Consider the following 57,671-nt stretch of genomic DNA (forward strand, 5'->3'; position numbering starts at 1 on the left):
AGCGGCCGTGCAGTTTGGTATCGCTTAAGCTTACTTCGCGCATAGCAACTTTAATGTTGTGAAGCTGCCCTTTCACGTAAACCTTTCTTGATGCCGGGAATGGCTCGGTAGTGAGTACCTGCTGTGTTGGAATTTTTTCTGTTTTCATATAGATGAGGTGAGTTTTTATCCGCCCTGGGTCGCGGTAATGAGCATGATCTGATCGCCGTGATTCAGCAACACTGTTTGCCAGAGGGTTTTGGAAACAATGGTTTGGTTAATGGCTACGGCCAAACCCTTAGCCGGTTTGCCAAGCACATCATATAGCAAAGTTTGCACTGTGCACCCCTCGGTAATTGTATAAAGCTGCTGATTTACGGTGACTTCCATTCTTGTTGTTAAATAAAATAACTATAGGAATGGCCCCGTTTAAGGAAGGAAAAAACAACACGCAGGGTTGCTTTCACTTTTCCCTTCGGCGGTACTAACCGCATCAGGTTCAAAGGGTATTATCTCAGTCCATTGAAGGACACCCCTAAAGTTGCGGTAAACGTAGCAAAAGTTTTTTTAAACTAACAAGCCTTTTTGATTTTTATTAATTTATCAGTCTCACATTCATCATAATCAAGGCTTTACCATACGAATCCCACACTGGCTTACGATAAAGATTGACACCTTTTTTAAAAAATTGCAAACGTTTGCGTGATATTTTTTGCGCTTATTTAACCTTTAGTTCATACAAAAGGCCTACTTTCATTATGCACATTTTAAAAATACCTATCCATGAAACACCAGGTCACCCAAAGCAATTGGGGCGAGCTTAACGGAGAGCATATATTTCTTTATGAGTTAATTAATGATAACGGGTTAAAGGTTCATATCACCAACTTTGGCGCAGCCATTCAATCTGTATTTGTACCTGACAGTAAGGGCCAGCTAACCGATGTTGTGCTTGGCTATGATGATTTACAGGGCTACATAAATGATGACTTTTACATAGGCACCGTAGTTGGCCGCTTTGCCAACAGGATAGCGGGGGGCAAGGTACTTATCAATGGCGAAACACATCAGCTTACCGTTAAAGATGGAGGCTTTCATCATCATGGAGGTAAAGTAGGTTTCAACAAAAAGATATGGCAATCCAGGTCATTTGTTCACGAACACGGACTTGGTGTAATATTAGAATATTTGAGTGCCGACGGCGAAGAAGGCTTTCCGGGCAACCTGTTAACCAAAGTAACCTATACACTCAATAACCAAAATCAGTTATTGGTTAATTTTGAGGCCACAACTGATAAGGCAACCCTCATCAATTTAACCCAGCATGCGTATTTTAACCTTGCGGGCCATAACAATGGTTCTATACTTGATCATAAACTGCTGCTACCTCTAAAAAATTACCTGCCAGTAAATAATATGCAGGTGCCCACAGGCATAATAACACCGGTGGCAGGCACTCCCTTTGATTTTACAAAATTCAGGCCTGTTGGCGAGCGCATTGAAGCCAACAACCCGCAACTGGAACTGAGCCGGGGGTATGACCATTCGTGGGTGATCAAAAAACGCCACTCAAGTCAGTTAAAATTGGCTGCAAGATTATTTGAACCAACAAGCAAGCGGGTATTAAACGTTTTTACATCTGAGCCTGCCATACACATTTATACCGGAAACTTTCTGGACGATACCATCCGCGGAAAGGCGGGCAGCAGTTACCCTTTTCGCAGTGGGATTTGCCTCGAAACACAACATTATCCCGATGCGCCTAATCAGCCGCATTTTCCAAGCACGCTGTTAAAACCCGGCAATACTTTTAAAAGCAGTACTGTTTTTGAGTTTGGTGTTAGTATGTAACATCACCATATCATCAAACGTTTGCGCTGTAATAACGGTAGGCAAAACAGCTGTTTTTACAAATAGGTTCAATACCTTCATATCTGTCAATCATATCAATAATTAACCTCAAATTCATATCATCAATGGACAGAAGAACATTTGTAAAAAGTAGTGCTATTGCCGCCGCGGGTTTCACCATACTACCGTCGGGAAGTTTATTTGCTAACCCGGCCGGTAAAGTTAGGTTAGGTTATATAGGTGTTGGCGCACGTGGCATGAGTCATATATCTGAAGGTGTGCTGCGCGATGATGTAGAGATCGTAGCTATATGCGACATCCAGGAACATTCCCTGAGCATTTGCCGTGAATATTTAGCCAAAAAAGGCCGCCCTGCCGCCAAGGAATATACCGGTGGTTTAGATGCTTACAAAAAACTCTTAGATAGAAATGATATTGATGCGGTGATCATCGCTACGCCATGGCAGTTTCACTACCAGCAGAGTATTGATGCCATGAAGTCAGGAAAATATGTAGGATGTGAGGTTATAGCCGGATTAACCGTTGATGAGCATTGGGATATTGTGAAAACATCTGAAAAAACCGGCATACCCTACATGACCCTTGAAAACGTTTGCTACCGCCGGGATGTAATGGCTGCCCTTAACATGGTTAGGCAAGGCTTATTCGGTGAATTGATACACCTGGAAGGTGGTTATCAGCACAACCTGCGCAATGTGCTTTTTAATGATGGTAAAGGTAAATATGGCGGTAAGGGTGTAGAGTACGGCGCTAAAGCATTGAGCGAGGCTCAATGGCGCACCCAGTTCAACATTGATCGCGACGGCGACCTGTACCCTACCCATGGCGCGGGCCCGGTAATGCACTATGCTGATATAAACTACGGTAACCGCTTTACCAGCCTTGTATCATTTAGCTCGAAGGCACGCGGGCTTTCAGCTTATGTAGAGGAATTGGCTCCTGGCAATCCGAATGCCAAACTCAATTATAAAAACGGCGATGTAACCACCACCATGATCAACTGCGCCAATGGCGAAACAGTAGTGCTTTCGCACGATACGCATTTGCCCCGCCCATACTCGTTAGGTTTCCGTGTGCAGGGCACCAAAGGCATCTGGATGGATGTTAACCAATCGGTATATATCGAGCACCAGGCAAAAGAAGATGATGTTTGGGACCCGGCTAAAGAATGGTTTGAAAAATACGATCACCCACTTTGGAAGAAACATGACGCAGAGGCCGCAGGCGCTGGCCACGGCGGTATGGACTGGTTTGTATTCAATGCCTTTATCGAGTCGGTAAAACAAAAGAAACAAACACCTATTGACGTATATGACTCTGTGACTATGAGCGTAATAGCACCATTATCTACACAATCAATTAAAGAAGGTAAAACCCTTGAGTTCCCGGATTTCACCAAGGGTAAATGGCAAAACCGTAAAAGCACTTTTGCATTGGATGATAGCGGATTTTAAAAACGCTTTTGCATAGCGTACAGGCGACTCACCCCGCCTGCGCTTCGCGCGGGACCCCTCTCTGCTTCGCAAAGAGGGGGAGTAATAAACCACGTCATTGCCGGATGAAGCAAAGCCCCCTCTAAATCTCCCCCAAAGGGGGAGACTTCAAACACTTTTAAAGCCCTCTCCTTTGGAGAGGGTTGGGTGAGGCTTGGCTTTGCGCGTTTTTTAATTTTAATAAATCATTCCGCCGGCAAACCCTCTTCAAAACCAGCCCCCTGATCGCCGTTACTTTTGGAGATGTCCAGGTTCCAGGCCGAGGTTTGGAAATAAGGAGCGGCATTCATTGCATCCTTATTTTTATAGGTACAAGTTAGTACCCTTGTTTCGCCGGGAGCCAGTGATATGTAATTGTCACTAAATATTACCGGGAGTATGTCATCACCTGTTTTACCTTTTAATGCTCGCAGATGAACAAAGAATGCTACAGTTTTACCGGTATTGGTAATGGTTACGATATGTGTAGTACTATCACTGCCTGCATTTTCTTTATGACTTAATTTAAGCGTTGTTTTCGGTATGCCTTGCAGGGCAGTATAATCAGCGTAAACCGATTCTGGCGTGGTGTACCAGTTTGATTTTTTCCAGTTCAATACCTCTGCTGTTTTCGATAGCCAGTACCAGTTAATACTTTCTACTTTTCCTGTTTGATCGGTCAACTGTAAGCGCACAAAATAAGTCGGGGATATTTCTTTAATGGTTGGGAGTGCAAATACGGCTTTAGATGCATCGGCACCAATAGCGGCTGTTGCACTTTTATCATATTTCACGGTGCCATCTATATCGTAAATAGTTGCTTTTACCTCTAAGCTGGTAAATTCTTTCAGGTAGGAGTTTACAATGGCAACTTCGTTGGTTTTGTATGAATACATAACGTGCAATGGTTCCATGGCTTTTTTTATACCGAAATATGTGCCCGCCGGGTACAAATAGTAATCATAGGTATGCCATATTAAACCTGGCCAGGGGTTACTTAACATCCACTGCACCACGCCTGTTGCAGTCTGGTATTTTTTTAAGCCGTAAGCTTCCATCATGGCGCGGTGGGCTTCATAGTCCTGCGCCTGCGCTTTGGCCACGTAATTTTTAATACCAGCCGACTGCCCATAACGTTCCGTTAAAGCTTTATCAAAAACTTTTGTTGATCCGAACGATCCTGTGCCGCAATGGTACAACCAAGCCGCCGATGTAGTAGATAATGAATCCTTTGGAATAAACTTGATCAGGCTCTCGTATGTTGGAATAGATGGCCCTGGCGATATTTCCGTAGCTACACTCCAGGCTCCGCCAAACTTATGTGTACTGTCTGTTTCCCAATAAATGGGGGGTACCCACTCATAAGGGCCCAGCATTTTAACACCGCTGTAACCCGATACCTTTGATTTGCGACCATCGGCAGTCGCGATAACCGGGTTAGGCCATTTGAGTGCTTTTTCAATATTCAGGTAATCGCGTTCAACGGTTGTATCGGTTGGCGGCATATCACTGCCGTTAAGCCAAACCAATAAACTGGCCTTGTTGCGCAGCCAGTACATTACACTGCTGTCTGATGCCATAGCTACCTTGCGTTCTTCGGCGTCCCAATGTTCGGGATGCTGCCATACACCGCAGCACATCCAGCCTGTCATCACCAGCATGCCATATTTATCACACAGGTCATAGAAATTATCATCTTCCATTTTACCTTCTGAGCGGATGATATTCATGTTCATATCACGTACCAGTTTTACCTCCTGCTCCTGTCTTTCGGCCGAACGGCGCTGAAAAATATCAGGCGACCAGGCAGCTCCCCTCAACAGAATTGGCTTGCCGTTCACGATAAACTCTCTCGATTCATTATCCAGCAGTTTGGAATCCATTTGGCGAATGCCAATGTTTTCGGATAACCAATTACTTACCTTTTCGCCTACCACCGCCGAAAGTTCGATCTTGTTCAATTCGGGTTTACCATATTGCCATGGCCACCAAACGCGCGGGTTAGTGATATTCAGCTGTTTAAAAGCGTCGGGGCTAAAAGTTACGTTCTTTGATTCCCGGGGTTTCAGATGAACTTTTTGTTCAAAGGTAATATCGGTATTTATGCGTCCTTTTATTACCGCATCCTGAGCAGTATTGGTGTAATTAGTTACCTGCGCATCTACAGTTAAATGAGCCATGCTCAACGATGGCAGATCAAAGTGCGTAGTAACCAACGGATATTGCACGCCTACCTTATCATAAGTTTTTATTTCCACATTGTTTACGATACCTCCGTTATAATCGGGTGGATAAGGAATCCAGTCGGCATAATCAATAGCCAGGTCACCTTTGGCTTTGTTAGGTGTAAATGGGCGGGTAATTTCAATGGCCAGTACATTGTTGCCGGTATGGTTGATCTGTTTGGTTACATCCAATTGAATAATGCGGAAGGGCCCTTTTATTTTGGTCGAATCCGCGATCTTTACCCCATTAAGCCAAACATTAGCCTTATAGTTGATGCCGTGCAGACGCAATACTACATTTTTACCGGCTTCTGCTGTTGGCAGTGTGAACTCACGTCTAAACCACCATGGTTTGTCCAGTTTTTCATCCTTCAGTTTTTGCAGATTACGGCCCATGAACGGGTCAAAATCGTATACCTTATTGGCCAGCAAACCGGCAATAAAAGTGGTGGGTACGCTAACCTTATACCAGCTATGGGTATCATAATTTTCCCTTGAGATCTGATCGGCCGGGGATGCATCCGTTACCGCTGACTGCATTCGCCAATCATCCTTCAAAATCAATTGAAAGTTTTCCTGCCTTGCCTGGCCAAATGCTTTACAGAAGCATAAAGGCAACACAAAAGCGAGTATGATTTTTTTCATGGTATCAGTATGTTTATTGTTCGCTATCATAGTACAAAGCCGCGGCACCAATGATGCCGCTGTTTTCCAGGTCAGATACCTCCACGCGCAATCGCTCAACCGTTTTGGTATAGGCAAATGTTTTAATTTGCTGCCACATGGTTTGCTCAAAAAACTCATACGCGTGCCTAACTGATCCGCCCAGCACAATCAATTGCGGGTCGTAAGCATACATTACCAGCTTAATAGCATAACCTATGTGATCGCCCAATTCCCGGTAAAGTTTCAGTGCCTGCCCATCTCCTCTTTTTGCGTCCTCAAATACCTGCACGCCATCAAGTCCATACACATTATTAAAAAACGAACCGCTGCAATAATACTCCAATACATTGCCCTGATACGGGAACATACCAAACTCGCCCGCACCACAGTTAAAGCCAGGATACAGATGCTTGTTGATCATCACCCCTGCCCCGAGACCTGTACCCAAGGTAAGGCCAATCATGCTATCTGTATTATTACCTTTACCGAAGTAATACTCACCAACAGCAAAACAGTTGGCATCGTTATTAACATAAACGGGGAGCTTGTAACGCTCCTGCATCAGTTGTTTCAGGTGCACTTCTTTCCATGAAGGAATATTTTGCACCTCGTAAACTATACCCTCGGCCACATCAACCACGCTGGGTACACCAATGCCAATTGCTACCGCATTATCTGCCTTCAACAAAGCATCCGTAACCTCGTATATATCATTCATTACATCCTCAACCGTACCATCGCTGTTTATTTTGCGCGATACTATACCCGATAGCTTATTATCATTTACAACGGCTCCCCTGATGTTGGTAGCGCCCAGATCAAGCCCTATAACTTTGGTATTATTCATTGACAGATTTCTTTTTAATATCGATGAGTTTATTGGTGATGAGCGGTTTGGCCCAGAAGCCCACGCTTAATATGTAGCCAAGGGTGATGTATAAAAAGAACATCCCGGCCCGGAGGCCGAAGGCATCTCCCAGCAAACCGATAACCGGTGGAATAATAGCCCCTCCGATGATCGCCGTAACCATGAGGCCGGCTAAAGATCCATGTTCTTTATCAACCGAGTTAAGCGCCAGTGAAAATATAATTGGATACATGACCGAGGCAAAAAAGCCAACCAGCGGAAATGCTATTAAAGCAATATTGGCTGAGCCAAAGAAAGCGGCGGTCAGACAAACCAGTGCCAATAATGTAAATGCAATAAGCACTTTGCGGCTATCTATAACCTTGAGTAAAAATAAGCCGACTACTCCTCCTGCCGTCATCAAGCCCCAGAAATAAGCTACCGCATTAGCCCCCACAGTTTGCGGATCAAGACCGTGATAGGTTTTCAAAAATTGCGAGATCCAGTTGGCAATTCCCTGCTCGGTACCAACGTAGCAAAACATGGCAATCAAAAACATGACTACGATCCGCTGTTTAAACAATGATAAATACGTTTGTACAGATCCCGACCTTTCATCGTCCTTTAATTCAACTTTGGGAAATTTGGTAAGCGCCAATATGATCACCATGGCCAGGCAAATCACCGCAAAAAGCCAATAAAGCGAGATCCATGGTAAGTTTGCGGGTACCAGCGAATGCAGAAAACTAATTATCCCGTTATTCCCTTTGTCTTCTTTTAAAGCCTTAACCATGTAAGAGTAAACCAGCGGACTAAGAAATGATGCGAGCCCAAATATTAACTGGGCCAATACCGCAGTAAAAGCATAATTTTCTTCGCCACCTGATGTTCTGAGCAGCGGATTGATCACCACCTGCAGCATGGCCATACCGCAGCCTATTAAAAATAATGATACAATGGCGCTCATGTAATTAGGCACCATGGCGAGTAAAAGCGAGCCTAAAAACGCAACAACGAATGCTGCTACCATGATCTTTTTTTCCTTAAATGTATCGAGCATCATGGCTGATGGAACCGACATAACTCCATAAGCAATAAAAAACGCCAGTGGCAACACTCCCGCCAAAGTATAACTCAGGTTAAATACCTTGATAATATCAGGTATAAGCGGCCCTATCACATTGGTTAAAAAGGAAATAACAAAAAACACCAGCATGATGAGTGCTACAATGTAGTAGTTACGTTTCATTGGCTCAGATTAAAGGTTTGCAGATTTTAGCAGCGTTAATATCAGCATTATAATTCTTAAAAAAAGAATTTATTTAATTTGTTACAATTACTTTTTAAAAAAAAGTAAAAACTATAATAATGGAAGAATCCGGCTAAAGTTTATCATTTCTGTCATTTCAAGAGAGCATAAGGAGGTATGAGCGTGGTGCGAAAGAGAAATCTTCTATATCCTGCAAAAAACGAATGGAAAGATGTACAAGATTTCTCGCTTTCACGCGAAATGACGACCTTTTACTTACCCTATCTCCATCCACCGCCTAAGGCGCGGTATAAATTTACGATGGCCTGCAGTTCCTGCAGCTTGTCGCTCACGCTGCTAAGCTGGGCGGCCAGCAGGTTTTGCTCGGAGGTAAGCACATCGGTATAGTTAGTGGCCGAACTGTATCTTAACAGTTCCTGCGTATAGTCTACGGCTTTTTGTAGGGCTACGATCTGATTGGCGCGCGAATCGCGCTTTTCTAAAGCGGTTTGATGAGCGTACAGCGCATCTGAAACCTCCTGTCCGGCTACAAGCAATGTTTTTTGAAAACTGTTCAGTGCTTCCTGCTGTTGGGCCTGTGCGGTGCGTAACCGGGCCTTATTAATTCCCTGGTTAAAAATAGGCTGGGTTAATCCGGCAGCAGCATTATAGAATATAGATTTATTGAAAAAGTCTTTCAGCGTTAAGCTTGATAAACCGCCCGAAGCGGTAATGGTGAATGAAGGATAAAAATAAGTACGCGCCAGGTTGGTATTCTCAAACGCCATTCTGAACGCGTATTCACTTTGCTGTACATCAGGCCGGTTGGTGAGTAGCTGTGTTGGGATACCAGTTTGCAGCTCGTTTACGATGGTTTGGCTGGCAAGATTACCGCGACTAACAGGCCCTGGCGGTCTTGACAATAATATATCCAACGCGTTCTCTGTTTCGCGAATGCTGCGTTTAATATCCGGGATAGAGACTTCTGCGGCGTATCGGTTAGCTTCACTCTGAACAACAGCGGCTCCATTTACTACAGCACCGGCTTTAAGCTCCTTGATAGTTTCTACGTCCTTTATCCTGTTTTTGAGCGTTTGTTCGGTAATCTCCAATTGTTTATCCAGTGCCAGCAGGTTAAAGTAGTTGTTGGCAATGTCAGCTATCAGCTGGGTTTGTACAGCCCTTTTTGCGGCATCGCTCTGTAGAAAACCAGCAAGAGCGGCTCGTTTGGTACTGCTTAGCTTTCCCCAAACATCGGCCTCCCATGAGGTACTTAAACCAGCCTGGTAAGTAGTGGTTAATGTATTGATATTGATTCCCGGCGGGAAATTAAGCCCAGCCTGTGATTGCTTTGACCGCTGCACACTGGCATTACCGCTTAAACTGGGGATATATGCGGCCTTACTTTGCTGCAAAGTTGCCTGTGCTTCCAGTATTTTTTGGATAGCGGTTTTCAGATCGAGGTTATTGTTTAAGCCTTCCTGTATCAATGACCGCAAAGTCGTATCAGCAAAAAGGGTTTGCCAGGGCATTGATGCCAGCGTGGCCGTATCTGTTGACTGCTGGCCACGATACAGTCCTTGTGTATTTACCTCAGGCTGTTTATACGGTTTTGTTATACGACAGGATAACAGCGCTCCTGAAAGCGACGCGAAGAGTAATATATATTTTAAACAATTTCTGTTCATGACGGAATCTTTTTTGTTGATGGAATTAATGAGTGCCTTTTACTGCAACCTCTTCATCCTCATCGTCTTCATATCGTTTTCTCTTGCCGCTTACTTTTTCCTGCAAATGCTGAAAAATGATAAACAATACCGGTATCACAAACAGCCCGAATACTGTACCCACAAACATGCCCCCCACAGCGCCGGTACCTATTGAGCGGTTGCCATTGGCTCCTGCCCCGCTTGAAACCATAAGCGGCATAATACCGAATATAAATGCAAAGGAGGTCATGAGGATTGGACGCAAACGTGCTTCGGCCCCGGCAATAGCAGCCGGGATCAGATCCATACCCGCACGCCGCCTTTCCAGCGCAAACTCCACGATCAGGATGGCATTTTTGGCCAGCAAACCGATGAGCATGATGAGCGAGATCTGCAGATAAATATTACTGTCGATACCGAAAATTTTGGCAAAAAGGTAAGTTCCTGCCAAACCTACAGGCAGCGAGAACAGAACCGCGAAAGGCAGAATATAACTTTCATATTGCGCGCTCAATAAAAAGTATACGAACACCAAACAAAGCATAAATATATAAGCCGACTGTGTGCCGGTGCTCAACTCCTCACGCGTGATGCCCGAAAACTCGTAGCCATAACCCGCAGGCAGGCTTTTCAAAGCGGTTTCCTTAATAGCATTGATAGCATCGCCAGTACTATAACCCGGGTTAGGCTGCCCGGAAACCGAGATTGCCGTAAACAGGTTAAAACGGGAAATTGACTCCGGCCCAAATACCCTTTTCAGTGAAATGAACGAGGAAATAGGCGCCATGGTTCCGGCACTGTTGCGCACAAATATTTTACTCAAGCCGGTTTCATTGGCACGGTAATCATAATCGGCCTGCACCATTACACGGTATTGCTTACCAAACTGGTTAAAGTTTGATGCGTATAATCCGCCATAATAGCCCTGCAGGGTGTTCAGCACTGAATTTACAGTTACACCCGCCTCTTTACATTTGGCCACATTGATATCAACCTGGTATTGCGGAAAGTTTGGATTGAACGAAGAGTTCAAATTCTGAATTTCCTTTCGCTTGCCTAAGGCAGCTATAAAATCATTACTTACCTTATATAGTTCATTTACCGTATGCCCGCCTTTATCCTGCAGCTGAAACTCAAAGCCATCGCTGTTACCAAAGCCCTGCAGCGTTGGCGGCGAAAAGAAGAATACCGTGGCCTCCCGCAAGCCACTTGTTTTACCATACAACTGGCCTATAATGCTTTCCTGGCTATCGTTTTTATCTTTACGGTGCTCCCAGGTTTTCAGCTTCATGATCACCATGGCGTAGGCACTGCCCGAGCCTGCTATGAAGTTAAAACCCACCAGTTTAAGTGTGCTTTCAACTGCCGGAAAGGTATGGCCTATACTATCTATCTTACTGGCAAATGCGTCTGTACGTTCCATTGACGATGCCGGTGGCAAACTGATGGCCGCGAACACTACGCCCTGATCCTCATTAGGTACAAAACTTGATGGTGTTGTTTTTACCAGGTAAACCAATGCAGCTGCAAATACAAGTACCACGGCAATTGCTATCCATTTTTTGTGAGCCAAAAAGTTCACCGACTTATGATACTTACCGCTTACCGCCTCAAACGAGGCATTAAAGATCATGTAAAAACGGTTGATGAATCCATGTTTGGGGGTTCCCTTTTCATGCGGCCTTAAAAACAGGGCGCATAATGCCGGGCTCAGTGTTAAGGCATTCACCGCCGAAAGTAAAATAGCTACCGCCAGCGTGATACCAAATTGTTTATAAAACACTCCGGTAGAGCCAGATATGAAGGTTACCGGTAAAAACACTGCCGACATTACCAACGTTATGGAAACAATGGCCCCGGATATTTCGCTCATGGCATCAACAGCTGCCTTGCGGGGCGACTTATAACCCATATCCAGCTTGGCATGCACAGCCTCGACCACGACGATAGCATCATCCACCACAATACCTATCGCCAGTACCAGCGCAAACAACGTGAGTAGGTTAATAGTGAAGCCAAACAGGTTCAGGAAAAAGAAAGTACCCACAATGGCTACCGGAACAGCGATAGCCGGGATAAGCGTTGAACGGAAATCCTGCAGGAAAACGAACACCACGATAAACACCAGGATAAAAGCTTCGATCAGTGTGCTGATCACCTTTTCGATAGAGGCATCCAAAAGCTCGTTGGCATCAACCATGTAGGCTATCTTCATTCCTTTTGGAAAAGTTTCTGAAGCCGCATCAAGGATCTTTTTTGATTCGTTGATCACATTCCGGGCGTTGGAACCGGCTGTTTGGCTGATGGCCACACCTACCGATGGCAAACCATTGGTAATGATATGGAAAGAGTAATCGAGCGAGCCCAACTCAACACGGGCCACATCATTTAACCGCAGTAACTGCCCGTTACCCACCGACTTAATGATCATGTTACCAAACTCGGCTGCGGTTTGCAGCCTGCCCTTATATCTGATCACATACTGAAAGGATTGGTTACTGTTTTCACCAAATTTACCGGGAGCGGCCTCAATATTCTGTTCGTTTAAAACATCCGTAATATCATCAGGCACCAGACCGTAGCGCGACATAACATCGGGCTTCAACCAAATACGCATAGAATAATCTCTCGAACCAAAAACCTGTGCATCGCCTACACCTGTAACACGTTGTATTTGCGGCACCAGGTTTATTTTGGCATAATTTTGCAGAAAGGTTTCGTCGTAAGTTTTGTTTTCGCTGTATAAAGAGAAGATAATTAAGTTACTGCTCTGGCTTTTTGCCACCGTAACTCCCGATTGGGTTACCACCAGCGGCAGCAAACTTGTTGCCCTTGATACCCGGTTCTGTACGTTTACCGCCGCCAGATCAGGGTTAGTACCCACCTTAAAATAAACCGTGATTGATGCCGAACCATCATTGCTGGCCGAGGAGGTCATGTAGGTCATGTTCTCCACACCATTAATTTGTTCCTCCATCGGGATGATCACGCTTTTGAGTACAACATCGGCGTTGGCGCCATTGTAAAAGGCCTGTACGTTTACCGTTGGTGGCGCTATATCGGGATATTGTGATATGGGTAGGCTAATAAGACCGAGTATACCCAGTATCAGCAGTAAAACTGAGATAACTGTTGATAGTACCGGGCGTTCTATAAATTTTTTAAGCATAGTATTGCTTTTGCAGAATTGAAAATTAAAAACACCTGATTATTTAAGGCTGCCGTATACTGAGCCATCACTAACGTTCACCGGCTTAACAGGTGTACCGTCCCTTAAATTGTTGGCGCTTTCCAATACAATTTTATCACCGGCTTGTAATCCTTCCGTTACTACATAAAACTGACCGGCAGTATTATCCATCACTTTGATGGCTACGTTCTTGACTTTATTCTGTTTATCAACCAGGTATACAAAGCGTTTGTCCTGTAATTCATAAGTAGAACTTTGCGGGATCAACAAACCTGTTTTTATAGCGTTAGGTATGCGTACCATAGCGCTGCTGCCACTGCGAATCATGCCCCTGGGGTTAGGAAAATCGGCCCTCACATTTGCAGAGCCTGTTGCTGTATTGATAAGTCCGTTCACTGTTTCAACACGGCCGGGATGTGCATATGTTGATCCGTCAGGCAGTATAAGCGATACGCTTGGCAGTTTACTTATTTTTGATTTGAGCGAGGTTGCGCCTGTGCTGTCTTTACTAAAATCAAGTAATTGTTTCTCGTTCAAGGCAAAATAAACATAAACATTGGCAGTATTATAAACCGTTGTTAAAGGATCAGTTGTGGAGCTGGTTACCAAACTGCCTAGTTTATATGGCAACGAACCTATAACCCCATTTACCGGGCTGGTGATAGTAGTATACCCTAAATTAACTTTGGCATTTACCAAACTTGCCTTAGCCTGGGCCAGGGCTGCTGCCTTTGACTGCTGCGTATATTCGGCAGCTTCCAGCTCATAATGGCTGATAATATCCTTTTCAACCAGTGGTCTTACTTTGTTCACCTGCATTTTGGCCATGCTGAGGTCGGCCTCTGCGGTTTTTATACCGGCTTCCGCAGTGCGCACCTCCTGTTCATATTGCGGAGCATTTATTTTAAACAAGAGCTGGCCTTTTTTTACAATAGTGCCTTCATCAACAAATATTTTCTCTACATATCCATCAATTTTGGGCCTTATCTCAATATTCTGCTGCCCCTGTATACTGGCAGGATAATCAACATTTAGTGTAGCCTGTCGTGGTTGAAGTGTAATCACCTTATAATCTACTGCCTCCTGCCCCGGTGCACCGCCACCTTGTTTTTGGCTATTGCCACAAGAGGTTAATACCGTCGGCAATAACACGGCCGCAATAAACAGCCTCGTTTTTTGAGTTATGGGTGGATAATATTTTTTGCAGGATTTGATAAACGTCATATAAGGTAAATATTTAGGGCAAGGTCTTCCTGCCGAAAAATACGGTATAATTTTTTATTTTGACAGTTAAATGTTATTTATGTTACAGCCTCTGGGAGTATTCTTATATAAATATGGATATTAAGACTATTTGAGACTATTTGACTATGGGAGTATGGGATTTTGAGACTATAATGAATTTGTAAAGACGATACTGTATTGGATAAATTTTGTTCTTAGATCCCACAGTCTCATAGTCCAAAAGTCCCACAATCCCATAGTCCAAAAATCCCATAGTCCAAAAACCTTACCTTTGCAAGTGATGGATTATTTCAAAAAGCTCCTTGATCTGCTTAACAAAGAAAAGGAGGAGGACCGTAACGCTTACTTAAAACTTACCGAAAATACAGGCGCGGCCGATAGGCGCGCGCAGGGCCTAAGCTGGTATCCTGTTGCCATACGCGGCACAGAACCAGGCCGCGGAGATTACATTAATGTTGAAATAGAACGTACTACCCATAAAGATATGGCCCACCAGTTTCGCTTTGGTGTGCCTGCTGCCTTATTCTCCAATCATGATCCTCAAAAAGATCGCGTAGAGGGTACCATTACCTATGTAAATAACGATAGGCTTAAAATCACTTTATATACTGATGAACTCCCCGACTGGAGTCGTGATGGTAAACTGGGTATCGATCTGCTATTTGATAACAACAGTTACGACGAAATGCAGAGCGCCCTTAAACAAGCTTCTGCGCTAAGTGCCAAACCACAGGAAGGTCGCCTGATCAATATTCTTACCGGACTAAAAACAGCTTCGTTCAATACCTTACCTCCGGTAGCTGTACCGCGACTGAATGCCTCTCAAGCCGCCGCGGTTCAGAAGATATTATCAGCACAGGATCTTGCCGTTGTACATGGCCCGCCGGGTACCGGCAAAACCACTACGCTTGTACAGGCTATCATAGCCCTCCATCAGCTAAATAAGAAACAAATACTGGTGGTTGCCCCAAGTAATACCGCCGTTGATCTGCTCAGCGAAAAGCTTACCGACGAGGGCCTTAACGTGCTGCGTATAGGCAACCCTGCACGGGTATCTGAAAAATTGTTCTCGCTTACGCTCGATAGCAAAATGGCTGAACACCGGGATAACAAAGAGGTTAAAAAACTAAAGAAACAGGCCAGCGCTTATAAAGACATGGCCCACAAATACAAACGCAGCTTTGGCAAAGCCGAGCGTGACCAGCGTAAGGCATTATTCAACGAAGCGCACAAGATCATGAAAGATGTAGCCGCCACCGAACAGCACATAATTGATGATCTGGTAGCCAAAGCCCAGGTTATCACCGCCACACTGGTAGGCGCCAACCATTACACTATCCGCGATGTGTTATTTGATACCGTAGTTATTGATGAGGCTGGCCAGGCCCTGGAACCTGCCTGCTGGATCCCGATACTTAAAGCGCAGAAAGTAATACTGGCCGGCGATCATTGCCAGCTTCCTCCTACTATTAAATCGGCAGAGGCAGCAAAAGATGGGTTGAGCACTACCCTGCTTGAAAAATGTGCCGCCCTGCATCCCGAGGCGGTTGTATTGCTGGAAGAACAATACCGGATGAACGAGGCCATTATGGGCTTTTCATCAAATGTATTTTATGAGGGCCGGCTTAAAGCTAATATTGCAGTAGCCCAGCGCTTGTTGTTTGAGGGAGATATGCCTGTTTCATTCATTGATACCGCAGGTTGTGGTTTTGATGAACAGCTACAAGGTACAAGTTTGGCCAACCCTGAAGAAGCCGCATTTTTACTGAAACACCTGGCCAAGCTTGCCGCAGGTCTTAACCCGGCTGATTTTCCTACTATAGCCGTAATAGCGCCTTATAAAGAACAGATTAGGGTATTGAATGAGCAGCTGGCAGCTCATCCCGAGCTAATCCAGTATGCCGATTATATAGCTGTGAACACTGTAGATAGCTTTCAGGGCCAGGAACGTGATGTGGTATACATCAGCATGACGCGAAGTAATACCGAGGGCGAGATAGGATTTCTTTCAGACATCAGGCGGATGAATGTGGCCTTAACCCGGGCCAGAAAAAAACTGGTAGTTATCGGCGATAGCTCAACACTAACACGCCTGCCATTTTATGCCAATTTTATTGACTATGCAGAAGGCCTTAACGCTTATGAAAGCGCCTGGACCTATGCCGGCGACTGAGCTTGTAGCAAAAATGCAATTTTAGCGCATTAGTTACACAATAGTGTAAAAAGCGCAAACGTTACCGGAGATAAATGTGCTATTTTGTTGAATTTTAGTGTTGTTTTATAACTATCTTGTACAAAACCAAGAGTAAGTAACTACGTATTTAATACACTAAGACCATGAATCCTATCAAAACTTTAGGACAATTTATCATTGAAAAACAGGCCGACCATCCTTATGCCAAAGGCGAACTTTCAAGATTACTGCGCGACATAGGCATTGCCGCCAAAATTGTTAATCGCGAAGTAAATAAAGCCGGCCTGGTTGATATATTGGGCCAGGCAGGCAGCACCAACATACAGGGCGAAACCCAGCAGAAACTGGATATTTACGCTAACGAACAATTTATAGCTGCACTCAAGAATGGCGGCGAATGCTGCATAGTAGCATCTGAAGAAAACGAAGAAATTGTGATGCTGGATACAGACGTATCCCTGGATGCCAAATATATTGTAGCTATTGATCCGCTTGATGGCTCATCCAATATAGATGTGAACGTTTCTGTTGGTACCATCTTTTCTATATACCGGAGGCAAAGTACTGAAGGCCGGGCAACTCTTGACGATGTTTTACAAAAAGGCGTAAACCAGGTAGCAGCGGGCTATATTATATATGGTACATCAACCATGTTGGTTTATACCACCGGCAGGGGCGTTAACGGCTTTACGCTTGATCCATCTATCGGCGAGTTCTGCTTATCGCACCCCGAAATGCAGTTCCCTAAAACCGGGCACGTATATTCTATTAACGAAGGTAATTACGTACACTTCCCGCAGGGTGTAAAATCGTATATTAAATATTGCCAGGTGGAGGACCCGGCCACCAATCGCCCTTATAGTTCACGTTACGTAGGCTCTATGATCGCCGATCTGCACCGGAGCATGATCAAAGGTGGCATTTTTATTTATCCCGTAACGGCAGCCGCTCCAGGTGGAAAACTGCGGCTTGTTTACGAATGTAACCCAATGTCTTTCATTGTAGAACAAGCCGGTGGGAAAGCCACAAACGGGTATAAAAAACGCATTTTGGAGCTCGATGTTAATTCGCTGCACCAGCGTACACCAATATTTATGGGTTCGGAGGAAATGGTATTGAAAGCCGAAGAATTTATGGCCCAGTCAGAAGATTTACCCAATATCAGTCTGGTAGGATAAACCGTTTAAGAAAACATGTTATTGTGAGGCACGAAGCAATTTTTAAGATCGTATAGAGCAGATACTAAGCATAAGCCTTGCTTCGCCCCTCGCAATTAACATGGTTCTATTTCTACATAAAATTCAGATTAAATATCTATGCGGCCTTTGCTGCGGGCCCTACTGAGCATAACATACCGTCAGAAAAATTCTTGTACTGGCTGCAGTTCTGTCTAAACAGCATAGCCAGATGATTTGCCTTTTCTGCATACTGATAAGGATCGGCCCAGGTATTTACCGGGTTTAGCAATTCCGTTGGCACTCCTGCGCACCATGCCGGTATCATCAGGTCAAAAATGGGTAGCTTTTGGTAAGGCACGTTATCCAACTGACCATCAAGCGCGGCTTTGATCATGGCGCGGGTATAGTTTAATTTGATCCGTGTACCGGTGCCATAAGCGCCGCCCGTCCAACCGGTGTTGATGAGCCATACATTGATGGGATATTTATCCAGCTTTTCGCCCAACATTTCAGCGTACTTTATGGGATGAAGTGGTAAAAACGCCCGCCCGAAACAAGCCGAGAAAGTAGCCTCCGGCTCATTGATACCACATTCCGTTCCCGCAACTTTGGCGGTGTAGCCCGATAAAAAATAATACATAGCCTGTGCCCGGGTTAGCTTTGAAATGGGCGGCAACACACCAAAAGCATCTGCCGTTAAAAAGAATATATTCTTCGGCACATCGCCCACTGCCGGGCTTACCGAATTACTGATATAATCCAACGGGTATGACAGGCGGATATTTTCCGTTTTGGATAAGTTATCAAAATCCACCCTGTTTGAGGAGCCGTGAAAGCAAACATTCTCCAGAAGTGCACCAGGTTTAATGGCCTCGTATATCTGCGGCTCTTTTTCGGCTGTAAGGCCGGCTATCTTGGCGTAGCATCCGCCTTCAAAGTTAAAAACACTGTTTGGCCCCCAGCCATGCTCATCGTCACCGATTAACCGGCGTTCAGGATCAGCTGAGAGTGTAGTTTTCCCTGTGCCAGATAAGCCGAAGAATATAGCTGTATCACCATTAGCCCCCTTGTTGGCAGCACAATGCATAGTGAGGATGTTTTGCTGCGGAAGCAAAAAGTTAAGCACACTGAATACGGCTTTCTTTATTTCGCCGGTATAGCCTGTGCCTCCTATGAGGATTATTTTACGCGTAAAGTTGATGATCGAAAAATTATGCTGCCGGGTACCATCAACCGCCGGGTTGGCCTTAAAGCCAGGAGCTGAGATGATCGTCCATTCAGGTACAAAAGGCCCATCAGGACGTAAAAAAAGGTTGTAGGCAAACAGGTTCTGACTGGCATCTTCAGTGATCACCCGCAGGGTTAAACGATGCTCTTTTTCTGCACATACCATGGCATCCCGCACAAAAATTTCCTGGCTATTTAAGTATGTCACTACCTTAGTGTACAGACTATCAAACACTTCTGTATCAATTGGTATATTAATATCACTCCACCAAATCGTATTTTTTGTAATATTATCCGATACAATAAAACGGTCTTTCGGCGACCTGCCGGTAAACTCCCCGGTATCAATAGCCAGGGCGCCCTGGTCTGTTAAATAGCCTTCTCCACGCCCCAATGCGGCTTTTTCAAGTGTTTCTGGCGATAGTTGGTAATGAATATTTGGAGCATTATTAAACTCCGGAAAACTCAACTGAATAGTTGTTTTCTTGTTAATGTTTTGTCCCATACAACATTAAAATTTATAATTGGTTATAACAAAACTAAGATTCCAAATATGCATTTCAAAATACATATTAACTGATAATCAATAACTTGTATTCAATACACTAAGTCATTTGCTATTACTAATCAAGCTGTTATCTTTATAAATAACGCTTAGAAAAATTTTAATATTTATAGCTGTATTATTGACAGAAATGGGCAAAAAAAGGCCTGATGCACAATATTTTCACAGATCATGTGCACATATTGTGTATCGGGCCCTGAAAAAAATTATCCGATTATTTAAACCAAATTGTTTGTGTGTAGGCGCCGTTGGCAGCGGCATCCCATATTTCTAACCGCGCCCAGGTGCGGTCTTTCATATCAAGCATAACGGCAAACGTTTGGTTGCCAAAAGCCTTTGTACCATTAAGATTGATGCGTTTGCGATAAATCTTTTTGCCATCGCCCGAAACTATCTCCGCAAAATTCAATGGGAATGTCCAGTCGGCTTTAAAGCTTACTGTGCATTTGCCACTGGCGGGCAATTGTATAGTTTCCCCTGATTGATGACCATTTATCGTAAAATCATTGATCAGTATCTCACCCGTGGTTGAAAAAAACCTGCCCTGCTCCAAAACATCAAGCACGGGCTGCCAGCCATCTTTAAAATCGGGCTGTTTTTTGAGTTGCAGATAGTTGACGTTTAAATGGGCATACATTTCATTCTCTGGCTCAATGCTAAACAGATCGGCTTCAGAGAGCATTTTTTTACGCAGCCCCCAGTTGTTCATATCATCAAGCAGATCAAGCGCACGTTTACCTAAGCGGGGTTGCGAAAGATCGGCAGGCAGGGCTTTCCATGCAGCTCCCAAAAATCTGTCAGAACGGTAAAAGGCTTCATCCTTGTAAGCATCCGGAAAACCGGTTGAGCCTTTGGTACGCGCGTGGGCGGTCCATGCCAATCCGTTTTCGGCTTTAAGCAGCGCCAGCATATCATTTTTATCACCTATGTGGTAAATTTTACCATGCTCGGCATCGGTAGTTTCAAATGGCGTTCCTGCCTTGCGCGACATGATCCAGTAGACCGGTTTCGGGAAAAACTGCAGCCAATGACCACCAAAAAACTCATTCGGTTCCTCGCCAGGTAACAATAAAAAATTGGATGATGACAAGCGTTTGCATTGTTCAAACAATGATTTCAACTCTAATAAACGCTGCTCATCGGGCCCTTTAGGATGCGCCGTATAATGAAATTCGGCCAGGTGAACAATGTTTACGCCTAACTTTTTAAAAACATCAACAAACTTAGGGCTATCCGGAACGGGTTTACCGGCCAGCACAACGCTCATAATAAACTCGTTGTGAAAATGGCTGGTCATGGTCTTAAAGCCAGACAGGGGCTTGTAGCTATCGTTATGAGTATATTGCTTAACATTTGCCAACAAACGTGCCGCGTTACCCGTACTTAACAGGCAAAAAAAGTTAAGCCTTTGCCGTGTGCCCGGAGGTGCATTAAACCAGGGCACGTAACGTCTATCGCCCGTAAGTTCCTGCCTGATGCCCATTCCGTAACCTTTTAGTATATCGCGGTAATTACTACCATACCAAACAAATTTGAGGTTAAATGCCTCATCAAGCGGATAAAAGTACTGGTGTGGAGCCGGGAATACCGCGATACTACCGCCCGCATTTGAACCGATGATGGTTCGGTATTTTACGGCGAGGTTATTAGCTGTATCGGCACTTCTGTTATCACTGGTTTGCAGGTGATCATACACATCGCTCCAGCTTACTTTTTTTACAGGTTGTTGTTTGGCTACCAAACCCGCATCGTACAAAATGGCGGTAGAATCTACCTGCGTAGATATAACAGCTGCCACATTAAAAAGCGGCTGACCATTATAAAGCGTAATTTCCAATTCACCTTTAAAGTTGGGTGCTTCTACCCCGGCAATATTGATGATGGTACGGGAGCCAGCGGTGCTTATCCTGGCTTCGCCTTTAGTGAACTTTACTTTGTAAGAATGGTGCGGTTTTAATGGGACCTTATCAAAAAATATATTCCAGCCGTTTTGCGATACCAGGTCGCGTTTACCTTCGGTAAGCACAAACTGCGGATCAACATCATTAATAACCTGTTGGTATACGCCATTTTTACTCAGCTGCATGCTTTTAAACAACGGCGCATCCTTTTGCAAGTTAAGCACCAGGCGGCCATTGCTGTTATCACCAGCTGGCCATGTAACAGTTACTTGACCTGCACCGGTTTTTAAACTTACTCCAGATTTAGGATTAAAGCTTTTTGTGTTGATGCTTTGCGCACAAAGCTGCCACGCATTTAGCATAGCCAACGTAAAGCCACCCAGTATTAAATATTTGATCCGCCTATTCATTTATTTGCCTCTGTTGGTTAAGCTTTTAATAAGCTCGGTTTCTTCGGGTTTGTAAGGTGTGCCGTCCTTGCGGAAAATATCATGAAACCACAGTTCAGGCTCGCTGCCATCGGGTATTGGGGTATCCCATGCATAAATTGTATTTGTTTTGCCCGATACAAAACCCCAGTTAATAGCTCCTACATTTTCTTTTTTCAGCATAGGCAATACCGTACTGAACAGGCTATTGCGTTTGCGCGCCATATATTCGGTACAAATAAGCGGACGGCCAAGCAATTTCAAAAACTGTACGGTTTTCAGGTGATCACCTTCAGGTGTATAGTCATGATAGGTGATGATATCTGAATTATCGGCCTGAAACTTATTCAGGTTCTCCAACCCCCATGACCATAAGCCTGCGCTTACCGGCTGACTTGGGTTCACTTCCCTTGCCCACTTGAAAACACTTTTCAACAGCGGTAATGATTTATCACCTTTGTTGGAGTTGCCCGGTTCGTTGTACAGATCCCATAACAGGATGCGTTTATCGCTACTAAAGCGTTTCAATACATCTTTCACGTATTTTTCAAGCGGAGGGAAATTAGCCGGATCTTCAGAAGCAGGTTGGCCCGGATCCTGCCACCAGCCTGAGTTATGTACACCTGGTTTTGGCGCAGGCTGTTTACCTGTTTTAGGCTCTTTGTTCCAGCAATCGTCAAAAAACACAAACATGGTTTGTATACCATGCTTACTTGATATGGTAAGATATTCATCTACACGCTTTTTAAAGCCTTCAGGATCCTGCTGCCAGGCCAGGTGGTGCAGAAATACACGCATCACATTCATGCCTATACCCTGCGCATAGCCCAATTCCTTATCAATGGTTTTAGGATCAAAGGTATCGGCCTGCCACATCTCCAACTGGTTAATGGCTGTACTTGGAATAAAATCGCTGCCTACCAGCCACTGATGCTTGGCATACCAACTATTTGCTTTTGCGGTTGGCCATACGCCTGCCTGCTTTTGCTGGGCATAGGTTTGTGTGCCCAAAGCCATAAACGCTGCTATGGCCAGTACTTTTAGTTTGTTTTGCATTTTATGTAAGTTAACATTGTTAATTTTTATTTATCGCCAGCTTCGGTAAGCCAAAAGTTAAAAGGTTTATCCCTATCGCATGTTAGCGTGCCATTTGTAAATTCCAGTTCGGCTGCATGTATTGATGTACGTTTGGTAGCGTAAGAATAACTACCGTCTGCATCCAACCCGCCTTCATCCTGATGCGTTTTACGACCGGGATGCGTGAAATATATAATGTATGCATGATCATCACTGATCACTACATCGGCATGGGCACCTGTTGGGGTATCTTCCGGGCGGTGACCGGGAGTATCCAATATCATACCCTGACGTTCCCATGCTTGCGCATCTTTTGAGCGGTAAACCCGTTGTCCCCGCCACTCGTCAGTTATCATCCAGTAATAATCCTTAAACCTGAATATCTTTGGGCCCTCGTGCGATTGGCCATTAATAGCGGTCTTATCGGCAACTTTCCAGTTAATGAGATCGGTACTTTCTGCCATCATGGTGATGCTGCCCAGCTTTTGATCTTTATACCACATATGCCATTTACCATCGGGCAGCTTTAATAAAGTTGGGTCGATAATGTTATGATCTGGCAAATTCAAGCGACCTTCATATTTCCAGTTCCAAAGGTTTTTACTGGTATAATGCAGCAAATGCGCGTCGCCACCCCATTGACTCCTGACACCACTTATGTAGGCCACAAACATGTGATAAATACTTTTTTCGTACACCACATCGGGAGCCCAGAAGGTGTTTTGCCCCTGCTCAAATTCAAGGTTTAAGGCACCTTTATATACCCAGCTATGGCCATTATCTTTTGATGTGGCAACCCCTATAGCCGTACCATAACAAAAAGCTACCCCCGGCGATTGTACATTGGCCCGGCGCTGGGTATACAGCATTGTCCATTCCTTTTCTGTATGGTTATAGGCCAGTACAGGATCAGCGGCGCCGTCATATATCGGGTCGCGAAATAATGGCGATGGCGGCTGATGAGTTATGGCCTGTTGGGTTTGCGCCCTTACAGACAATGTACCTAATAACAACAGGGTCAGGATTTTTGTAATGCCTTTCAATTTTATCTTTTTAAACTTATAGGTTATTCTGTTACGGGGAATGATGATATCCTCAGCCTTGCACCGCCCATAGGTACCAGCGTTAACTCCGATACCGGCTTATCCGTTTTCACAGGGCTTTGCGGCAATACACCGCACAGGCCATACTGATCAATTGTCCAACCAGGAATTTGGCGGCCTTTAACTTTGAGTTCGATGGGCGCATTTGTATTGGTGAATGGATTATTATCCTTTGGCCAGTTGCGATGAACAACCGCTATAGATTTTTCCGGGTGCTGCTCGTCTATTAATAAACCGTAGTTCCAGGCTGATGCCGGGTGGATCTCATACGACGGCCATTTCTCCGGATCGGCTGTGGCTTGCCAGTGCGAATCGCCCTGAGTGGCTTTACGGCCATCCTGACGGGTATATTGTTCATCAATTTTTAACGAGTAAGTAAGCGGACCATAATTTACACTCACGCTATTTTTGTTGGCAGCCCACTGCCTTACCTTCAATTGCATTGGTAGTTGAAGGGTTATCTTATCGCCGTTTTTCCAGGTTTTATCCAGTTTGATGTAGCTTCCTGTACTTGTGTTTACCGCAACAGCCTGTCCGTTCACTTTAACCGTAGCATTTTTGCACCACTCGGGTATGCGCAGGTATAGCGGAAAATTAACAGCCTTTGCTGTATTTACCGTGATAGCAACCTGATCTTCAAACGGGTATCTGGTAGTTTCGGCAAGGCTTATCGCCGTGCCATTGCCTACTTTTGCGCTTACCTGTCCTTCAGTATATAACTGCGCGGCTAAACCATTATCAGGCGTAGCCATCCAGCTGTTTTCGGCGTAATAAACCCAGCCTGCAGCATGGTTATGCTGGCAACAGCGACTGCTGAATGGGTTCATCATTAAAAACGGACCTTCGTTGGATATACCAGGATGATGATCTTTACTGTCACTTACTACCATGTTGGGTGCAGTTAAATAACGCAAAGAGCGATAATCGGGCATAAAGGCTGCCGAGAAGGTATTAAAAGCCACATCCTCACAGTTTTCGGCCCAAAAGGTATCGCCGGTATTGCCCAGCAGCATTTGGTCTGACGTCATTTGCTCAACCATACCACAGGTTTCTACAGCCTGGCGAGGATCATCATAACCCTTGCGGGCGTTTTCATCGGCCCCGAACATGCCTCCCGGCACCTGACCGTACATTGCGCGGATCAGTTTAAAATCGTTATAGGTAGCATCAAGATCTTTTTTATCATGACTTTGCAGATAAAAGGTAGCTGGTTCGCGGAAACACTGCGCCACGTTCACATTATGCCAGTTGGGCAGGTTATTGGCCTGGCGCCAGTTGGCGGTGTTCCTATCCAGCTTGGCTGCCAGATCAAGTAAAAACTTATCGCCGGTGCGGTTGTACAGCCAGTATACACTGGTCATGTTATCGCCGCCACGGCTATTTTCCCAGTAATCCTCCAAAAACTGATCATCAGGTATAGAAAGCTCATATTTGAAATATTTGGTCATGAAAGGGATTACCCTTGGGTCCTTACTATATTCATAGTATGATTGCAGGCACCAGAGCATGGGCATGTTAGTCCACAGGTCGCGGTTACCTTTGTTTTTCCGGTCAGGGCCAAAATCGCCGTTATCGCGCTGGTTATTCAACACAGCATCAATCCAGAATTTAGCTTCGGCAATCATTTTTTTATCGCCCAGCATGTAGCCAATGTTGGCATAACCCTTTAGCCAGTAAGGCAGCTCTTCCCAGCCGTACTCACCCTTACCCTCTTTATTGAGCCATGCATTATTGGTTTTTGAAAGCCATATACTAATTTCGCCCAAATTGCCTGTAAGTCCGTCGCGTTGCAGCTCCAGGGCTTTTTTAAGCCAGCCGCCTGCTTTAATACTGCCAACGGGCAGTTTAGTAAAATACTGTTTTTGCAGCGGGGTGCGGTTGTTTACATAAAATGCATTTAACTGCTGGTTGTTAACCTGATTTACGGTAGTTGCCTTAATGCCTGTTTGGGCTGTTACGGTACAAAGACCTGAGCTCATTACAGCAAGCGTTAAAAGGCCTTTTTTTAAAGGATTAGTTTTGTTTTTAAAGTTTATCATTGGCCGGTAATACAGTTTTATATAGCCTCGCGATGTAGACGGGCGTTTTATTTTAAAACAATGCAGGGTAAAAATATCTATAATTGATGTGTAAAGAAAATGCATTTTAACTGGCAGAGATTAACCAAATCTTATCAATAATTAGTCAAAACGTATCAATTTTTACCATAACGAAAACCCTTGCCCAGAATGGCTATATTTGTTTAGCAAACGATTTGAAACCTTTATACTTACTTTATTTATTATTACTGCTGCCCTTTAATATTTGCAGTGCCCAGTCGTACTACTTCAGGCATTACCAGGTAGAGCAGGGTTTGTCGAACAATACGGTTTACTGCACCTTGCAGGATAAGCATGGCTTCCTATGGTTTGGCACCAAGGATGGTCTTAACCGCTTTGACGGTTACACTTTTAAAACTTTCAGGCACGATCCGGCCAATAAAAACAGCGTATCAAGCGATATGATACACGCGCTGTGTCTTGACAAAGCTGGTAACCTATGGATAGGTAATGACCAGGGACTTGACCGTTATGATTTTAAAACCGAAACCTTTACCCATATCAACCCATCAAACACTGATGCTGTACGGTGTATTGTAAATGATGAGCATAACAACATATGGTTTGTTGCCGGCCCATTATTATTAAAACACGATGGCAAAACAGGTAAAATAACCGATTATAAATCTTTTCAACATTTTGAGGCTACCTCTATAGCCATCAATACCGATGGTTCAGTTTGGACATCATCGGCGTCAGGCTCATTGGAGAAATTGGATTCGGTAAACCATACGTTTATCAGTTACAACGTTTTTAAAAACTCCAAGCCTGTAGCATCAAACTTTATCGAGAAAATTTATGGCGCAGGTAATAACAAAATATTTGTAGGCACAAGCAATCAGGGCTTTAAAGAATTTAATTGCCTTACCGGTGCATACCGCGATCTGTTAACCTACAACCCAAACAAGACCGAAATATTTGTACGCGATTTTGTAAAATATAACGACAATGAGTTTTGGATAGCTACAGAATCGGGCGTGTTTATTTATGATGTACCTAAAGGAAGTTTCCAGAACCTTAAAAAACATTATAATGATCCCTACTCCATATCAGACAACGCCGTCTATACGCTTTATAAAGATGCCGAAGGCGGTATATGGGCAGGCACCTACTTTGGCGGCGTAAACTACTACCCCAAGCAATACTCCACCTTTAACAAGTTTTATCCCGGCTCTGATAAAACCGGGCTGCAGGGTAACGTAGTGCGCGAAATTTGCAAGGATATGTACGGTAACCTATGGATGGGTACCGAAGATAATGGCCTTAACAAACTTAGCCCCGATAAAAGTACCTGGACACATTATTTCCCCGGCGGAAAAAGCAGCATATCAAATACCAACATACACGGCCTGCTGGCCAATGGCAACGAATTGTTTGTAGGCACCTTTGAGCGCGGGCTGGATATTTTAGATATCCCCAGCGGCAAAGTTACCCGGCATTACCTGGCGGGTAAGGCCGATAATATGCTCAAGAGTAATTTCATTATCACTTTTTGTAAAACCCGCAGCGGGGTAATATTAGTTGGTACCACACGAGGGCTGTACAAGTATAATGAGGCATCAAAAGATTTCAGCACGGTTAACGGGGTGCCACCCTATGATTTTATTTACAATATAATTGAAGATCACAGCGGTAAAATATGGGTAGGTACAGTACATGACGGCGCTTATTTTTATGACCCGGCTACCAATCTGGGCGGCAAATTAAATAAGCCCGATACCATAACCAATCAGCTTAACAGCAGTTCGGTAAACAGCATATTTGAAGATACCGACCACCAGCTATGGTTGGCAACAGAGGGCCTTGGTTTATGGAATTATGATCCGGTAAAAAAAACCTTTAAGTTTTATAACCTCGGCAATGGTTTCCCCAGCAATTACATTTTCAGGATACTGGAAGATGATCATAAAAACCTTTGGGTAAGTACCACACGTGGCTTGGTTTGCCTAAACATTACCAACAGGAACATAAAAATTTACACCAAGGCTACCGGACTGCTCAGCGATCAGTTCAATTATAATTCGGCATTTAAGGATGCCGATGGCACCATGTATTTTGGCTGTGTAAAGGGTATGGTTAGTTTTAATCCCACACAGTTTAAACCCAACAATTTTGTTGCTCCGGTATACATAACAGGTTTCCAGGTGCATAACCAGGAAATTTCCGTTAACAGCAGCGATTCGTTATTGCAGCGTTCTATCATATGCACTAAAAAAATCAGGCTTAATTATAACCAATCGTCATTTAGTATTGACTTTGCGGCCCTGAGTTATCCATCGCCACAGATGACCCAGTATAAATACATCATGAAAGGCCTTGACAAGGGCTGGACAGTATTAAAAACCAACCGTAAGGTTTACTTTACACAATTGCTGCCGGGTCACTATACCTTTATTGTTAAAGCCGCCAATTATGATGGTATATGGCCACCTCGTGAAACCCAGCTCGATATTTTTATAAGCCCGCCTTTTTGGAAAAGCATTTGGGCTTACATGGCTTATGCCTTACTCATATTAATAACCGCTCATTACCTGTTGAACCAGTATCATATCAGGATCCGCAATAAAAACAAACGCCTGATAGAGATACTGGAGAATGATAAAGAGAAACAGATATATAATGCCAAGATTGAGTTTTTTACCAATATAGCGCACGAGATCAGGACACCGTTAACCCTTATTAAGGGCCCTATGGAAAAAGTGATCAAAAAGGCCGGCAGCGTACCCGAAATAGAGAACAACCTGCAGATCATGGAGAAGAACACCAACCGTCTTCTCGACCTTACCAATCAGCTCCTTGATTTCCGCAAAACCGAAACCAATAACTTTAGTCTGAGCTTTGTTAAAGCCGATATTACCCAACTGCTTGCCGATACCTTTTTAAGGTTTAAGCCGCTGGCCGAGCAAAAGAACATGAGTTATGAGTTTATTCAGCATAAGAGTCTGTATGCCTATGTAGATATTGAGGCCTTTACCAAAATTATAAGCAACCTCATTAGTAACGCTATAAAATATGGTAAATCTGTTGTAGAAGTTGAGTTGCTTGATACCCCCGAGAGCGATTCCACGTTTTCTGTAGAGGTAAGAAACAATGGTTATGTAGTTCCCTTTGAAATGCGCGAGAAGATATTTGAGCCGTTCTTTCGCCTCAAGGAATCTGAAAAGCAAATAGGCACAGGCATTGGCTTATCATTATCACGTTCACTGGCCGAACTGCACCAGGGCATACTGGCCTTAAATAAACCAATTAGTGATCTTAACACCTTTATGCTAACCCTGCCTGTTCATCAGGAAAAAGAATTTGATCTGTATAACCTGCCTGACGATTATGAACAGGCCGATAAAACTCAAGAGGAGGATATTGATTTTATGAAACCTATTATACTTTTAGTGGATGATAACCCCGAGATACTTGATTTTATTTCGGACGATCTGAGTGACAAATATTCGGTTATTAAAGCCCTTAACGGGCAGGAAGCATTTGATATGCTGGGCATCGAGAGCATACAGCTGATTATCAGCGACGTGATGATGCCGGTGATGGATGGCTTTGAACTATGCAAAAAAATAAAGACCAACTTTGATTACAGCCACATTCCTATCATATTGCTTACCGCTAAAAATACCCTTCAAAGTAAAATAGAAGGCTTGGAGGTGGGTGCCGATGCCTATATCGAAAAACCTTTTTCGCCTGAGCATTTACAGGTGCAGATAGCCAACCTGCTTATTAACCGCAGTAAAATACGCGAGCGCTTTGCAAGCTCGCCGCTGGCCAATATCAACACCATGGCCTACTCCAAACCTGATGAAAGCTTTTTAGATAAGCTTAACGCGGCCATCAACACCAACATTCAAAATCCCGATCTTGATGTTGAACAAATTGCGGGCTTAATGAACATGAGCAAGCCTACGCTGTATCGAAAGGTTAAGGCCATATCAAACCTTACTATTAATGAGCTCATCAATATTACCCGGCTAAAAGCAGCAGCCAAGCTACTGGAAGAGGGCGACTATAAAATTTATGAAGTAGCGGCTATGGTTGGCTATAATTCGCAATCGCATCTGGGGCGTAATTTTTTAAAGCAGTTTGGCACTACCCCTACCGAGTATCAGCAAAATAAAAAAAACCTTAAAACGCGATCGTTCAACTAAACCCTGCCCTATGAAAAAGATCATCACCACACTTTGCCTTTTTATATTAACCGCCGCGACCTGTTTGGCGCAGCAAGCCAAAGCTACTTTTACCAATCCCCTGCTGCCATCAGGTGCCGACCCATGGGTTATCTATAAAAACGGATACTATTATTATACCAACAGCATGGGAAGCCGCCTGGTGATATGGAAAACAAAACGCATTACCGACCTGGCCAATGCCGAGAAAAAAACTATCTGGGTACCGCCTGCAGGAAGGCCTTATTCCAAAGAGCTTTGGGCCCCTGAACTTCACTTTTTACGAGGACGCTGGTATATGTATTTTGCCGCCGATGATGGTAGCAACAACCACCACCGCATGTATGTGCTTGAAAACCCATCGCCCGACCCGATGAAAGGCGAATGGGCCTTCAAAGGCCAGGTTAACGACAGCACCAATAAATGGGCTATTGATGGTTCTGTTTTTGAAAACAAAGGTCAGCTGTATATGATATGGGCCGGATGGGAAGGTGACCAGAACGGCCAGCAAAATATTTACATCGCTAAAATGAAAGACCCGATTACAATAGGCAGCGAGCGGGTTAAAATTTCGAGCCCAGAATATCAATGGGAAAAATATGGCGATCTGCATGATGATAACAACCCCGCTCACGTAAACGTTAACGAAGGACCTGAAATATTAAAGCATAAAAACCAATTATTCCTGATCTACTCGGCCAGTGGCTGCTGGACAGATTATTATGCCCTTGGAATGCTCAGCACAACAACAAACAGCAATTTACTTGACCCGGCCTCATGGAAAAAATCGGCTGAGCCGGTTTTCAAGCAATCGCCGGAGAATGAAGTTTACGCGCCTGGCCATAATTCTTTCTTCAAATCGCCAAATGGCAAGGAAGATTGGATACTTTATCATGCCAATTCCCAACCCGGCCAGGGTTGCGGCAAAGACCGTTCTCCCCGTGCCCAAAAATTCACCTGGAATCCTGATGGCTCTCCTAACTTTGGTATCCCATTAAAAACAGGTGTGGAGATGTCCGTACCAAAGGAGTAGACTGATGAATGCCCCTTACCGAGCCGCCATCCCGAGCTTGTTGAGAGATTGCATGCAGAGGCCTTAAAAACTTGTCATTGCGAGCGAAGCGTGGCAATCGCGAATTAGTCTGAACCACGATTTTTCGGATTAATGAATTACCGCGATTATTTAAAAGTGAAGAAAAATCCTCTGATCCGGTAAATCTGTTTAATCCTGGTTCAGACAAATGTGCCATTATTTAGTCGAAAAATCAGCCTAATGTTTTTTTATATAAAAATCATTTATTCTCTGAAACATTATTCCTAAACTGGTCTTTATTTCTGAATACCAAACCATTATTTATTTCCTAAAAAATTATTATATGAAAATAGTTATTGTAGGCGCCAGCGGTACCATAGGCAAAAAGGTAACAGAAGCTGTTCGTGGTGAAAATGAAATTATTACTGCCGGATCAAAAAGCGGCGATTTACAGGTTGATATTACCTCAACCGAATCTATCGAAGCATTTTATAAACAGATTGGCAACTTTGATGCCTTGGTAAGTGTTACCGGCAGCGGCTACATGGGCCCGTTTAAATCAATGACGGCTAAAGATTTTAATATAGGGCTGCAAAGTAAGCTTTTGGGTCAGGTTAACCTGGTATTGGTTGGTCAGCATTATGTTAATGCTAAAGGCTCGTTCACCCTTACCTCCGGCATTCTGGCGCAGGATCCTGTCATCATGGCTTCAAACCTGAGTACAGTTAACGCAGCCATCAACTCATTTGCCAAAGCCGCGGCCATTGAACTGGAAAACGGAGTGCGTATTAATGCGGTTAGTGCCGGCGTTGTTGAAGACTCACCCGATTATTTCCCCTACTTCCCGGGCCATATCCCAGTTTCTATGGATAAGGTTGCCAACGCCTATTACAAAAGCGTATTCGGCCCTTTAACCGGGCAGGTATTTGAGGTTTGGTAAAAAACTTTTCCTCCAATAAAAATTAATTAAAAAGCGGAACGTCTTGCAGTGTTCCGCTTTAATTATAATTAGGCGTCAATGAGCCGTGTGTCTATCTCCGGCACAGCAGCCTGATCAATTAGTTTATTTATCTAAAGCTTGTAAAAAACTGTCAGCATGAGTTAAATGTGCCTTTCTTTTTTCTGCGGGCATTTTATCAAATGAACGTACAAGCATGCTTAATCGTGGGTTGTTTTCAAAAAAATTCCGGTGCACGTGCATAAAGCGCCAAAACAAACCATCCCAAATCTGCTGCCAAGGGCCCTTTTTCCAATCGCCCATTTTTAACAAGTAATTGCTGCCGCTGATGTAGGGCTTGGTCATCATCAGCCCACCATCGGCAAATTGGGTCATGCCGTAGGTATTGGGCACCATTACCCAATCATAGGCATCAATATACATTTCCGTAAACCAGCGATACACATCATCAGGGTCAAACTCGCAAAGCAGCATAAAGTTCCCCATCACCATCAGTCTTTCAATATGGTGGGTATAGCCGGTGGCCAGTACCTTTTTAATAACCACATCAACCGGGTGAATACCCGTGGTTCCGTTCCAGAACGATGCCGGGATCTTCCGTTTAAAGCCCCAATAGTTTTTGGTTCGTTGCCGCGAGCCTTCCCGTTCGTACACTATATGAATAAATTCGCGCCAACCCATGATCTGCCTGATAAAACCTTCGAGCGAGTTCAGAGGAATCTCCCGGTCGGCCGCAAAATCCAACGTCCGGTTTATCACTTGCTGCGGATCAAGCAAACCAACATTGATCAAGGGCGACAATACCGAATGATATAAAAAGCTTTCATTAGCCACCATGGCATCCTCATAAATACCGAAATGATATAAACGCTGTTCCAGAAAATCATCAAGCCATTTTTCGGCATCGTCGTGTGTTACCGGATAAAATCCTTTCAGATTTCCAAAAGGCGATGAGGTTGTGCCATAATTGCCTTCAAAATACTTGTTTACATATTGCATAGCCTCATTCACATATTCATTTGGCGGCGGTATATTCAGCAACGGTACTACTTCATTTTTGGGGAAGCGAAGCCTGTTCTCGCTATCATAGGTCCACTTGCCGCCTATCGGTTTGCCATCCGTCTCCAGCAAAATGCCGCGCTGTTTGCGTTGTGATATATAGAAGTCTGTTTGGAAATAGGTTTTTCGTTCATTAAAGAAATCGGTTACATCGGCAACATCATTTAAAAAGTTAGGTGTAGGGTACTTAACTAATTGAATATTATTTTTGGCACAAGTGCGTGTGAGTCTTCGGTCGAGCCAGTTATCGGCCACATCGGCAAAGTGTATTTGCGTTATGCTTTGTTTAGCCAGATGGTTAATTAACAGGCGTACATCGGCCATAGCGTCCCGGGCATCTATATAATGAACCTTTATGCCTTTTTCACTGAGATGATCTGCATAATATTTCATAGATGCCCTGTGCAGTACCAGCTTTTTTTTGTTAAAATTATACTGGTTAAAGAATAAGGTTTCCTCCACTAAATAAACTGTACGGACTTTATTTACAGCCGGATGCTGCTTAAATAACTGGTGCGGAAAAATGATAACTGCGCTGGCTTGCTCCATATAACTGAATGGTTTATCTATCTAATATTTTATTAAGCCAATATGTTTTACAGCATCACAATTAGGCTTTAACCTAATGTGGGGATATACACCATTTGATTTTAGTTTTAGCATTAAAAAACATAAGTTTGACGCTCATAAATCAGTTTATATTTAATGAACCAGGTAATTGAACCATCAACCGTTCCGGGCTTTATACGTAATGTTGTAGCCAACATACACCCCGATAGTGAAACCTTTTTGCTTCACAAAGTAAAGGATACCTGGGTTGAGATAACTTACAGGCAGGCACTGGATAAAATAGACGCCATATCGGCTTGGTTCCTGCACATGGGTGTGCAAAAAGGCGACCGCCTTGCCCTGCTCATCGAGAACGGCCCCGATTATGTATACTATGACCAGGCCCTGCAACAGATTGGCGCCATAAATACTTCTATATATCCTACACTTACCGAAAACGAGATTGAGTATATCCTGAATGATTCGGGCGCTAAAACTATTATAGCGGGTAATCCTTTCCTTTTTCGCAAAGTGCTGAAGGTGGCTAACAGCTGCGAATCGCTGATCCGCATTATACCTGCATTTGAAGATTTTGAAAAATACACTGATAAACTTAACCTTAATGCCGGGGTTATTGGTTTTAACCAGTTAATAGCCGAAGGCTTAACCCTGGTTGATCAATATCACCTTGCCATTAATGCTGCCCGGGAGGCCATTTTAACAACTGATGTTTCCTGCCTTATTTATACATCGGGCACTACGGGTATACCAAAAGGTGTAATGCTTACGCACCACAATCTCACTCAAAACGTAATTAACAGCCTTATACAGATCCCTTTTATCGAAAAAACCGATCTGTTCTTGTCGTTCCTGCCGCTATCGCATGTTTTTGAGCGTACGGCTACTTATCATATATGCCTTTATAAAGGTTGCAGGATTGCGTTTGCTCAAAGCCTTGAACTATTGGCCAAAAATATGGCCGAGGTTAAGCCAACCGTATTAAACTGTGTGCCCCGCCTGCTTGAACGTATTCATGACAGAGCCATCAAGAATGGCACATCGGCCGGAGGCGTAAAATCAAAAATATTTTTGTGGGCACTGGAAACCGGTAAAAAATTCCGCCTGGTTAAAGAAGCAGGCAAAACACCGGGGCTGATATTAAGCAGCCAGCAAAAATTGGCCGAAAAGCTGGTATTCAGCAAAATAAAAGAAAAAACCGGCGGGCGTTTAAAATTCATGGTATCGGGAGGTGGCGCGCTGCCCAAAAACATCGGTGAATTTTTTGGCGATCTGGGTATTATCATACTCGAAGGTTTCGGCCTTACCGAAACATCGCCGGTTATGGCTGTTACCGAGCATCACCGTGTAATTTACGGTACCGTTGGCCGCATAATACCCGGTATTGAAGTGGCTATACAAAATGTAGATAATCAACATATTTACACCATACAAACTCACGACTCGTTCAAGGAAGATCTGCAATCGGAAGAAGGTGAGATCATTGTTCGCGGGCATTGTGTTATGAAGGGCTACTGGAACAAACCCGAAGAAACAGCCACCGTTATTGATAAGGATGGCTGGTTTCACACAGGCGATATCGGCCGTTTTTATCGCGGCAACCTGCAAATAACAGATCGCCTTAAAAACATGCTGGTAAACGCGTACGGCAAAAACATTTACCCAACCCCGGTTGAGAACACCTACCTCAAGAGCCCCAAAATTGAGCAGATATTTTTAGTAGGCGATAAACGCGAATACATTACCGCCATTATCGTTCCTTCGCGCGAAACCATGCAGGAAACTTTTGGTCTTAAAGATGCCTTTTTTGAACAGCCCGACGTTTTTATAGAAGACAAAGAACTGGTTGACTGGATTGGTCAGGACCTGCGCAAACTTAGCAACGAACTGGCCAAGTTTGAACGTATAAAAGCCTTCAAGGTAAAACGCAACCCTTTCAGCATGGACGATGGCGAGATAACCCCTACCATGAAAGCCAAACGCAAGGTAATTGAAAAGAAATACGCCGCCGATATTGACGCGATGTACCTGCAAGAAACAGAGGCGGATTGACTGTGATTCTTGATTAATTGCGGTGATTTTGACCGCTGATTATTTTTTGATTTTAATGATTGCTTTGATTTCCACCGCGCCATGCAAGGTATGAAACAAAAGCCCCCTCTAAATCTCCCCCGAAAGGGGAGACTTCAAAGTATTTTAAAGCCCTCTCCTTTGGAGAGGGTTGGGTGAGGCTAAATCGCAATGATACATTAGAAGTCTTAGGAACAAATCAACGCAATCACAAAAATCAAATAATCAACGGTCAAAATCAGTTTAATCAAAAAAATCAACGGCCAATATTTACTAACTTTGTTAGCATGAAACGATCAGGAAGTGCCGATTTGCCTTTACATTACGGTTATGTGCCGCAATGGCTTGCCGAACGTATGGCTAAGTTAGGTCTTGCCGTGGTTGAAAACATCGTGATCGATTATGGCAAAGATGAAGTACTGCGCCGCCTGAGCGATCCTTTCTGGTTTCAAAGTCTGGGTGCAGTTATGGGGATGGACTGGCATTCGTCGGGTATTACCACCTCGGTTATGGGAGCCTTGAAACGGGCTATCAACCCGCACAGCCGAGAACTGGGTATTTATATTTGCGGCGGCAAGGGCAAGCACTCCAAGCAAACCCCTGCCGAACTCCTTAAAATAAGCGAACAAACCGGCCTCGATGGCCACCACCTGGTAAAATGCAGTAAATTAAGCGCCAAGGTTGATAACACCGCCATTCAGGATGGCTTTCAACTGTATACCCACAACTTTATCCTGAGCGATAGTGGCAAATGGGCAGTGGTACAGCAAGGCATGAGCGATGCCAGCAGTACGGCACGCCGCTATCACTGGCATTCAGAACAGCTTACATCGTTTGTTAATGATCCGCATACATTTATATACGGCCAAAATCATGGATTGATCCTCAACATGACCGATACGCAGGCCGATACATCCCGAAACGGAGTAATGCAGATAGCTGCCGAAAATCCTGAACATATGCTCAGGGAGATCAACAAACTGGTGATGCCCAATAACCACCAGGTAACAGCTAAAGATGTGGACCTGAAACGGCTTGGCACCGTGTTGTGGCTGGCCCACGAAAAACAACCCGCCGACTTTGAGGAACTGCTATTACTGCAAGGTTTGGGCCCCAGAACGCTCCAATCGCTTGCCTTGGTTAGCGAGGTGATTCATGGTACACCATCCCGGTTTAAGGATCCGGCCCGGTTCTCCTTCGCGCATGGCGGTAAGGACGGTGCCCCTTTCCCCGTACCTACCAAAGTTTATGACGAAACCATCAATACCCTGCAAAACGCGGTATACAAGGCCAAGCTGGGGCAATCTGAAAAAAATGAAGCCATAAAACGCCTGCACCAGGTTGCCGTAAATGCCGAAAAGGACTTTACCCCCAACACCAATTTTGATGAGGTTGTAGCTATAGAGCGTGAAAACTCTTGGAAGCATGGCGGGCGTACCGTTTTTGGAAAAGAAAAGCCTCCTGTGCAGCAACAACTGAAGTTATTTTAAAGCAGTGCTGATAGCCTTTGCCGAATCAAGCCGGGCGTGCAGCGCCGGGAGCATTTCTTTGGCAAAATCGGCTACGTTAACGTTCTTGTCCTGGCTTGCCGAGTTAAACAGCTCAATTTGCTGCTGGTGCTCACTAATCATTTCCTGCATGTATGCCTTATCAAATGTTATGGCATGTTTCTTCTCCAACACAGCTATGGTTTGCTGATGAAGAGTACTGATAGAATCTTCGGCAGTTACGAAGTTATCGGCCTGTAGCTTTTTTAAATCGGCGGCAAGTTTGGTATAGTTGTTTATCATGTTTTTCCCAAACTGAACAACCTCCTGATTTTTTGAATTGGCAATTACCAAGCCCGAAGCTTTTACGGTAGTGAGGCTGGTTTCGGTAGCGTTTGTAAAAAACAATAAACCCTTATCATCAACCAAAGGCTTGTTATTATAATTATGGGCCCGCTTGTTGCTCTCACAGGCTTGCATCAATGTAAAGATTAATAAACCTAATAACACTCCTGTTTTTTGCAGCTTCATTTACAATTTGTTTACGTTTTCTTTTTATCTAACAAAAATTACTTGTTCTGGTTTAGCAAAGCCTGATAATAATGTCAGACTATCCTATCGTAAATAATTTATATTTCCTATTGTGTAACCAAAAGGTTTCATATATATTTGTAACCAAAAGGTTTCATATAGCCTTTTATGACCAATGAGCAGAGATATTTTTAAAGCCATAGCCGACCCAACCCGCCGGGAGATCATTAACCTGATTGCCCATCAAAGTATGAATTTAAATGCCGTAGCCGATAATTTTGAGATGAGCCGCCCGGCAGTATCTAAACACATTAAAATATTAACCTCCTGCGGTTTGCTGGTGATTAAACAACAAGGCCGCGAGCGCTTTTGCCATGCCGACCTCAGGCAATTGAAAGAAGTAACCGACTGGGCCGAGCAATACCGCAGGTTCTGGAGCCAAAAGCTGGATGCATTGGGCCATTTTCTCGATCAGGAACAACAATCAACCGATAATATTAACCGTAAAAATGAAAAATTATGAGCGCACAACCTTTTGTGATCGACCGTATTTACAACGCTCCTGCTGATAGGGTTTGGCAGGCTATTACCGACAATAATAAAATGAAGGAATGGTATTTTGACCTTCCTGATTTTAAACCCGTAGTTGGCTTTGAGTTTACCTTTAATGGTGGAAGCAAAGAAAAAACTTATGTGCATAAATGTCGCGTAACCGAGGTTATTGAAGGCAAAAAACTATCCCACACATGGACCTATGAGGGCTATGACGGCTATTCGGAAGTTACATGGGAGCTTTTCCCGCAGGGAGATAAAACAAAGGTGGTACTTACTCATACTGGTTTGGAAACCTTCCCGCCATTAAAAGATTTTGCTATAGAAAGCTTTACCAAAGGCTGGACTCATATTGTTGGCACTTCGTTAAAAGAGTATGTAGAGAAATAAAAGGTTAATTATAAATAACAATAGAATTATCACCTGTCCCATACTCAAAAGTGTGGGTCAGGTTTTAAAATCATAAAATTATGGAAACAAAACCTCTTGTAACAGAACGCATTTATGATGCTCCCGCCAATAGGATATGGAAAGCCATTACCGATAATAACGACATGAAACATTGGTATTTTGATATTGAAGGTTTTATGCCGGTAGTTGGTTTCGAGTTTCAGTTTTGGGGTAAGGTTGATGATCGTGAGTTTTTACATATTTGTCAGGTAACCGAGGTGGTAAACGGCCAAAAGCTATCATATACTATGACGTTCAACAATTTTAGTGATGCTGATTATGCTCCTGTTAAAACTGAAGTATGTTTTGAACTAAATCCTATGGGCGAAAACCAAACCAGGCTAAAAGTAACACACACGGGGCTGGAAAATTTCCCCGAAAACTTAAAACATTTTACAGGAAATGACTTTATAAAAGGCTGGGGCACTTTATTAGATAATTCATTAAAACAATATCTGAAAAAAGCGCTGGTATAATTATTTGATCATTATCTTCGAGGTTCTAAAATATGTTGAGCAACCTTACAGACCATATTAAAAAATTCATTGAACTCAGCGATGCCGATATAGAATTAATCCGTTTGGCTGTTACAGTAAAATCCGTTAAAAAGAAGGTATTTTTGCTTGAACCTAATCACATCTGTAAGGACATATATTTTGTAAGCAAAGGCTGCCTGCGCCTTTATTTCATCAATAAAAAGCTTAACGAACAAATAACCCAGTTTGCTATTGAAAACTGGTGGTTGAGCGATTATTTCGGCCTCGAGAGCGGAAAACCATCTAACTATTACATACAGGCGGTGGAAAATTCAGAGATCATCAGCATTAGCAAAAACAAACTGGAGGAGCTTTTTGAAAAAGTGCCCCGACTGGAGCGTTACTTCCGCATAGTGCAACAACGGGCCTTTACCGCCGCTCAAAAACGAATTGAATATATTTACAGCCTTAGCGACGAGGAACGTTACCGGCATTTCAGTTCCCTTTTTCCGGAGTTTATGCAGCGTATTCCGCAATATATGCTGGCATCATACCTGGGTTTTACCCCGCAGTTCATGAGTAAGATCAGGGCGAAAAAAATTTAGCACCCCCTGTTTTCTTAATCTTGATTCATTTTTTGAGGCCTGTTTTGTCCCGACCTTTGGGTATAACAAAAACGATAAAAAAATGAAACCAAGAGTTGTAATCCCAAAAGTAGAGCCAGATGCATACAAAGCCATGTTAGGTTTTGAATCTTATTTAGAAAAAAGTGCTTTAACAAAAACTCATAAAGAACTTATAAAAATACGTGCCTCCCAAATAAATGGCTGTGCTTACTGTATTGACATGCACACCAAAGATGCCCGCAAAGCCGGCGAAACAGAACAACGCATTTATGCGCTGAACGCCTGGAGAGAAACTCCTTTCTTTACTGAAGAAGAACAAGCCATACTGGCCCTTACCGAAGAAATAACATTGATACAAAACCACGTATCTGAAAAAACTTATGAAGCAGCCGCTGCTGTTTTAGATGAGAAATACCTTGCTCAGGTAATCATGGCCATTATTGCCATTAACGCCTGGAACCGCATAGGTATTGCTACAGGCATGCAGCCTGCATTATAAAAACATGTCGTTTCGGTCATTGGGAGAAATCTTAAACGAAGAATGAGTTTAATGTATAAGATTTCTCACTCGTACCTCGTATCGAAATGACAATTCTTTATTATCATTAACAATAGAAAAAGCGGGGCTCTTAAGAAGAGCGTCGCTTTTTCTGTTTCGGGTTGTCATTTCGACCAAAGGGAGAAATCTTCTAAGCCCTGAATGTTGCACGTATAAGATTTCTCATTCTTATCTCGTATCTAAATGACATCAAGGTATTAACAAAAAAAGCCGGGTCTTTTTAAAGAGCCCGGCTTTTGGATTTTGGATTTATAATTTAATTAGAACACTGATTAAAATACTTGATCAAACTGGTTCACTGCATCCTTGCTTTCCAGCACAGAGTGTCCCATTAAAAACTCATCAACCTTGCGGGCTGCTTCACGGCCTTCAGATATGGCCCAAACAACTAACGATTGACCACGGCGCATATCACCGGCAGTAAATACCTTACTTACGTTGGTACGGTAAACACCTTCTTTGGCCTTAACGTTTTTGCGTTCATCAAACTCAACGCTTAACTGGTGCAGCATACCCTCATGTTGCGGGTTAAGGAAACCCATAGCCAGAAATACACGCTGGCAAGGTATTTCGCGCTCAGAACCTTCAACCGTATGGAATTTTACCGGGCGGCCTAAGAAATCTTGCTCCCACTCCACATCAACCACTTTAAGCGCGCGCAGGTTGCCTTCACTATCGCCTAAAAACTCTAAGGTATTTACCCCCCAGAAACGTTCTGCACCTTCCTCATGCGAGCTGGTAGTTTTTAATACCATAGGGAATGTTGGCCATGGCATGTGCTTGGTACGCTTTTCAGGTGGCTGAAACATCACCTCAAATTGTTTAATAGAGCGTGCACCCTGGCGGTTTGATGTACCCACACAGTCTGATCCGGTATCACCACCACCAATTACCACTACATCTTTATCTGTAGCCAGTATATCCTCGGCATCAACAGCTATATTGCTTACACGTTTGTTTTGTTGTTTCAGGAAATCCATAGCGAAATGGATACCTTTTAACTCCCGGCCAGGAATATTAAGGTTACGCGGAATGGTTGAACCACCGGCCAGTACTACTGCATCATTATTGCGCACCAGTTCATCGGCAGCTACATTTTTACCTACTTCGCTGTTGCATTTAAATACAACACCATCTTTCTCCATTACCTCAACGCGGCGTTCAACAACCCATTTTTCTAATTTAAAATCAGGTATGCCGTAACGTAACAAACCTCCGGGTTTATCATCACGTTCGTAAACGGTTACCGAGTGGCCGGCTTTGCTCAATTGCGCAGCTGCGGCTAAACCTGCAGGGCCCGAGCCAACAACCGCTATCTTTTTACCGGTTTTAACTAAAGGTGCGGTTCCTTTCACCAGGTTTTTCTGGTAAGCTATTTCAATAATATGTTTTTCAATCTCCTCAATAGCTACGGCAGGTTTATTAATACCTAACACACAGGCCGATTCGCAGGGTGCAGGGCATATACGGCCTGTAAACTCCGGAAAGTTATTGGTAGATGATAAAATATGGTAAGCCTCTTCCCAGTTTTTACGATACACAGCATCGTTAAACTCCGGAATAATGTTGCCAAGCGGACAACCCGAATGGCAAAACGGGATACCGCAATTCATACACCTGGCCGATTGCTGGTTAAGTTTCTCGTCGGTATATAAATTAACAAACTCTTTATAGTTCTTTACGCGTTCAGCAGCGGGAACCTTGGTTGGTAATTCCCTGTTAAACTCCTGAAATCCTGTTGGTTTTCCCATTGAAATTTAGCCTATTGTTTGATATTGTAACTTCTCTATAACTTTTTTATACTCTTTTGGATACACTTTTACAAACTGGGTTGAAGCTTCGTTCCAGTTGTTCAGTATCTGCTGTGCCAGCTTGCTGCCGGTAAGGCTGATGTGCTTGCGCAGCAATGCCTGTATCTGCTCTTTATCATCTGATGCCAGCGGATCAAGATCAACCATTTCGGTATTGCAGTTTTCGGCAAAGCTGTTGTCAGGGTTATAAACCCAGGCCAAACCACCGCTCATACCTGCCGCGAAGTTGCGGCCTGTTTTACCTAAGATGAGCGCGCGGCCACCGGTCATGTACTCGCAACCGTGATCGCCGATACCTTCAACAACCGTGGTAGCACCAGAGTTACGCACCGCGAAACGTTCGCCTGCCATACCGCCAATAAATACCTCACCAGATGTAGCACCATAAAGGGCAACGTTACCAATGATGATGTTATCCTGCGGAACAAAAGTTGCATTAGCTGCCGGGTAGATAGCCAGTTGCGCGCCGGATAAACCTTTACCTACATAGTCATTGGCTTCGCCTTCCAGCTCAAAGGAGATACCCTTGGTGGCAAACGCGCCGAAGCTTTGCCCGGCCGAGCCTTTGAATTTGTAGTTGATGGTATTATCAGGCAAGCCAGCTGATCCGTATTTTTTAGAGATCTCGTTTGACAGTAATGTACCAATGGTACGGTTGACGTTAATTACATCAAATGATGCAAAAACCGGTGTTTTATCTTCCAAAGCAGCTTTAGCGCTCTCAACCAGTTTCCAGTCGATGATGTCGCTCATGCCATGATCCTGGCTTTCGCTGTTATACAGGGTCATGCCCTTAGCGTTGGTAACCGGATGTAATATGCCCGACAGATCGATCTTTTTGGCTTTCCAGTTATCCAGGTGATCCTTAACTTTCAGGAATTGTACACGGCCCACCATTTCATTAATGGTACGGAAACCAAGCTCGGCCATAATTTCTCTAAGCTCTTCGGCCATAAAGCGGAACAGGTTTACCACGTGCTCAGGTTTACCTGAAAATAGTTTCCTTAATTCCGGATCTTGTGTAGCAACACCTACAGGGCAAGTGTTTAAATGGCATTTGCGCATCATGATACAGCCGCCGGCAACAAGGGCTGCAGTAGCAACACCCCATTCCTCGGCCCCCATCAGGGCGGCAATCGCCAAATCCCTACCGGTTTTTAACTGTCCGTCTGTTTGCAATACCACACGGCTACGCAGTTTGTTACGAACCAGTGTTTGATGAGCCTCGGTTAAACCAAGTTCCCATGGTAAGCCCGCGTGTTTTACCGAGCTTATTGGCGATGCACCTGTACCGCCATCATAACCGGCAATCAGGATAACATCGGCATGTGCTTTGGCAACACCTGCGGCAATGGTACCAACACCGGCTTTTGATACCAGTTTCACGTTGATACGCGCAGCACGATTGGCATTCTTTAAGTCGAAAATCAACTGCGCCAAATCTTCGATAGAATAAATATCATGGTGCGGAGGAGGCGAAATTAAACCAACCCCAGGTGTAGAGTGACGGGTTTTAGCGATCCAGTCATCAACTTTATGACCTGGCAACTGCCCACCTTCACCTGGTTTTGCGCCCTGCGCCATTTTTATCTGTAGTTCATCGGCATTGGTAAGGTAGTTTGAAGTAACCCCAAAACGTGCCGAAGCAATTTGCTTAATAGCCGAACGCATAGAATCGCCGTTTGGTAGCTTTTCGTAGCGCATTTCGTCCTCACCACCTTCGCCGGTATTGCTTTTGCCGCCTATACGGTTCATGGCAATAGCCATAGTGCTGTGTGCCTCATGCGAGATAGAACCGAATGACATGGCGCCTGTTGCAAAGCGTTTCATGATGTTTTCGGCCGGTTCAACCTCATCAAGGGTAATAGCCTCACGGTGATGGGCAAAATCAAGCAGGCCACGTATGGTGAAATGCTTCTCGGTTTGCTCATTAATTACTTTAGCATAGTTTTTATATACCTCGTAATCATTGGTGCGTGTAGCATGTTGTAATAAGTGTACCGTTGTTGGATTAAACAAGTGAGCCTCACCCCTGCGTTTCCACTGGTAAATACCACCTTCGGGCAGTAAATTATCAGCAGCCTTGGCGCTAAAGCCAATACGGTGTTTGCAAAGTGCCTCACGTGCAATTTCGTCCAAACCTAAACCGCCAATGCGGGTAACGGCTCCGGAGAAATAACGATCAACAACCGATTTATTTAAACCTAATATTTCAAATACCTGCGAGCCATGGTATGACTGTAAGGTGGAGATACCCATTTTTGAGAATATCTTCAGCAAACCATCATTTACAGATTTTACATAGTTTTTATGCAGTGTTTTAATATCAAGGCTGGTTTCCAGGCTGCCGTTGTTTTTAACGGTTTCAATGGTTGATAATGCCAGATACGGGTTAATAGCAGTAGCGCCAAAAGCCAGTAAGCAGGCAAAATGATGTACTTCCCATGCATCGCCGGTTTCAACAACCAGACCTACAGCACCACGACGACCTTTTTTAATGAGGTGATGGTGCACTGCAGATACAGCCAGTAATGAAGGTATTGGTGCATGTTCAGAATCAATGGCACGATCTGACAGGATCAGTACCTCAAAACCATCGTCAACAGCGTCTTCCGCGTAGCGGCAAAGCCTTGCAATACCTTTTTCCAATGAACCTGGCATGCCATCGGCATTAAAGTAAGTTTGCAATGTTTTGGCATGGAACAAACCGGTATCAATACTACGCAGTTTCTCTAACTGGTGGTTTTTTAATATCGGGTGTTTTAATACCACGCAATGGCAATGCATTTTATCTTCATCCAACAAATTACCGTTGTTACCGATGAAAGTAGCCAAACTCATCACCAAACGCTCACGGATAGGATCTATCGGCGGGTTGGTAACCTGCGCAAAAAATTGTTTAAAGTAGCTTGACAGGTGCTGAGGCTTATCTGACAGGATAGCCAGCGGCACATCGGTACCCATTGAACCTACCGGCTCCTTGCCATCAACAGCCATTGGCTTAATAATGGTATCCAGATCTTCACGGCTGTAGCCAAACACCTGCTGGTAACGGAACACTGATGCTTCAGAAAGGCTGGCAAAGGCCAATCGCGGCTCAGCAAGTTCGCTCAGGTTAATTTTATAGTTCTCTAACCAACGCTCGTATGGCTGTTGTGAGGCAATTTCTTTTTTAATTTCTTCGTCGGTAATGATACGGGCCTGCTCGGTATCAATCAGCAACATTTTGCCCGGCTGTAAACGGCCTTTACGCAAAACAGTACTCTCGTCAATAGCCAGTGTACCGGCTTCGGAAGCAGCAATTACACGACCATCATTAGTGATCACATAACGCAGCGGGCGCAAACCATTACGATCAAGCACCGCACCAACCAGCTTACCATCGGTAAAGCTGATAGCAGCAGGGCCATCCCATGGCTCCATTAAGGTAGCATGATATTCATAGAACGCTTTTTTAAGCGGATCCATTTGCTCGTTACCATCCCAGGCCTCTGGTATCAGCATCATCATTACGTGTGGTAATGAGCGGCCTGAGTGCAATAATATCTCGATGATGTTATCTAAACAGGCAGAGTCTGACTGGTTATTATCGATCACCGGCATGATCATTTCCATTTCTTCGGCAGTGAAGTATGCCGAAGCGTATGATTTTAAGCCCGAGTAAAACCAGTTAAGGTTACCTGTAAGCGTATTAATCTCGCCGTTGTGCGCTATAAGGCGGAACGGCTGGGCCAATTTCCATGATGGGAAAGTATTGGTTGAGAAACGCGAGTGGATCATGGCAAAGCCCGATGCAATACGCGGATCTGTTAAGTCTGAATAGTATTTACGCAGCTGGTAGGTGGTTACCTGCCCTTTGTAAACTATGGTTTTGCATGAAAGCGAGGTAAAATAAAAATGATCACCGGCACCGGCTATGGTTTCGGTAATAGTTTTATTAATATATCTTCTTAATATAAAAAGTTTACGTTCAAAATCATCAGCATTGGTAATGCTGGTTGGCCTGGCAATAAAAATTTGCTCCACATCCGGTTCGGCCTGGCGTGCGGTTTCTCCAACTGTTGTTGAATCTACAACTAATTTGCGGTAACCCAGCTTAATTAAGCCTAATTTTTCAATGGCACTGGTGATCACCATACGGCAAGCTTTTTTCTGTGCCGAATCTTTTGGGAAAAATATCATTCCCACACCATACTCACCCGGTTCAGGCAGGCTGATCTCCAGGTTTGAGCATTCTTCCATCAAAAACTCATGTGGTAATTGTATCAGTATTCCGGCTCCGTCGCCGGTTTCCGGGTCACATCCGCAAGCTCCGCGGTGCTCCATGTTTTCGAGCATGGTTAGTGCATCGTCAATGATCTGGTTACTTTTATGACCATTAATATTGGTTATAAATCCAGTTCCGCAGGAGTCGTGTTCAAATTCTGGCCTGTAAAGGCCCTGGTGGCTCTCAGTTTGATTCATCGTAAAATATAAACCAGTTTTATAAAAAGGGTGTAATTACGAAGATAGCAAATACAACATAAATTATAAAATCATCGGTTATTTTTGAAAATTTCTAAAAAATCCATTACCGAAGTAATGTTTATTTAACAAATCCATAACATTTAAGACTAAATATTATGATAACACAAATGAAATCCTGAATTTACTTATTTAGAATCAATATAAAGTTGCACAAATTAAGCTATAAACAGTTATAAAAGCAGTAAAAACAGTTATAACAAAATTAAATTTTGTGTGATTTTACCTATCTATATCATAGAATATATGCTTTGAACTTAACGCCCCACCCTACCTATAATTTTATAGCATTTATAGGTAAGTTTTAGAATTGCTAACTTCGCGCAAAATTTTAAATAGATGTCTGCAAAAAATAAAGCTGTTTTCTTAGATCGTGATGGAGTACTTAACCAGGAAATGGGCGATTACGTACGCCGTTTTGAAGATTTTCATGTACTGGACAACTTTGACGCTCTGAAAACCTTACAAGACAGGGGCTACATGCTGCTGGTAGCCACCAACCAGGGCGGCCTGGCCAAAGGCTGGTATACTGAAGATGAACTGGCCAAAATGCACAATCACCTGAAACAAGTTTACAAAGAGCATGGCGTTGATATTGTCGACTTTTTTTACTGCCCTCATCACCCCCTGTTTACCGGCGACTGCGATTGCCGCAAACCAAAGCCGGGACTGCTATTACAAGGTATAGCTAAATATAATATTGACCCATCAAAATCATACTTTATAGGTGATCGTGAGCGGGATGTAGAAGCCGGCACCGCCGCAGGTGTTAAAGGTATCCTTATAGATAGCGATCAGCCTATCAGCACTGTGCTGGATCTGATTGATTAAAGTGCCTCGAGCCCCCCTCTAAATAAAACACTGTCATTGCGAGCGATAGCGTGGCAATCGCGAACTATACAGAACGGATTCGCATAGTTCGCGATTGCTTCGTTCCTCGCAATGACAATAGTTTAATAAGTGCGCGGCCACATTTTTCATAAAACCTAAAACATTTTCCCTCCGTAAAACTTTTACCACTATTACAAAATACAACACATGCAGCTAAGCCATTACTTAAAAAACTCCGATACTTTTATCGCCGCTTTGATTGGTTTTGCTGCTGTTCAGCTATTTTGCAGTTACAGTGGTATAGGAATTTCGCCCGATTCTATCATGTACATCAGTGCGGCCCGCAGCTTTAGTACCGGCGGTACGCTGCATACTTTTAACCATGTACCGATAGTTGATTTCCCGGTGTTTTACCCCATATTTTTGGGCAGTATCCTATTCATTACCCGGGTAGATCCGGTTATGTTTGGTGCTATACTCAACGGGCTGATGTTTGCCGCCTTGATATTTACTTCGGGCTACATCATGCAGCGCTTTGTGCCATCGGCAAGGGTGTATAAATGGTTAATGCTGATAGCCATTATACTGAGCCCGGCGCTGTTACAGGTGTACTCCTACCTATGGTCGGAAACGCTGTTTATCCTCGAAACACTTATTTTCCTGGTAGCATTCAGGCAGTATCTGCTTAAACATACCCTGAAAGCACTTATTATAGCCGCTGCTATAGCTGCAGTGAGCTGTGTAACCCGCTATGCCGCGGTTACTATTGTAGGCACCGGCGGTCTGCTGTTACTGCTCGACAGGGTTTTGCCGCTGAAAAAGAAAATTGTACACATTATTATATATGGCTTTGTTTGTATATCGCTGCTGGTAAGTAACCTGTTGTTCAACGCGCTCATGTCAGGCACTACAACAGGGCCTCGCGAGCCATCCATCACCCCTTTCAGCAAAAATTTATACTACTTTGGTACCGTGATGTGCGATTGGATGGGTTTTACCCCCAATCAGTATTACCTGGCTACACCCATTGCCGTTATTATATTGATAGGTTTTATAGCCGCGCTGGCTTATAATTACTACCGCCGCCATGTAGACAGCTTTGAAAATCTGGCCATTACTTTTGCATTGGTGTACGGGCTGTTCATTATATTATCGTCTACTTTTTCACGGTACGAGCGCATCAACCACCGTTTACTGGCACCTATATATATACCCGCGCTTTGGGGTTATACCAGCTGGGGCCTGTTACTGTTAAAAAGGATAACTAATAAAACCACTAAAACTATTGTATCGGTTATATTTATAGCCATGATGCTGGGTTTTGTAACCAAGGAATTTTTAATTGATAAGGCCCGTTACAGCGACCAGATATCGGACGAATACGGTAACCCTGGCTACACCGACAATAGCTGGCTCGAATCGCCATTTGCAGCCTACCTTAAAAGCGGCGACAAAAGCTTATTTAAACCCGGCATAAAAATTTATACCGACGCGCACGAGGCTGTTTACTTCTTCTCAGGTATGTCATCATACCTAGTGCCGCATAAATTCTTTAAAAAGGATATTGCTAAGTTTTACCAGGCTAAGCATTACTACCTCATCTGGTTTAACGTGCTTGAAAATCCAGAACTTATTAACCTGAAAGATATTCAAAAAGTAAAATCACTCAAAAAGATCAAGGATTTTGGGGAAGAAGGTGCTATATATGAATATGAGGAATGATTTGGGATTTCGGATGTTCGATTTCGGGTTTACCAGATAGCCGTTAAATCCTTCAAACTTCATTTTTTAATAATTCCGAAATCGAACATCCGAAATCCGAATTAAAAAAACATTTTGTTTTAAAAAACATCTGTATATATTTGCGCTGCTAATCTATAGTTTTACTATATAAAAATGAACGGTATCGCACTACATCATCTTCATCTGCATCACCACCATGTGGTGATCAGTTAATATGTATGTTTCTACGCGAAATAACAACCTCCGTTTATATTCTTTTTTATTATAGTTCCTTAAATTCAATCTTTTGAAAACACTTAAAATAGCGATCCAAAAATCGGGTCGGCTCAACGAAAAATCTGTTGAATTATTAAAAAATTGCGGCTTAAATTTTGAAAATTACAAAAGCTCGCTTATCTCCCCGGTATCAAACTTCCCTCTCGAGATCCTTTTTCTTCGTGATGACGATATTCCTGAATACGTTCAGGATGGCATTGCCGATCTGGGTATTGTAGGCGAAAACGTGATTCAGGAAACCGAAGCCGAGGTAAGCTACCTGCAGCGTTTGGGTTTCGGGAAATGTTCACTAAAAATTGCCGTACCAAATAACAACGATATTCAAAGCCTTACCGATCTGAACGGAAAAGCTATAGCTACCACCTACCCGGTTATTTTGGGTAAATTCTTAAAAGAACAAGGCATACAATCAGATATCCGTACCATCTCGGGATCGGTTGAAATTTCACCCGGCCTTGGCTTAAGTGATGCCATTTGCGATTTGGTTTCAACCGGCGGCACACTGAAAAGCAACGGGCTAAAACCATTTGCAGATGTAATGACCTCTGAAGCGGTATTGATCAGCTGTAAGGCTACCGAAGATAACGAACTGGTTAAGGAGCTGATACAACGTGTACAATCTGTATTGCGCGCTAAAGAAACCAAGTATGTGGTGCTTAACGTTCATCAGGATAATCTGGAGGCGGTAACTGCTTTGCTGCCGGGCGTAAAAAGTCCGTCGGTAGTAAACCTGGCCGAGCCTGATTGGGTTGCCGTTCACACGGTTATCCCCGAGCGTGATTTCTGGGACAGGATAAGCCAGCTAAAACAAGCCGGCGCACAAGGCATTGTAGTAATGCCTATTGAGAAAATAATATTGTAGGGAGCCGAGCCTCACCCAACCCTCTCCAAAGGAGAGGGCCTTAAAAAGCTCTTTTAATTTTAAGTCTCCCCCTTTTGGGGAGATTTAGAGGGCTTCTTACAAATGACTCCGGATTAATCCGGGGCAAACAATTAAATAAATAACTATCATTAGAGGTATTAACCTATGAAATTATTTAATTATTCAGAACTTACTGCAAATGATATACAAAAACTGGTTCAGCGTAATGTTGATCCGGCTAACGAGATCCGCGGAATTGTTGAAGAGGTCATAGATCAGGTTCAGCAAAACGGCGACAGTGCCTTATATGACTATGCCAGCAAGTTTGACAAGGTTCAGCTCAGTAACCTGTACCTTGATAAAGCCGACCTGGAAGAATTGGCCGAAAGCGTTTCGGCGGAGCAAAAAGAAGCGCTACAAACCGCTTACAACAACATCCATAAATTTCACCGGGCACAGCTAAAAGCCGAAGATAAGGTAGAAACCATGCCCGGCGTAACCTGCTGGCGCGAACTCAGGCCCATTGAAAAGGTAGGTTTGTATATTCCCGGCGGTACGGCCGTTTTGCCAAGCACGTTTTTAATGCTCGGTATCCCCGCCCGCATTGCAGGTTGCCGCGAAATTGTAGTATGCTCACCTCCGCAAAAAAACGGAAAGGTAAATGCCTTTATAGCGTATGTATCCCTTTTGCTGGGCATCGAAAAAATATTTTTGATAGGCGGTGCACAAGCTATAGCAGCTATGGCTTACGGTACCGAAAGCGTTACTAAGGTTGATAAAATATTTGGCCCGGGTAACCAGTTTGTAACCAAGGCTAAAACCATTATACAATCAACCACCACTACAGCTATTGATATGCCTGCTGGCCCATCGGAAGTATTGGTTATTGCTGATGAAAGCGCTACTCCGGCCTATATAGCTGCCGACTTACTGGCGCAGGCCGAACATGGGATCGATAGTCAATCGGTTTTGGTTTGTACATCTGCCAAAATAGCACAGGAAACCATGGCCCAAGTTGAAAAACAGTTGCCTACGCTGCCCCGTGCAGAAATAGCTAAACTGGCAATCGATAACTCCTACATCGTGGTAACTTCCAACCTGGAACAGGCTATGGATTTCAGTAACGAATATGCTCCTGAGCACCTGATACTGGCTACCGAAAGATGGAAAGAGATTACCGGGTTCATCGTTAACGCGGGTTCTGTTTTCCTGGGTAATTTAACCCCTGAAAGCGCCGGTGATTATGCTTCAGGCACAAACCATACCCTGCCAACCAGCAGCTATGCCCGGGCTTACTCGGGTGTATCGGTTGATTCGTTTGTAAAAAAGATCACCTTCCAGCATATCACCCGCGAGGGTATCCAGAACATTGGCCCAAGCGTTGAAATTCTGGCGGAACTGGAGGGACTGCATGCGCACAGGAACGCGGTAAGCATAAGAATTAGCCCCCCAACCCCCTAAAGGGGGAGCAAGGGTGTTTAATAACCTAATTAAAGAATATTACAATGAGTGAAGATATAAATAAAGTACAAAGCCTATATAGCGGCCCTGACGGTAACTCGCCCTTTAGGGGGTTAGGGGGGCTTCTGCGCGAAAACATCAAAAACCTAACCCCATATTCTTCCGCGCGTGATGAGTACCAGGGCGAGGCCAGTGTTTTTCTGGATGCTAACGAAAATGCTTTCGGGTCGCCTTTAGATCAGCAATTTAACCGCTATCCAGATCCTTTACAGTACCAGTTAAAAAAACGCATCACCGAAATTAAAGGCGTACCGCCACGCAATATTTTTATTGGCAACGGCAGCGATGAGGCTATCGATATACTTTTCCGCAGCTTTTGCAATCCGGGCGTGGATAATGTGATCATTGTTCCTCCTACCTATGGCATGTACCAGGTATCGGCCAATATTAATGATGTGGAGGCCCGCAAGGTTTTATTGACCGACGATTACCAGCTTAACCTGGAGGGTATTGCCGAAGCTATTGATAAGAACACCAAATTGATCTTCATCTGCTCGCCCAATAACCCTACCGGCAACTCTATTAACAGGGCCGATGTAGAAACCCTGCTGGCTAACTTTAACGGCCTCGTTATTGTTGACGAAGCCTATATCAACTTTAGCCGCCAGAAAACTTTTATTCAGGAACTTACCGAATACGCCAACCTCGTGGTGTTGCAAACCCTGTCAAAAGCCTGGGGATTGGCTGGCCTGCGTGTAGGTATGGCATTTGCCAGCGAAGAGATCATCGAAGTGATGAACAAGGTGAAACCACCTTACAATGTTAACGAGGCTTCGCAGCAACTGGCACTGGAAGCATTGGCCAATGTTGACCAGATTAACGCCTGGATCAGGGAAACCCTTTTACAGCGCGACAGGCTGGTGCTTGAACTCAAAAACTTTGATTTTGTACTGGATATTTACCCTTCAGATGCTAACTTTATCCTCGTGAAAACAACCGATGCCAACAGCATCTATAACTTCCTGGTGGGCAAAGGCATCATTATCCGCAACCGCTCCAAAGTTGAACTTTGTGAAGGCTGCCTGCGCATTACCGTTGGCACTCCTGATGAAAATATCACTTTACTTGAAACCCTACAGAATTTTAAATGAGCAATCTACAGAAAATATTGTTTATTGACCGCGACGGAACGTTGATCAAAGAACCTGCTGATGAGCAGATAGATTCTTTTGAAAAGCTGGAATTTTATCCCGGTGCGCTAACTTATCTGCCTAAAATAGCCAAAGAGCTTGATTTTGAACTGGTGATGGTTACCAATCAAGATGGTTTAGGTACGGCATCATACCCGGAGGATACTTTTTGGCCGGTACATAACTTTATCCTCAAAACATTTGAGGCCGAAGGTGTAAAGTTCGATAACATCATTATCGACCGTACCTTCCCGGCCGATAAGGCACCAACCCGCAAACCGGGCACAGCATTGCTTACCCAATATCTGGATACAGAAAAGTATGACCTGCCAGGTTCATTCACCATTGGCGATCGTAAGAATGATGTGCTGCTGGCCCGTAACCTGGGCGCCAAAGCTATCTGGCTTAATAATAATTCAGGTTTAGGTGGCGGAGAGTTTACCGAGGCCGATCACATCGGCGATACCATTGCACTGGAAACTACCGACTGGCAAAAAATATATGAATTTCTGAAACTGGGGCAACGCGTGGTTGAACACCGCCGTACTACTAAAGAGACTGACATTTATATCAAAATAAACCTTGATGGCACAGGAGAGTCGAAAGTATCAACCGGGTTGCACTTTTTTGACCACATGCTTGACCAAATTGCACGACACGGCAGTATTGATCTGGAAGTAGTAGCCAAAGGCGATCTGCATATTGACGAGCACCATACCATTGAAGATACAGGCATAGCCTTAGGCGAGATTTTTGCTACTGCATTAGGTAACAAAAAAGGCATTGAACGCTATGGTTTTTGTTTGCCGATGGATGACTGCCTGGCACAAGCTGCCATTGATTTTGGCGGCCGTAACTGGATAGTATGGGAAGCCGAATTTAACCGCGAAAAAGTGGGCGATGTACCTACAGAAATGTTTTACCATTTCTTTAAATCGTTCTCAGACGCGGCCAAATGCAACCTGAACATCAAAGCCGAAGGGCAAAATGAACATCATAAAATTGAGGCCATATTTAAAGCCTTTGCCAAGGCAATAAAAATGTCGGTAAAGCGTGATGTAGATAAGATGGTTTTACCAAGTACTAAAGGGGTATTGTAGACCCCCTAACCCCCTAAAGGGGGAACTTTTGAATTACACAATGGACAGTAATCAGGCAAATAAAACAAGCCCTTCAAAGGCACCCCCTTCAGGGGGCGGGAGGGGCATCGGCATTATTCGATACGGCGCCGGTAATATCTTTTCGCTCACAGCAGCGTTAGACCGGCTGGGGATACCTTACGGAATGATCAACAAAGCCGGGGACTTTGATCTGTACGACCGTTATATTATCCCCGGTGTGGGCCACGCGGGTGCTGCCATGCGCAAGCTGGAGCAAACAGGTTTGGTACCCACTATAAAAGCGCTTAACAAACCTACGTTGGGTATTTGTGTTGGCATGCAGCTGCTTACCTCCTATTCTGAAGAAGGCGACTCCAACCTGCTCAATATATTCCCGATAAAAACGTTAAAGTTCAAGGAGAGCAGTACGCACAAAGTACCGCACACCGGCTGGAACCAGGTATTCCCCGAAAAGGAAAATCCCCTATTTAAAAATATACCGTCGGGTTCACATTTTTACTTTGTACATTCATACTTTATTGAGTACGATAAAGAATACACTTTATTGGCCGCCAATTATAACAATGAATTTTCGGCATCAATTTGGCATGATAACTTTTACGGAGTACAATTTCACCCTGAAAAATCAGGCGTGCACGGCGAAACATTGTTAACAAACTTTTCAAAAATATAAAGACATGTACATTATCCCTGCTATTGACATATTGAACAAAAAGGTAGTGCGTTTGCGTGAAGGCGATTATGGTCAGGTAACAGAATACGATGTTACGCTTGAAGAAATGATTGAGCGCTACCAGAGCAATGGTACCAATTTTATACATATCATAGATCTGAACGGCGCAAAAAATGATTTCAGCAATCAACAATACCTGTTTGATGTGATCCGTAAAACCGATATGAAGGTTCAGTACGGAGGCGGTATCCGCAGTATTGATAAAGTAAAGGAACTGATAGACGCGGGCGTTCACCGCGTAATTGTAGGTACTCAGGCGCTTACCAACCCTAACTTTTTACCTGAGCTTGGCAGTGAGATATGCGGTAAAGACAAATGCTCAGACCAGGTAGTTATCGCTATCGATGTTTTGGACGAGGTGATCAAATACTCCGGCTGGATGGAAAGTTCGCCAATTAAACTAAGAGATTACGTTGATAAGTGCCTTTCATTAGGCTTTTTCCGCTTTTTATGTACCGATATCAACAAAGATGGTAAACTGGGCGGCGCGGGCATCGAGCTTTACGAAAAACTGCTTGACCATTCACCATTCATTAAACTGATTGCTTCGGGCGGTGTAAGTTCCATGAAAGATGTTGAACACCTGAGCCGCTTGAAAGTTGAATCGGTTGTGGTAGGCAAGGCTATTTACGAAGGCCACATCACCATCGAAGACGTAAAAAACTGGAACCTGGACGCGCTGATCTCGATTTAGGCCCCCCAGCCCCCTAAAGGGGGAGCTATTTGCATGCTTAACTTTCTGATGAAAAAGAAAATGTTTTTTGGTGCTTCGGCACCAATTTTTAAAAATGCAGAAGCTTTACGTTACCGGATGACAGCCGCTGAAGAACTACTATGGGGGCACCTGAAAGGAAGTCAATTAGGTGTTAAGTTCAGAAGGCAACATCCCTTAGGAATTTATATAGCCGACTTTTATTGTCATCAACATAAGTTGGTTATTGAGTTGGATGGCAGTATTCATAAAATCCCTGAAATAGTAATAGACGATTTAGAGCGACAGTCAAATTTAGAACTCGACGGCATCAAAGTGCTACGCTTTACAAACGATCAAATATTCAACAATTTAAATAAAGTATTGGAAGATATAAATACGCAAATCAAAGGCACCCCCTTTAGGGGGCGGGGGGGGCTTGCCAAGCGCATCATCCCCTGCCTTGATGTTAAAGACGGCCGTACGGTGAAAGGCGTAAACTTTGTTGACCTGCGCGATGCCGGCGATCCGGTTGAACTGGCCTGGAACTACTCGCGCCAGGGTGCCGACGAACTGGTTTTCCTGGATATTACCGCCACTGTTGAGCGCCGTAAAACCATGGTTGAACTGGTAAAGGCTGTTGCCCGCCAGATCAACATTCCATTTACTATTGGTGGCGGTATCAACGAAATTGCCGATGCTAATGCCCTGCTTAATGCTGGTGCTGATAAAATATCCATTAACTCGGCTGCAGTACGTAACCCCGCCCTGATTGACGAATTGGCTAAAGCCTTTGGTGTTCAGTTTGTGGTGATAGCGGTTGATACCCGCAGCATGGGCGATAAAAATATAGTTCATCTGAATGGTGGTCGCCTGCCCACAGAGCGTGAAACATTGGAGTGGATACTGGAAGCCGAAAGCCGTGGCGCAGGTGAGATCCTGCTCACTTCTATGGATCATGATGGTACCAAAAACGGATTCGATAATGGTTTGTTAAAAACAGTTAACGATGCTGTACATATTCCGGTTATAGCCTCGGGCGGCGCAGGCGCGGTACAGCATTTTGTTGATGTATTTGACAAAACTAATGTAGATGCAGCTTTGGCAGCCTCCGTATTTCACTATGGCGAAATACTGATCCCCGACTTAAAAACTGTATTGAAAAGTAATAATATTGAGGTAAGGATATAATTTGGAGCGGGGAGTGCGGTGCGGGGAGCGGGAATTGTGATTAATACACATTATTTCGTTTCCCGCACCACACACCCCGCTCTCCGCACTATCCCCCCACCTCACAACCAACATAAAATGAACATAGATTTCAACAAAACCGACGGACTGGTTCCGGTTATTATACAGGATGAGCAAACCCTTGAGGTGCTCATGCTGGGTTATATGAACCAGGAAGCGTATGATAAAACCGTAAAGGAAAATATCGTTACCTTTTTTTCACGCTCCAAAAACCGCTTGTGGACAAAAGGCGAAACCAGCAGCAATTTTCTGCATGTTAAAAACATCAGCATTGACTGCGATAACGATACCATCCTGATCAAGGTTAAGGCTGATGGCCCAACCTGCCACACCGGTTCGCGCAGCTGCTTTAAAACCGAATATAACCAGAACTTTATACTGGAGCTGGAGAACATCATTGCCGACAGGTATGAG

At 44.0% G+C, this 57,671-nt stretch carries 41 protein-coding genes, 1 pseudogene and 1 riboswitch (2 of these 43 running past the window's edge); of the genes and pseudogenes, 25 read left to right on the forward strand and 17 right to left on the reverse strand.

The window, feature by feature from the left end; translation table 11 throughout:
• Both thiC and thiS read right to left on the reverse strand, forming a co-directional pair.
• Positions 1-148 carry the start of a phosphomethylpyrimidine synthase ThiC gene (gene thiC / locus QWZ01_RS00485; RefSeq protein WP_290321243.1) on the reverse strand. Its footprint begins 1,736 nt before the window's first position, so only the first 148 of its 1,884 coding nucleotides appear in the window; its start codon is at positions 146-148; its stop codon lies off the left edge, out of view.
• Between the two features lie 17 nt (positions 149-165).
• Positions 166-369, reverse strand: a complete 204-nt coding sequence (thiS, locus tag QWZ01_RS00490) for a sulfur carrier protein ThiS (RefSeq protein ID WP_290321244.1) — start codon at positions 367-369, stop codon at positions 166-168.
• Between the two features lie 63 nt (positions 370-432).
• A riboswitch (TPP riboswitch) is annotated at positions 433-526 on the reverse strand.
• A gap of 236 nt (positions 527-762) precedes the next feature.
• Between thiS and QWZ01_RS00495 the strand changes: the two genes are divergently transcribed.
• Entirely contained in the window at positions 763-1,830 is a 1,068-nt protein-coding gene (locus QWZ01_RS00495; RefSeq protein ID WP_290321245.1) for an aldose epimerase family protein, read from the forward strand.
• Between the two features lie 125 nt (positions 1,831-1,955).
• Positions 1,956-3,305 carry a Gfo/Idh/MocA family protein gene (locus tag QWZ01_RS00500; RefSeq protein WP_290321246.1) on the forward strand — a complete coding sequence of 450 codons (1,350 nt, stop codon included), beginning with the start codon at positions 1,956-1,958 and terminating at the stop codon, positions 3,303-3,305.
• 224 nt (positions 3,306-3,529) lie between these two features.
• On the opposite strand, the gene QWZ01_RS00505 is transcribed toward QWZ01_RS00500, so the two are convergent.
• The 6 genes from QWZ01_RS00505 to QWZ01_RS00530 all read right to left on the reverse strand — a co-directional run bounded on the left by QWZ01_RS00505 (position 3,530) and on the right by QWZ01_RS00530 (position 14,433).
• Positions 3,530-6,193, reverse strand: a complete 2,664-nt coding sequence (locus tag QWZ01_RS00505; RefSeq protein ID WP_290321247.1) for a glycoside hydrolase family 2 protein — start codon at positions 6,191-6,193, stop codon at positions 3,530-3,532.
• A gap of 13 nt (positions 6,194-6,206) precedes the next feature.
• The gene (locus QWZ01_RS00510; protein ID WP_290321248.1) at positions 6,207-7,061 is read right to left on the reverse strand and encodes an ROK family protein; all 855 of its coding nucleotides are present in this window, start codon (positions 7,059-7,061) and stop codon (positions 6,207-6,209) included.
• Positions 7,054-8,310: a sugar MFS transporter gene (locus QWZ01_RS00515; protein ID WP_290321249.1), complete on the reverse strand. Its 1,257-nt coding sequence runs from the start codon at positions 8,308-8,310 to the stop codon at positions 7,054-7,056. Before QWZ01_RS00515 ends, QWZ01_RS00510 begins: the two co-directional genes overlap by 8 nt.
• Positions 8,311-8,591: 281 nt before the next feature.
• Positions 8,592-9,998 carry an efflux transporter outer membrane subunit gene (locus QWZ01_RS00520; RefSeq protein ID WP_290321250.1) on the reverse strand — a complete coding sequence of 469 codons (1,407 nt, stop codon included), beginning with the start codon at positions 9,996-9,998 and terminating at the stop codon, positions 8,592-8,594.
• Between the two features lie 25 nt (positions 9,999-10,023).
• Complete coding sequence (locus QWZ01_RS00525) at positions 10,024-13,188, reverse strand: efflux RND transporter permease subunit (RefSeq protein WP_290321251.1); 3,165 nt, start codon at positions 13,186-13,188, stop codon at positions 10,024-10,026.
• Positions 13,189-13,227: 39 nt separating this feature from the next.
• A complete protein-coding gene (locus tag QWZ01_RS00530; protein WP_290321252.1) occupies positions 13,228-14,433 on the reverse strand; it encodes an efflux RND transporter periplasmic adaptor subunit in 1,206 nt (401 codons plus the stop codon).
• Positions 14,434-14,734: 301 nt separating this feature from the next.
• Between QWZ01_RS00530 and QWZ01_RS00535 the strand changes: the two genes are divergently transcribed.
• Both QWZ01_RS00535 and fbp read left to right on the forward strand, forming a co-directional pair.
• Positions 14,735-16,627 carry an AAA domain-containing protein gene (locus QWZ01_RS00535; protein WP_290321253.1) on the forward strand — a complete coding sequence of 631 codons (1,893 nt, stop codon included), beginning with the start codon at positions 14,735-14,737 and terminating at the stop codon, positions 16,625-16,627.
• Between the two features lie 164 nt (positions 16,628-16,791).
• Positions 16,792-17,826, forward strand: a complete 1,035-nt coding sequence (gene fbp / locus QWZ01_RS00540) for a class 1 fructose-bisphosphatase (RefSeq protein ID WP_290321255.1) — start codon at positions 16,792-16,794, stop codon at positions 17,824-17,826.
• Positions 17,827-17,962: 136 nt separating this feature from the next.
• Here the strand turns inward: fbp and pckA are convergent, their stop codons facing one another.
• From pckA to QWZ01_RS00565, 5 genes are all read right to left on the reverse strand, one after another.
• Positions 17,963-19,558, reverse strand: a complete 1,596-nt coding sequence (pckA, locus tag QWZ01_RS00545; protein ID WP_290321256.1) for a phosphoenolpyruvate carboxykinase (ATP) — start codon at positions 19,556-19,558, stop codon at positions 17,963-17,965.
• 274 nt (positions 19,559-19,832) lie between these two features.
• Positions 19,833-21,929, reverse strand: coding sequence for a CehA/McbA family metallohydrolase domain-containing protein (locus tag QWZ01_RS00550; protein WP_290321257.1), 2,097 nt, complete (start codon positions 21,927-21,929; stop codon positions 19,833-19,835).
• Positions 21,930-23,003, reverse strand: coding sequence for a cellulase family glycosylhydrolase (locus QWZ01_RS00555; protein WP_290321258.1), 1,074 nt, complete (start codon positions 23,001-23,003; stop codon positions 21,930-21,932).
• A gap of 26 nt (positions 23,004-23,029) precedes the next feature.
• The gene (locus tag QWZ01_RS00560; protein ID WP_290321259.1) at positions 23,030-24,067 is read right to left on the reverse strand and encodes a family 43 glycosylhydrolase; all 1,038 of its coding nucleotides are present in this window, start codon (positions 24,065-24,067) and stop codon (positions 23,030-23,032) included.
• A gap of 23 nt (positions 24,068-24,090) precedes the next feature.
• Positions 24,091-26,166: a beta-L-arabinofuranosidase domain-containing protein gene (locus QWZ01_RS00565; protein WP_290321260.1), complete on the reverse strand. Its 2,076-nt coding sequence runs from the start codon at positions 26,164-26,166 to the stop codon at positions 24,091-24,093.
• Positions 26,167-26,381: 215 nt separating this feature from the next.
• Here QWZ01_RS00565 and QWZ01_RS00570 point away from each other — a divergent pair, with 215 nt between their 5' ends.
• The 3 genes from QWZ01_RS00570 to QWZ01_RS00580 all read left to right on the forward strand — a co-directional run bounded on the left by QWZ01_RS00570 (position 26,382) and on the right by QWZ01_RS00580 (position 32,368).
• The gene (locus QWZ01_RS00570) at positions 26,382-30,377 is read left to right on the forward strand and encodes a hybrid sensor histidine kinase/response regulator transcription factor (protein WP_290321261.1); all 3,996 of its coding nucleotides are present in this window, start codon (positions 26,382-26,384) and stop codon (positions 30,375-30,377) included.
• Positions 30,378-30,387: 10 nt separating this feature from the next.
• Entirely contained in the window at positions 30,388-31,428 is a 1,041-nt protein-coding gene (locus QWZ01_RS00575) for a glycoside hydrolase family 43 protein (RefSeq protein WP_290321262.1), read from the forward strand.
• Positions 31,429-31,771: 343 nt separating this feature from the next.
• Positions 31,772-32,368, forward strand: coding sequence for a short chain dehydrogenase (locus QWZ01_RS00580; protein WP_290321263.1), 597 nt, complete (start codon positions 31,772-31,774; stop codon positions 32,366-32,368).
• 123 nt (positions 32,369-32,491) lie between these two features.
• On the opposite strand, the gene QWZ01_RS00585 is transcribed toward QWZ01_RS00580, so the two are convergent.
• Positions 32,492-33,994 (reverse strand): cryptochrome/photolyase family protein, encoded by a 1,503-nt coding sequence (locus tag QWZ01_RS00585; RefSeq protein ID WP_290321264.1) that lies wholly within the window; start codon positions 33,992-33,994, stop codon positions 32,492-32,494.
• 156 nt (positions 33,995-34,150) lie between these two features.
• Between QWZ01_RS00585 and QWZ01_RS00590 the strand changes: the two genes are divergently transcribed.
• The gene (locus QWZ01_RS00590) at positions 34,151-36,064 is read left to right on the forward strand and encodes an AMP-dependent synthetase/ligase (RefSeq protein ID WP_290321265.1); all 1,914 of its coding nucleotides are present in this window, start codon (positions 34,151-34,153) and stop codon (positions 36,062-36,064) included.
• A gap of 305 nt (positions 36,065-36,369) precedes the next feature.
• A complete protein-coding gene (locus QWZ01_RS00595) occupies positions 36,370-37,572 on the forward strand; it encodes a DUF763 domain-containing protein (RefSeq protein WP_290321266.1) in 1,203 nt (400 codons plus the stop codon).
• On the opposite strand, the gene QWZ01_RS00600 is transcribed toward QWZ01_RS00595, so the two are convergent.
• Positions 37,564-38,100 (reverse strand): DUF4142 domain-containing protein, encoded by a 537-nt coding sequence (locus tag QWZ01_RS00600; RefSeq protein WP_290321267.1) that lies wholly within the window; start codon positions 38,098-38,100, stop codon positions 37,564-37,566. The two genes, QWZ01_RS00595 and QWZ01_RS00600, sit on opposite strands and share 9 nt — an antisense overlap.
• A gap of 175 nt (positions 38,101-38,275) precedes the next feature.
• Here QWZ01_RS00600 and QWZ01_RS00605 point away from each other — a divergent pair, with 175 nt between their 5' ends.
• From QWZ01_RS00605 to QWZ01_RS00625, 5 genes are all read left to right on the forward strand, one after another.
• Positions 38,276-38,623, forward strand: coding sequence for an ArsR/SmtB family transcription factor (locus QWZ01_RS00605; RefSeq protein WP_290321268.1), 348 nt, complete (start codon positions 38,276-38,278; stop codon positions 38,621-38,623).
• On the forward strand, positions 38,620-39,042 hold the full coding sequence (locus QWZ01_RS00610; RefSeq protein WP_290321269.1) for an SRPBCC family protein: 423 nt from the start codon (positions 38,620-38,622) through the stop codon (positions 39,040-39,042). Before QWZ01_RS00605 ends, QWZ01_RS00610 begins: the two co-directional genes overlap by 4 nt.
• 80 nt (positions 39,043-39,122) lie before the next feature.
• The gene (locus tag QWZ01_RS00615) at positions 39,123-39,578 is read left to right on the forward strand and encodes an SRPBCC family protein (RefSeq protein ID WP_290321270.1); all 456 of its coding nucleotides are present in this window, start codon (positions 39,123-39,125) and stop codon (positions 39,576-39,578) included.
• A 32-nt stretch (positions 39,579-39,610) separates the two neighbouring features.
• Positions 39,611-40,183: a Crp/Fnr family transcriptional regulator gene (locus tag QWZ01_RS00620; RefSeq protein ID WP_290321271.1), complete on the forward strand. Its 573-nt coding sequence runs from the start codon at positions 39,611-39,613 to the stop codon at positions 40,181-40,183.
• An 82-nt stretch (positions 40,184-40,265) separates the two neighbouring features.
• Positions 40,266-40,703 (forward strand): carboxymuconolactone decarboxylase family protein, encoded by a 438-nt coding sequence (locus QWZ01_RS00625; RefSeq protein WP_290321272.1) that lies wholly within the window; start codon positions 40,266-40,268, stop codon positions 40,701-40,703.
• Between the two features lie 332 nt (positions 40,704-41,035).
• Here QWZ01_RS00625 and QWZ01_RS00630 read toward each other — a convergent pair whose 3' ends face one another.
• Together QWZ01_RS00630 and gltB are read right to left on the reverse strand one after the other, a co-directional pair.
• Complete coding sequence (locus QWZ01_RS00630) at positions 41,036-42,514, reverse strand: glutamate synthase subunit beta (protein WP_290321273.1); 1,479 nt, start codon at positions 42,512-42,514, stop codon at positions 41,036-41,038.
• Positions 42,515-42,520: 6 nt separating this feature from the next.
• Positions 42,521-47,038, reverse strand: a complete 4,518-nt coding sequence (gene gltB, locus QWZ01_RS00635; protein WP_290321274.1) for a glutamate synthase large subunit — start codon at positions 47,036-47,038, stop codon at positions 42,521-42,523.
• A 399-nt stretch (positions 47,039-47,437) separates the two neighbouring features.
• On the opposite strand from gltB, the gene QWZ01_RS00640 reads away from it, so the two are divergent.
• The 11 genes and pseudogenes from QWZ01_RS00640 to hisIE all read left to right on the forward strand — a co-directional run.
• Entirely contained in the window at positions 47,438-47,929 is a 492-nt protein-coding gene (locus QWZ01_RS00640) for a D-glycero-alpha-D-manno-heptose-1,7-bisphosphate 7-phosphatase (RefSeq protein WP_290321275.1), read from the forward strand.
• A gap of 207 nt (positions 47,930-48,136) precedes the next feature.
• Positions 48,137-49,651, forward strand: a complete 1,515-nt coding sequence (locus tag QWZ01_RS00645) for a hypothetical protein (RefSeq protein WP_290321276.1) — start codon at positions 48,137-48,139, stop codon at positions 49,649-49,651.
• A gap of 307 nt (positions 49,652-49,958) precedes the next feature.
• Entirely contained in the window at positions 49,959-50,810 is an 852-nt protein-coding gene (gene hisG / locus QWZ01_RS00650; protein WP_290321277.1) for an ATP phosphoribosyltransferase, read from the forward strand.
• 165 nt (positions 50,811-50,975) lie between these two features.
• Entirely contained in the window at positions 50,976-52,271 is a 1,296-nt protein-coding gene (gene hisD / locus QWZ01_RS00655; RefSeq protein WP_290321278.1) for a histidinol dehydrogenase, read from the forward strand.
• Between the two features lie 44 nt (positions 52,272-52,315).
• Entirely contained in the window at positions 52,316-53,422 is a 1,107-nt protein-coding gene (hisC, locus tag QWZ01_RS00660) for a histidinol-phosphate transaminase (RefSeq protein WP_290321279.1), read from the forward strand.
• Positions 53,419-54,561, forward strand: coding sequence for a bifunctional histidinol-phosphatase/imidazoleglycerol-phosphate dehydratase HisB (gene hisB / locus QWZ01_RS00665; RefSeq protein WP_290321280.1), 1,143 nt, complete (start codon positions 53,419-53,421; stop codon positions 54,559-54,561). The genes hisC and hisB overlap by 4 nt, the downstream gene beginning before the upstream one ends.
• A 40-nt stretch (positions 54,562-54,601) precedes the next feature.
• Complete coding sequence (gene hisH / locus QWZ01_RS00670; protein WP_290321281.1) at positions 54,602-55,255, forward strand: imidazole glycerol phosphate synthase subunit HisH; 654 nt, start codon at positions 54,602-54,604, stop codon at positions 55,253-55,255.
• A 4-nt stretch (positions 55,256-55,259) separates the two neighbouring features.
• Positions 55,260-56,009: a 1-(5-phosphoribosyl)-5-[(5-phosphoribosylamino)methylideneamino]imidazole-4-carboxamide isomerase gene (locus QWZ01_RS00675; RefSeq protein WP_290321282.1), complete on the forward strand. Its 750-nt coding sequence runs from the start codon at positions 55,260-55,262 to the stop codon at positions 56,007-56,009.
• A gap of 60 nt (positions 56,010-56,069) precedes the next feature.
• Positions 56,070-56,402, forward strand: a pseudogene (locus QWZ01_RS00680) (endonuclease domain-containing protein); the annotation flags it as partial.
• Positions 56,403-56,411: 9 nt separating this feature from the next.
• On the forward strand, positions 56,412-57,197 hold the full coding sequence (gene hisF / locus QWZ01_RS00685) for an imidazole glycerol phosphate synthase subunit HisF (protein ID WP_290322072.1): 786 nt from the start codon (positions 56,412-56,414) through the stop codon (positions 57,195-57,197).
• A gap of 117 nt (positions 57,198-57,314) precedes the next feature.
• Positions 57,315-57,671 carry the 5' portion of a bifunctional phosphoribosyl-AMP cyclohydrolase/phosphoribosyl-ATP diphosphatase HisIE gene (gene hisIE / locus QWZ01_RS00690; protein WP_290321283.1) on the forward strand. 231 nt of this gene lie beyond the right edge of the window, so only the first 357 of its 588 coding nucleotides appear in the window; the start codon lies at positions 57,315-57,317; its stop codon lies beyond the right edge, outside the window.

Source organism: Mucilaginibacter aquaedulcis (assembly GCF_030409325.1).
Lineage (GTDB): Bacteria > Bacteroidota > Bacteroidia > Sphingobacteriales > Sphingobacteriaceae > Mucilaginibacter > Mucilaginibacter aquaedulcis.

Excerpts from the sequence above, each read along its gene's own strand:
- QWZ01_RS00605 (WP_290321268.1), top strand. The coding sequence starts at position 38,276 with ATGAGCAGAGATATTTTTAAAGCCATAGCCGACCCAACCCGCCGGGAG.
- QWZ01_RS00600 (WP_290321267.1), bottom strand. The coding sequence starts at position 38,100 with ATGAAGCTGCAAAAAACAGGAGTGTTATTAGGTTTATTAATCTTTACA.
- gltB (WP_290321274.1), bottom strand. The coding sequence starts at position 47,038 with ATGAATCAAACTGAGAGCCACCAGGGCCTTTACAGGCCAGAATTTGAA.
- QWZ01_RS00675 (WP_290321282.1), top strand. The coding sequence starts at position 55,260 with ATGTACATTATCCCTGCTATTGACATATTGAACAAAAAGGTAGTGCGT.
- QWZ01_RS00590 (WP_290321265.1), top strand. The coding sequence starts at position 34,151 with ATGAACCAGGTAATTGAACCATCAACCGTTCCGGGCTTTATACGTAAT.
- hisC (WP_290321279.1), top strand. The coding sequence starts at position 52,316 with ATGAGTGAAGATATAAATAAAGTACAAAGCCTATATAGCGGCCCTGAC.
- thiS (WP_290321244.1), bottom strand. The coding sequence starts at position 369 with ATGGAAGTCACCGTAAATCAGCAGCTTTATACAATTACCGAGGGGTGC.
- QWZ01_RS00495 (WP_290321245.1), top strand. The coding sequence starts at position 763 with ATGAAACACCAGGTCACCCAAAGCAATTGGGGCGAGCTTAACGGAGAG.
- QWZ01_RS00535 (WP_290321253.1), top strand. The coding sequence starts at position 14,735 with ATGGATTATTTCAAAAAGCTCCTTGATCTGCTTAACAAAGAAAAGGAG.
- QWZ01_RS00500 (WP_290321246.1), top strand. The coding sequence starts at position 1,956 with ATGGACAGAAGAACATTTGTAAAAAGTAGTGCTATTGCCGCCGCGGGT.
- QWZ01_RS00550 (WP_290321257.1), bottom strand. The coding sequence starts at position 21,929 with ATGAATAGGCGGATCAAATATTTAATACTGGGTGGCTTTACGTTGGCT.
- QWZ01_RS00525 (WP_290321251.1), bottom strand. The coding sequence starts at position 13,188 with ATGCTTAAAAAATTTATAGAACGCCCGGTACTATCAACAGTTATCTCA.
- QWZ01_RS00630 (WP_290321273.1), bottom strand. The coding sequence starts at position 42,514 with ATGGGAAAACCAACAGGATTTCAGGAGTTTAACAGGGAATTACCAACC.
- QWZ01_RS00580 (WP_290321263.1), top strand. The coding sequence starts at position 31,772 with ATGAAAATAGTTATTGTAGGCGCCAGCGGTACCATAGGCAAAAAGGTA.
- QWZ01_RS00595 (WP_290321266.1), top strand. The coding sequence starts at position 36,370 with ATGAAACGATCAGGAAGTGCCGATTTGCCTTTACATTACGGTTATGTG.
- QWZ01_RS00615 (WP_290321270.1), top strand. The coding sequence starts at position 39,123 with ATGGAAACAAAACCTCTTGTAACAGAACGCATTTATGATGCTCCCGCC.
- hisB (WP_290321280.1), top strand. The coding sequence starts at position 53,419 with ATGAGCAATCTACAGAAAATATTGTTTATTGACCGCGACGGAACGTTG.
- QWZ01_RS00520 (WP_290321250.1), bottom strand. The coding sequence starts at position 9,998 with ATGAACAGAAATTGTTTAAAATATATATTACTCTTCGCGTCGCTTTCA.
- QWZ01_RS00640 (WP_290321275.1), top strand. The coding sequence starts at position 47,438 with ATGTCTGCAAAAAATAAAGCTGTTTTCTTAGATCGTGATGGAGTACTT.
- QWZ01_RS00530 (WP_290321252.1), bottom strand. The coding sequence starts at position 14,433 with ATGACGTTTATCAAATCCTGCAAAAAATATTATCCACCCATAACTCAA.
- pckA (WP_290321256.1), bottom strand. The coding sequence starts at position 19,558 with ATGGGACAAAACATTAACAAGAAAACAACTATTCAGTTGAGTTTTCCG.
- hisH (WP_290321281.1), top strand. The coding sequence starts at position 54,602 with ATGGACAGTAATCAGGCAAATAAAACAAGCCCTTCAAAGGCACCCCCT.
- QWZ01_RS00505 (WP_290321247.1), bottom strand. The coding sequence starts at position 6,193 with ATGAAAAAAATCATACTCGCTTTTGTGTTGCCTTTATGCTTCTGTAAA.
- QWZ01_RS00575 (WP_290321262.1), top strand. The coding sequence starts at position 30,388 with ATGAAAAAGATCATCACCACACTTTGCCTTTTTATATTAACCGCCGCG.
- QWZ01_RS00515 (WP_290321249.1), bottom strand. The coding sequence starts at position 8,310 with ATGAAACGTAACTACTACATTGTAGCACTCATCATGCTGGTGTTTTTT.
- QWZ01_RS00610 (WP_290321269.1), top strand. The coding sequence starts at position 38,620 with ATGAGCGCACAACCTTTTGTGATCGACCGTATTTACAACGCTCCTGCT.
- hisD (WP_290321278.1), top strand. The coding sequence starts at position 50,976 with ATGAAATTATTTAATTATTCAGAACTTACTGCAAATGATATACAAAAA.
- QWZ01_RS00510 (WP_290321248.1), bottom strand. The coding sequence starts at position 7,061 with ATGAATAATACCAAAGTTATAGGGCTTGATCTGGGCGCTACCAACATC.
- QWZ01_RS00620 (WP_290321271.1), top strand. The coding sequence starts at position 39,611 with ATGTTGAGCAACCTTACAGACCATATTAAAAAATTCATTGAACTCAGC.
- QWZ01_RS00585 (WP_290321264.1), bottom strand. The coding sequence starts at position 33,994 with ATGGAGCAAGCCAGCGCAGTTATCATTTTTCCGCACCAGTTATTTAAG.
- QWZ01_RS00645 (WP_290321276.1), top strand. The coding sequence starts at position 48,137 with ATGCAGCTAAGCCATTACTTAAAAAACTCCGATACTTTTATCGCCGCT.
- fbp (WP_290321255.1), top strand. The coding sequence starts at position 16,792 with ATGAATCCTATCAAAACTTTAGGACAATTTATCATTGAAAAACAGGCC.
- QWZ01_RS00565 (WP_290321260.1), bottom strand. The coding sequence starts at position 26,166 with ATGATAAACTTTAAAAACAAAACTAATCCTTTAAAAAAAGGCCTTTTA.
- QWZ01_RS00555 (WP_290321258.1), bottom strand. The coding sequence starts at position 23,003 with ATGCAAAACAAACTAAAAGTACTGGCCATAGCAGCGTTTATGGCTTTG.
- QWZ01_RS00625 (WP_290321272.1), top strand. The coding sequence starts at position 40,266 with ATGAAACCAAGAGTTGTAATCCCAAAAGTAGAGCCAGATGCATACAAA.